The 55,827-nt window shown below is 57.2% G+C and carries 48 protein-coding genes and 4 pseudogenes; 23 read left to right on the top strand and 29 right to left on the bottom strand.

Annotation, left to right across the window (positions count from 1 at the left end):
- Together WLY71_RS09165 and WLY71_RS09160 are read right to left on the bottom strand one after the other, a co-directional pair.
- A pseudogene (locus WLY71_RS09165) lies at nt 1-112 on the bottom strand (transcriptional regulator); the annotation flags it as partial.
- 135 nt (nt 113-247) lie between these two features.
- Complete coding sequence (locus WLY71_RS09160; protein ID WP_347803314.1) at nt 248-3,121, bottom strand: EAL domain-containing protein; 2,874 nt, start codon at nt 3,119-3,121, stop codon at nt 248-250.
- Between the two features lie 258 nt (nt 3,122-3,379).
- Between WLY71_RS09160 and uvrD the strand changes: the two genes are divergently transcribed.
- From uvrD to WLY71_RS09145, 3 genes are all read left to right on the top strand, one after another.
- On the top strand, nt 3,380-5,563 hold the full coding sequence (uvrD, locus tag WLY71_RS09155; RefSeq protein WP_347803313.1) for a DNA helicase II: 2,184 nt from the start codon (nt 3,380-3,382) through the stop codon (nt 5,561-5,563).
- Between the two features lie 313 nt (nt 5,564-5,876).
- Entirely contained in the window at nt 5,877-6,752 is an 876-nt protein-coding gene (locus tag WLY71_RS09150) for a Tim44 domain-containing protein (protein ID WP_347803312.1), read from the top strand.
- A gap of 136 nt (nt 6,753-6,888) precedes the next feature.
- A complete protein-coding gene (locus WLY71_RS09145) occupies nt 6,889-7,296 on the top strand; it encodes an SMI1/KNR4 family protein (RefSeq protein WP_008156656.1) in 408 nt (135 codons plus the stop codon).
- 154 nt (nt 7,297-7,450) lie between these two features.
- On the opposite strand, the pseudogene WLY71_RS09140 reads toward WLY71_RS09145, so the two are convergent.
- Nucleotides 7,451-9,215 (bottom strand): annotated as a pseudogene (locus tag WLY71_RS09140) (cation:proton antiporter).
- A 205-nt stretch (nt 9,216-9,420) separates the two neighbouring features.
- Between WLY71_RS09140 and WLY71_RS09135 the strand changes: the two are divergent.
- On the top strand, nt 9,421-9,903 hold the full coding sequence (locus WLY71_RS09135) for an acyl-CoA thioesterase (RefSeq protein ID WP_074872148.1): 483 nt from the start codon (nt 9,421-9,423) through the stop codon (nt 9,901-9,903).
- Nucleotides 9,904-9,995: 92 nt separating this feature from the next.
- On the opposite strand, the gene pdxY is transcribed toward WLY71_RS09135, so the two are convergent.
- Nucleotides 9,996-10,868, bottom strand: a complete 873-nt coding sequence (gene pdxY / locus WLY71_RS09130) for a pyridoxal kinase PdxY (RefSeq protein WP_347803311.1) — start codon at nt 10,866-10,868, stop codon at nt 9,996-9,998.
- A gap of 120 nt (nt 10,869-10,988) precedes the next feature.
- Here pdxY and WLY71_RS09125 point away from each other — a divergent pair, with 120 nt between their 5' ends.
- Nucleotides 10,989-11,402: a DUF3301 domain-containing protein gene (locus tag WLY71_RS09125; protein ID WP_347803310.1), complete on the top strand. Its 414-nt coding sequence runs from the start codon at nt 10,989-10,991 to the stop codon at nt 11,400-11,402.
- Between the two features lies 1 nt (nt 11,403).
- Here WLY71_RS09125 and WLY71_RS09120 read toward each other — a convergent pair whose 3' ends face one another.
- Nucleotides 11,404-12,375, bottom strand: a complete 972-nt coding sequence (locus WLY71_RS09120; protein WP_347803309.1) for a CobW family GTP-binding protein — start codon at nt 12,373-12,375, stop codon at nt 11,404-11,406.
- A gap of 27 nt (nt 12,376-12,402) precedes the next feature.
- Between WLY71_RS09120 and WLY71_RS09115 the strand changes: the two genes are divergently transcribed.
- Nucleotides 12,403-12,759 (top strand): NADH:ubiquinone oxidoreductase, encoded by a 357-nt coding sequence (locus WLY71_RS09115; RefSeq protein WP_347803308.1) that lies wholly within the window; start codon nt 12,403-12,405, stop codon nt 12,757-12,759.
- 4 nt (nt 12,760-12,763) lie between these two features.
- Here the strand turns inward: WLY71_RS09115 and WLY71_RS09110 are convergent, their stop codons facing one another.
- Both WLY71_RS09110 and zigA read right to left on the bottom strand, forming a co-directional pair.
- Complete coding sequence (locus WLY71_RS09110; protein WP_347803307.1) at nt 12,764-13,414, bottom strand: DUF1826 domain-containing protein; 651 nt, start codon at nt 13,412-13,414, stop codon at nt 12,764-12,766.
- The gene (gene zigA / locus WLY71_RS09105) at nt 13,414-14,622 is read right to left on the bottom strand and encodes a zinc metallochaperone GTPase ZigA (protein ID WP_347803306.1); all 1,209 of its coding nucleotides are present in this window, start codon (nt 14,620-14,622) and stop codon (nt 13,414-13,416) included. The genes WLY71_RS09110 and zigA overlap by 1 nt, the downstream gene beginning before the upstream one ends.
- Before the next feature lie 143 nt (nt 14,623-14,765).
- On the opposite strand from zigA, the gene WLY71_RS09100 reads away from it, so the two are divergent.
- The gene (locus tag WLY71_RS09100; RefSeq protein ID WP_347803305.1) at nt 14,766-15,143 is read left to right on the top strand and encodes a glutamine synthetase; all 378 of its coding nucleotides are present in this window, start codon (nt 14,766-14,768) and stop codon (nt 15,141-15,143) included.
- Here WLY71_RS09100 and WLY71_RS09095 read toward each other — a convergent pair.
- Nucleotides 15,115-16,334 (bottom strand): annotated as a pseudogene (locus WLY71_RS09095) (N-acetylmuramoyl-L-alanine amidase). The gene WLY71_RS09100 and the pseudogene WLY71_RS09095 sit on opposite strands and share 29 nt — an antisense overlap.
- A gap of 86 nt (nt 16,335-16,420) precedes the next feature.
- On the opposite strand from WLY71_RS09095, the gene folE2 reads away from it, so the two are divergent.
- From folE2 to WLY71_RS09060, 7 genes are read left to right on the top strand one after another with little or no spacing between them, the layout of a single operon-like run.
- Nucleotides 16,421-17,317, top strand: coding sequence for a GTP cyclohydrolase FolE2 (gene folE2 / locus WLY71_RS09090; RefSeq protein WP_347803304.1), 897 nt, complete (start codon nt 16,421-16,423; stop codon nt 17,315-17,317).
- On the top strand, nt 17,314-17,982 hold the full coding sequence (locus WLY71_RS09085) for a metal ABC transporter ATP-binding protein (protein ID WP_347803303.1): 669 nt from the start codon (nt 17,314-17,316) through the stop codon (nt 17,980-17,982). The genes folE2 and WLY71_RS09085 overlap by 4 nt, the downstream gene beginning before the upstream one ends.
- Nucleotides 17,982-18,848: a metal ABC transporter permease gene (locus WLY71_RS09080; RefSeq protein WP_347803302.1), complete on the top strand. Its 867-nt coding sequence runs from the start codon at nt 17,982-17,984 to the stop codon at nt 18,846-18,848. Before WLY71_RS09085 ends, WLY71_RS09080 begins: the two co-directional genes overlap by 1 nt.
- A gap of 11 nt (nt 18,849-18,859) precedes the next feature.
- On the top strand, nt 18,860-19,735 hold the full coding sequence (locus WLY71_RS09075) for a metal ABC transporter substrate-binding protein (RefSeq protein ID WP_347803301.1): 876 nt from the start codon (nt 18,860-18,862) through the stop codon (nt 19,733-19,735).
- Nucleotides 19,732-20,292 (top strand): gamma carbonic anhydrase family protein, encoded by a 561-nt coding sequence (locus WLY71_RS09070; protein ID WP_046044954.1) that lies wholly within the window; start codon nt 19,732-19,734, stop codon nt 20,290-20,292. The genes WLY71_RS09075 and WLY71_RS09070 overlap by 4 nt, the downstream gene beginning before the upstream one ends.
- 2 nt (nt 20,293-20,294) lie before the next feature.
- Complete coding sequence (locus WLY71_RS09065) at nt 20,295-21,632, top strand: dihydroorotase (protein WP_347803300.1); 1,338 nt, start codon at nt 20,295-20,297, stop codon at nt 21,630-21,632.
- A 17-nt stretch (nt 21,633-21,649) separates the two neighbouring features.
- The gene (locus tag WLY71_RS09060) at nt 21,650-22,531 is read left to right on the top strand and encodes a His/Gly/Thr/Pro-type tRNA ligase C-terminal domain-containing protein (protein ID WP_347803299.1); all 882 of its coding nucleotides are present in this window, start codon (nt 21,650-21,652) and stop codon (nt 22,529-22,531) included.
- A 24-nt stretch (nt 22,532-22,555) separates the two neighbouring features.
- Here the strand turns inward: WLY71_RS09060 and WLY71_RS09055 are convergent, their stop codons facing one another.
- Nucleotides 22,556-23,077: a DUF3617 domain-containing protein gene (locus WLY71_RS09055; protein WP_347803298.1), complete on the bottom strand. Its 522-nt coding sequence runs from the start codon at nt 23,075-23,077 to the stop codon at nt 22,556-22,558.
- A gap of 132 nt (nt 23,078-23,209) precedes the next feature.
- On the opposite strand from WLY71_RS09055, the gene cls reads away from it, so the two are divergent.
- Entirely contained in the window at nt 23,210-24,649 is a 1,440-nt protein-coding gene (gene cls / locus WLY71_RS09050; protein ID WP_347803297.1) for a cardiolipin synthase, read from the top strand.
- Here the strand turns inward: cls and cfaB are convergent.
- The 5 genes from cfaB to hflK (WLY71_RS09025) form a co-directional block, all read right to left on the bottom strand.
- The gene (cfaB, locus tag WLY71_RS09045) at nt 24,646-25,830 is read right to left on the bottom strand and encodes a C17 cyclopropane fatty acid synthase CfaB (protein WP_347803296.1); all 1,185 of its coding nucleotides are present in this window, start codon (nt 25,828-25,830) and stop codon (nt 24,646-24,648) included. The two genes, cls and cfaB, sit on opposite strands and share 4 nt — an antisense overlap.
- A gap of 226 nt (nt 25,831-26,056) precedes the next feature.
- Entirely contained in the window at nt 26,057-27,967 is a 1,911-nt protein-coding gene (locus tag WLY71_RS09040) for a cation-translocating P-type ATPase (RefSeq protein WP_347803295.1), read from the bottom strand.
- The gene (gene hflK, locus WLY71_RS09035) at nt 27,964-29,022 is read right to left on the bottom strand and encodes a protease modulator HflK (protein ID WP_347803294.1); all 1,059 of its coding nucleotides are present in this window, start codon (nt 29,020-29,022) and stop codon (nt 27,964-27,966) included. Before hflK (WLY71_RS09035) ends, WLY71_RS09040 begins: the two co-directional genes overlap by 4 nt.
- Nucleotides 29,019-30,059, bottom strand: coding sequence for a protease modulator HflC (gene hflC / locus WLY71_RS09030; protein WP_347803293.1), 1,041 nt, complete (start codon nt 30,057-30,059; stop codon nt 29,019-29,021). Before hflC ends, hflK (WLY71_RS09035) begins: the two co-directional genes overlap by 4 nt.
- On the bottom strand, nt 30,056-32,014 hold the full coding sequence (gene hflK / locus WLY71_RS09025) for a protease modulator HflK (RefSeq protein WP_347803316.1): 1,959 nt from the start codon (nt 32,012-32,014) through the stop codon (nt 30,056-30,058). Before hflK (WLY71_RS09025) ends, hflC begins: the two co-directional genes overlap by 4 nt.
- 221 nt (nt 32,015-32,235) lie before the next feature.
- On the opposite strand from hflK (WLY71_RS09025), the pseudogene WLY71_RS09020 reads away from it, so the two are divergent.
- The 4 genes and pseudogenes from WLY71_RS09020 to WLY71_RS09005 form a co-directional block, all read left to right on the top strand.
- Nucleotides 32,236-33,276 (top strand): annotated as a pseudogene (locus WLY71_RS09020) (FAD-dependent oxidoreductase); the annotation flags it as partial.
- Between the two features lie 175 nt (nt 33,277-33,451).
- On the top strand, nt 33,452-33,844 hold the full coding sequence (tssD, locus tag WLY71_RS09015; RefSeq protein WP_347803292.1) for a type VI secretion system tube protein TssD: 393 nt from the start codon (nt 33,452-33,454) through the stop codon (nt 33,842-33,844).
- A 98-nt stretch (nt 33,845-33,942) separates the two neighbouring features.
- On the top strand, nt 33,943-34,311 hold the full coding sequence (locus WLY71_RS09010; RefSeq protein ID WP_347803291.1) for a hypothetical protein: 369 nt from the start codon (nt 33,943-33,945) through the stop codon (nt 34,309-34,311).
- Nucleotides 34,286-34,627 (top strand): DUF4225 domain-containing protein, encoded by a 342-nt coding sequence (locus tag WLY71_RS09005; protein ID WP_347803290.1) that lies wholly within the window; start codon nt 34,286-34,288, stop codon nt 34,625-34,627. Before WLY71_RS09010 ends, WLY71_RS09005 begins: the two co-directional genes overlap by 26 nt.
- 566 nt (nt 34,628-35,193) lie before the next feature.
- Here WLY71_RS09005 and WLY71_RS09000 read toward each other — a convergent pair.
- Nucleotides 35,194-35,667, bottom strand: coding sequence for an Lrp/AsnC family transcriptional regulator (locus tag WLY71_RS09000; protein WP_347803289.1), 474 nt, complete (start codon nt 35,665-35,667; stop codon nt 35,194-35,196).
- Nucleotides 35,668-35,812: 145 nt separating this feature from the next.
- On the opposite strand from WLY71_RS09000, the gene WLY71_RS08995 reads away from it, so the two are divergent.
- Complete coding sequence (locus WLY71_RS08995) at nt 35,813-36,442, top strand: LysE family translocator (RefSeq protein WP_347803288.1); 630 nt, start codon at nt 35,813-35,815, stop codon at nt 36,440-36,442.
- A 3-nt stretch (nt 36,443-36,445) separates the two neighbouring features.
- On the opposite strand, the gene WLY71_RS08990 is transcribed toward WLY71_RS08995, so the two are convergent.
- From WLY71_RS08990 to WLY71_RS08935, 12 genes are all read right to left on the bottom strand, one after another.
- Nucleotides 36,446-38,560 (bottom strand): hypothetical protein, encoded by a 2,115-nt coding sequence (locus WLY71_RS08990; RefSeq protein WP_347803287.1) that lies wholly within the window; start codon nt 38,558-38,560, stop codon nt 36,446-36,448.
- A complete protein-coding gene (locus WLY71_RS08985; RefSeq protein WP_347803286.1) occupies nt 38,547-39,740 on the bottom strand; it encodes a DUF3142 domain-containing protein in 1,194 nt (397 codons plus the stop codon). Before WLY71_RS08985 ends, WLY71_RS08990 begins: the two co-directional genes overlap by 14 nt.
- A gap of 51 nt (nt 39,741-39,791) precedes the next feature.
- Complete coding sequence (locus WLY71_RS08980) at nt 39,792-41,822, bottom strand: pyridoxamine 5'-phosphate oxidase family protein (RefSeq protein WP_347803285.1); 2,031 nt, start codon at nt 41,820-41,822, stop codon at nt 39,792-39,794.
- A 63-nt stretch (nt 41,823-41,885) separates the two neighbouring features.
- A complete protein-coding gene (locus WLY71_RS08975) occupies nt 41,886-42,512 on the bottom strand; it encodes a glutathione S-transferase family protein (protein ID WP_347803284.1) in 627 nt (208 codons plus the stop codon).
- Between the two features lie 130 nt (nt 42,513-42,642).
- Entirely contained in the window at nt 42,643-43,545 is a 903-nt protein-coding gene (locus WLY71_RS08970) for a LysR family transcriptional regulator (RefSeq protein ID WP_347803283.1), read from the bottom strand.
- Nucleotides 43,546-43,681: 136 nt separating this feature from the next.
- Entirely contained in the window at nt 43,682-44,125 is a 444-nt protein-coding gene (locus WLY71_RS08965) for a DUF3291 domain-containing protein (RefSeq protein ID WP_347803282.1), read from the bottom strand.
- Between the two features lie 297 nt (nt 44,126-44,422).
- The gene (gene argC / locus WLY71_RS08960; RefSeq protein ID WP_347803315.1) at nt 44,423-45,361 is read right to left on the bottom strand and encodes an N-acetyl-gamma-glutamyl-phosphate reductase; all 939 of its coding nucleotides are present in this window, start codon (nt 45,359-45,361) and stop codon (nt 44,423-44,425) included.
- Between the two features lie 74 nt (nt 45,362-45,435).
- The gene (locus WLY71_RS08955; RefSeq protein WP_347803281.1) at nt 45,436-46,290 is read right to left on the bottom strand and encodes a ThiF family adenylyltransferase; all 855 of its coding nucleotides are present in this window, start codon (nt 46,288-46,290) and stop codon (nt 45,436-45,438) included.
- 17 nt (nt 46,291-46,307) lie between these two features.
- Nucleotides 46,308-46,763: a GNAT family N-acetyltransferase gene (locus WLY71_RS08950; RefSeq protein WP_347803280.1), complete on the bottom strand. Its 456-nt coding sequence runs from the start codon at nt 46,761-46,763 to the stop codon at nt 46,308-46,310.
- A gap of 41 nt (nt 46,764-46,804) precedes the next feature.
- On the bottom strand, nt 46,805-47,527 hold the full coding sequence (locus WLY71_RS08945; protein ID WP_347803279.1) for a 2OG-Fe dioxygenase family protein: 723 nt from the start codon (nt 47,525-47,527) through the stop codon (nt 46,805-46,807).
- Nucleotides 47,528-47,542: 15 nt separating this feature from the next.
- Nucleotides 47,543-48,466 carry an iron-containing redox enzyme family protein gene (locus tag WLY71_RS08940; protein ID WP_347803278.1) on the bottom strand — a complete coding sequence of 308 codons (924 nt, stop codon included), beginning with the start codon at nt 48,464-48,466 and terminating at the stop codon, nt 47,543-47,545.
- A gap of 105 nt (nt 48,467-48,571) precedes the next feature.
- Nucleotides 48,572-49,492 (bottom strand): fatty acid desaturase family protein, encoded by a 921-nt coding sequence (locus WLY71_RS08935; protein WP_347803277.1) that lies wholly within the window; start codon nt 49,490-49,492, stop codon nt 48,572-48,574.
- 331 nt (nt 49,493-49,823) lie between these two features.
- Between WLY71_RS08935 and WLY71_RS08930 the strand changes: the two genes are divergently transcribed.
- The gene (locus WLY71_RS08930; protein ID WP_347803276.1) at nt 49,824-50,756 is read left to right on the top strand and encodes a LysR family transcriptional regulator ArgP; all 933 of its coding nucleotides are present in this window, start codon (nt 49,824-49,826) and stop codon (nt 50,754-50,756) included.
- Between the two features lie 435 nt (nt 50,757-51,191).
- Here WLY71_RS08930 and WLY71_RS08925 read toward each other — a convergent pair whose 3' ends face one another.
- Together WLY71_RS08925 and WLY71_RS08920 are read right to left on the bottom strand one after the other, a co-directional pair.
- Complete coding sequence (locus WLY71_RS08925; protein ID WP_347803275.1) at nt 51,192-51,830, bottom strand: antitoxin Xre/MbcA/ParS toxin-binding domain-containing protein; 639 nt, start codon at nt 51,828-51,830, stop codon at nt 51,192-51,194.
- 484 nt (nt 51,831-52,314) lie between these two features.
- Nucleotides 52,315-52,857, bottom strand: coding sequence for a hypothetical protein (locus tag WLY71_RS08920; protein ID WP_347803274.1), 543 nt, complete (start codon nt 52,855-52,857; stop codon nt 52,315-52,317).
- A gap of 271 nt (nt 52,858-53,128) precedes the next feature.
- Between WLY71_RS08920 and WLY71_RS08915 the strand changes: the two genes are divergently transcribed.
- Nucleotides 53,129-54,985: a DEAD/DEAH box helicase gene (locus WLY71_RS08915; protein WP_347803273.1), complete on the top strand. Its 1,857-nt coding sequence runs from the start codon at nt 53,129-53,131 to the stop codon at nt 54,983-54,985.
- Entirely contained in the window at nt 54,982-55,410 is a 429-nt protein-coding gene (locus WLY71_RS08910; RefSeq protein ID WP_347803272.1) for a hypothetical protein, read from the top strand. Before WLY71_RS08915 ends, WLY71_RS08910 begins: the two co-directional genes overlap by 4 nt.
- Nucleotides 55,411-55,827 lie beyond the last annotated feature (417 nt).

Here is a 55,827-nt window from a genome sequence, read left to right as displayed (position 1 = left end):
CCATGGAGCTGTGCATCACCGCCGCAGGATCAAGCAGCACGTGGTCGGCGACCTTGAGCTCCGACTTGCGTAAGAGGTGGCGTGACTGGGCGATGTGTTGCAGCAGATTCAAAGGGCTGGACTCTTTGTTATTGGCAGGTGCCGGGGATGTAGCACGCTTGTAGTTATACTACATGAATCGGCTTTTTGCCTGCTCAATGCGTAACTCGATGTCCCCATTTCACGCCACATGCGCTCCATGTAGCCCCTACAAGGGTTTCGCGTCCGCACGCAACAGCGCCGCCAGGCCATCAGCCTCGACCGGACAACTGATGAGATAGCCCTGCACTTCATCGCAGTGCTCGGCTTTCAAAAACTCCAACTGCTCTGCCCGCTCCACACCCTCGGCCACCACTTTGAGCGACAAGCCGTGCGCCATGGCAATGATTGCCCGGGTGATCGCCGCATCCTCGCTACCCTCCCCCAGACCGCGGATAAATGTCTGATCGATCTTCACATAATCCACAGGGATGCGTTTGAGGTAGCTCAGGGACGAATACCCGGTGCCGAAGTCATCAATCGCCAACTTAACCCCCAAATCACGCAATTGCTGGAAGGTCGCGATGATGTGCTCGACGCTGTCCAGCAACTGACTTTCGGTGAGTTCCAGCTCGAGGTAGTGCGGCGCCAGACCGGTTTCCTCCAGCACCTGACGCACCAGGCTGACCAGTTTGCCCTGACGCAATTGATGCACCGACAGATTCACCGACACCCGAATTGGCGCAAGCCCCTGACGCTGCCACTCACAGGCTTGCCAGCAGGCCTGACGCAGCACGAACTCGCCGATCGGGCCGATCAATCCGGTTTCCTCGGCCAGGCCGATGAAGTCCCCCGGCGGTACACGGCCCATGGTCGGGTGATCCCAGCGCACCAGCGCCTCGGCAGCATTCAACCGACCCGTGGCGAGGCACAGCTTCGGTTGGTAAAACACCTTCATCTGCTTCTCTTCGATGGCCTTACGCAGCTGATTTTCCAGCTGCAAGCGCTCCAGCGTGCTGGCTTGCAGGCTGTCGGTGTAGAACTGGAAGTTATTTCCGCCCAAGTGCTTGGCGTGCTGCATGGCCATATTTGACTGATGGACCAGCGCGGAAATTTCTCGCGCGTTGTCCGGCAACATACTGATGCCCATGGACGCGCTAACCACCAGTTCATGGCCATCGACAGTGATAGGCAAGCGCAGCTTGGTTGACAGTCGGGTCGCCACTCGCGCCAGGCTCGACAGGTTGCCGTAGGCATTGAACAACACGGCAAACTCATCGCCGGATAAGCGAGCGATGGTGTCTGCTTCAGGCAACGCATTGACCAGCCGCCGGGCCATCTTCTGCAAGAGCTGGTCGGCGATTTCATGGCCAAGGCTGTCATTGAGCAGTTTGAAACGATCCAGATTGATGTGCAGCAACGCCAGACTGCGGTAGCCGCCCTGGCGCACCCGCTGATGAGCCTCGCTTAGCCGTTCTCGGAATAGTGAACGGTTAGCCAGACCCGTCAATTCGTCGTAATGCGTCAGGTAACGCATGCGCTCTTCAGATTCGCGCCGAGCCGATAGGTCGGCGAAGAAGCCCACGATATGGCTTACATTTCCTCGAGTATCGCGCACAGCGTTCAGTTGCAACCATTGCGGATACAACTCGCCATTCTTGCGGGTTTCTACCAGCTCGCCCTGCCAGCTGCCGTGCTGCTCCAGCGCCTGATGAATCGCAGCGTAGTGCCGGCGGGCATCGCGGCTGCACGGCAACTCGACCACGTTACGTCCGATCATGTCTTCAATGTCATAGCCAGTGACTCGGCTGAAGGCCTGATTGACCGCGATCAACGCGTAATTCGGATCGAAAATCACGATGCCTTCGCTGGCGGCTTCGAATACCGTCGCGGCCAGTTGCCGTTGCTCCTCCAGAGCTTTGCTGACGCTGATGTCGCGACGGGTGCCGACCATGCGGATCACCCGTCCATTTTCGCCGCGCTCAACCGCTCGACCTCGGTCCTCGATCCAGACCCAATGGCCATCGCCGTGGCGCACGCGGTACTCAATCTGGTAGTCCTCGCTGCGGCCCTTCAAATGCTCGACCAGCGCGCGCTTGAGCGATGGCAAGTCATCGGGGTGCAGGCGCGGCTTGAGGTGGCGAAGCATCGCCGTCACGAATTCCGGCTCCAGGCCGAACAGCTCTTGAAGCTGGGTGTGATGGACTTCATCGGTTTGCAGGTTCCAGTCCCACAACCCGAGCTCACTGGCCTTCAACGCCAGCGCCAGACGCGCTTCACTCTTGCTCAGGGCCTGATTGGCAGCGTCCAGCTCCACGCTGCGCTGGGCAACACGGCTTTCCAGCTCGATCTGAATTTGACGTAGCTCGTCTTCGGCACGTCGGCGCTGGTCGATTTCCTTGGCCAGCTTTTGATTGAGCTGGTGGCTGCAGCTTTGAGCCTGCTGCAAATGCTCGATCAGCGCCTGATTCTGGAAGCGTCGTAACAGTCCGCTATCGATGAGCCGATTGACCTGCCAGGCGACCACACTCAACGCGCCTAGCAAAATCAGACCAAACCAGCCCCAGCCCTGATCTTGTTCATCGCCGCCCCAGAACAGATAGCCGATGGCCGGCAACAGACAGGGCAAGGTAAAGGACAGGAACGCCGGCAGGCTGACCGCGTAGGCAACGCTGGCCGAAAGGGCGGCGGCGCCGATCAGACCGAACACCCAGGCTTGTTGCATGAAGTTATCGGCGGGTACCAGCGCAATGCCGGCGCCGGCCAGGGTCAGGCCGGTCATGGCCGAACCCAGCAAAAACATGCGGCGCCAGATCGGATGGGCCTGACGGTCGGGTATCGCCGAATCGAAGGCCGCGACTTGAATCACCCGCAACGCCACCAGCGACAACAGCCACACCAGCCAGACGCTGACCAGGAAGTAACGCTGCGGACTCCAAAGCAAGCCAGCGCAGACCAGACCGTTGATCAACATGAATAACGTGGGCAGCAACGAGCCCTGATAAAGCAGACGCGTGCGTTCGACCGCCATTTCCATGGCGTACTGTTTGCGGATAACCCGGGGCTCCACAACGGGGCCCGACAGGTCGGTGCTGAGGGTCATAGGCAATGTTCTTGTTCTTATAATGGTGAGCATGAGCCCGAAACGTCGACGGAGCATACACAAGCAAATGCCCGGACCAAACTGCTCCAGATCATAAAATCGACAAAAACTGCAACCCCCCATACCCGCTGAAAAGCCTCGAAGCGAGCCCCGCCAACGCCTGTAGCCAGTGACCGACCGGTCGTCATCCGTGCTTCTTTCATCGGCTAATGCAAAGCTCGGTTTGCCCGGTGTGACGGCGCACCCTAGAATGCCCCGATGCGCGATGATCTCTCCCTTCTGCTGAACTCCCTCAACGATGCCCAACGCCAGGCCGTAGCTGCCTCCGTGGGTCGTCAGTTGGTCCTGGCCGGTGCTGGTTCCGGTAAAACCCGAGTGCTGGTGCACCGTATCGCCTGGTTGATCCAGGTCGAAAACGCCTCGCCCCACTCAATCCTGTCGGTGACCTTCACCAATAAGGCCGCTGCCGAGATGCGTCATCGCATCGAGCAGTTGATGGGTATCAACCCGGCCGGCATGTGGGTCGGCACCTTCCACGGCCTGGCGCACCGCTTGTTGCGGGCGCACTGGCAGGAAGCCGGCCTGAGCCAGACTTTCCAGATTCTCGACAGCGACGACCAGCAACGGCTGGTCAAGCGGGTGATCCGCGAGCTGGGCCTGGACGAGCAACGCTGGCCGGCCCGTCAGGCCCAGTGGTTCATCAACGGGCAGAAAGACGAAGGTCTGCGTCCGCAACACATTCAAGCCAGCGGCGATCTGTTCCTGGCGACCATGCGCAGTATTTATGAAGCCTACGAGGCTGCGTGCCTGCGTGCTGGCGTGATCGACTTCTCCGAATTACTGCTGCGTGCCCTCGATCTGTGGCGCGATCATCCGGGCCTGCTGGCGCACTACCAGAAGCGCTTCCGGCACATTCTGGTGGACGAGTTCCAGGACACCAACGCCGTGCAGTACGCCTGGTTGCGACTGCTGGCCAAGGGCGGCGACAGCCTGATGGTAGTCGGCGACGACGATCAGTCGATCTACGGCTGGCGCGGCGCGAAAATCGAGAACATTTATCAGTATTCCGACGATTTTCCGGATGCAGAAACCATTCGTCTGGAGCAGAACTACCGCTCCACCGCCGGCATCCTTAAAGCAGCCAACGCCCTGATCGCCAACAACACGGGACGCATGGGCAAAGAGCTGTGGACCGATGGCGGCGAAGGCGAAGCGATCAACCTGTACGCCGCGTTCAACGAACACGATGAAGCACGCTACGTGGTGGAAACCATCGAAAGCGCGCTGAAAACCGGCTTGGCCCGCAGTGATATCGCGATTTTGTACCGTTCCAACGCCCAATCACGCGTTTTGGAAGAAGCCTTGCTGCGTGAGCGCATTCCGTACCGCATTTATGGCGGTCAGCGCTTCTTCGAACGGGCAGAAATCAAAAACGCAATGGCCTACCTGCGTTTGCTGGAAGGTCGCGGCAACGATGCAGCGCTGGAGCGGGTGATCAACGTTCCGGCCCGTGGTATCGGAGAGAAAACCGTTGAAGCGATCCGCGACCATGCCCGTCACAGCGATGTGTCGATGTGGGAAGCCATGCGTCTGCTGGTGGCTAACAAAGGCTTAACCGGCCGTGCTGCCGGTGCTCTTGGGGCGTTTATCGAGTTGATCGAGAACCTCGCCGCCAAGTGCATGGACATGCCGCTGCATCTGATGACCCAGACCGTCATCGAGCAGTCCGGTCTGATCGCCTATCACGAAGCGGAAAAAGGCGAGAAAGGCCAGGCTCGGGTAGAAAACCTTGAGGAACTGGTCAGCGCCGCGCGCAACTTCGAAAACGCTGAAGAAGACGAAGACCTGACGCCATTGGCGGCGTTCCTCGGTCACGCGTCACTGGAGGCCGGAGATACTCAGGCCGACGAGCACGAAGACAGCATTCAGTTGATGACTTTGCACAGCGCCAAGGGTCTGGAATTCCCTTACGTGTTCCTGGTGGGCATGGAAGAAGGCCTGTTCCCGCACAAGATGAGCCTTGAAGAACCGGGTCGTCTTGAAGAGGAGCGCCGTTTGGCCTACGTCGGAATCACCCGGGCCATGCAGAACCTGGTGATGACCTATGCTGAAACCCGACGCCTGTACGGCAGCGAGACTTACAACAAGGTGTCGCGTTTCGTACGTGAAGTGCCGAAAGGCCTGATCCAGGAAGTGCGGCTGTCCAACAGCGTCAGCCGTCCGTTCGGTGGTGGCCAGCAGCAGAGCTCCAGCAGCCTGTTTGGCGGTAGCGAGATCCCGGATACCGGGTTCAGCCTCGGCCAGGCCGTACGGCATTCGGTGTTTGGCGACGGTGTGATCCTGAACTTCGAAGGTGCCGGGGCTCAGGCGCGGGTGCAGGTGAACTTCAGCGAAGGCAGCAAGTGGCTGATGCTGGGTTACGCAAAGCTGGAAGCGATCTAAAGGCGACCGTCAGGGAGCATTTCTGTGGGAGCGAGCCTGCTCGCGATGAACGATGACGCGGTGTTTCTGCTGTTCCGCGGTGCGACTATCGCGAGCAGGCTCGCTTCCACAGTTTGATCGCGCAGTGGCACTGATCGCCTTTCCTACAGAACTTATCCGCTCGTCTTACGGACCAAAGTTAACAGGCCTTATTGCGCTGACTGAAGCTGAACGCAACCTGTCAGGCAAAAGCCCGAAACACTCTGCCGCTAGCCAGTAACACTTCAGCTGTGCAACATGGCGCGCGTGCCTTCCACAAATGGGAATTCCCTTTATGAAACGTTTTCTTAGCATCGCCATGGCGTTGTGCATTGGCCTGACGATGAGCCTCGACGCCAATGCCGCCAAGCGCTTTGGTGGCGGCAAGAGCTCCGGCGCTGCGCCGACTCACCAGACCAGCCAAATGGCTCCTTCTTCTGCCGCGGGCGGTGCTGCCGCCACTGCGGGCGCGGCCGGTGCCGCTGGCGCTGCCGCCAAGGCCGGCGGCGCTTCGCGCTGGCTCGGCCCTCTGGCCGGCATCGCGGCCGGTGGCCTGTTGGCCTCCATGTTCATGGGCGGCGGCTTCCAGGGCATGCAGATCTTCGACATCCTGATCATGGCCGTCATCGCCTTTCTGGTCTTCCGCTTCATCGCCGCTCGTCGTCGCAAGCAGCAGGAGCACATGGCTCCAGCTGGCGCACCGATGCAGCGTGAAGTGTTCGAGCAGAAGCCAGCGGCCATGGGTTCGATCTTCGGCGGCTCGGCAGCACCGGCTGCCGCTCGTCCGGTAATCAATGCTCCGGCCTGGTTCAATGAAAATAACTTCATTGAAGCGGCCCGCAACCACTTCCAGTCCCTGCAGCAGCACTGGGACGCCAACGAAATGGACAAGATCGCCGAGTTCGTGACCCCGCAACTGCTGGAGTTCCTCAAGCGCGAACGTGCCGACCTGGGCGAAGGTTTCCAGTCCACCTACATTGATAACCTCAATGTTCAACTGGACGGCGTAGATGACCGTGCCGACAAGACCATCGCCACCCTGACCTTCACCGGTGTGTCGAAGACCTCGCGTTTCGACCAGGGCGAAGTGTTCAGCGAAAGCTGGAACATGGAACGTCCGCAGGGCGAGAACCAGCCTTGGCTGGTCGCCGGTATCCGCCAGAACGGCTGATCCCTCCTGCGTTAAGCATGCTGTAATAAAAACCCCGGCCTCGGCCGGGGTTTTCTATTTCGCGGTTGCATCTATAGCGAGCTACTGTATAACCCGCCCCAACTAAACCGCGCCATCAAGCAAGAGGATCCCGGACGTGGAAGAAATCATCGAACAACTGCGTGAAGCCAACGAGCCGGTACCGGTCCCCTTGGAGTTACCCGACGAAGATCAACTGGTGGAAATCGAAGAACAGCTGTTCATCGACATTCCATTTGTCTTCAGAGAATTTTTGCTGACCGTCAGCGACGTCGTCTACGGCAGCCTGGAGCCGGTGACCGTTACCGACCCGCAATCCCACACCTACCTGCCGGACGTTGCCGCCAACGCCTGGGATGCAGGTGTTGATCGCAGCATGATTCCGATCTGCCAGGACGGTGACAACTACTACCTGGTCGAAGAAGACGGCACCGTGGTGCTATGGTTGGCCGAAGAAGAGCTGATCGCCGAAGAAACCTGGGAATCGGTGTGGCACTGGGCGCGGGACGTCTGGCTGGAAAGCTGATCCGCCTCGACTTTGTAGCAGCTGGCGCAGCCTGCGTTCGGCTGCGAAGCAGCCGCTAATCAAGCAATGAGGTGTTTCAGGGTAACCGAGTCGTCAGGTTTTACGACTGCTTCGCAGCCGAACGCAGGCTGCGCCAGCTGCTACAAGTGCGATGTCAGTGGCCAGATGCATCCTTGTGGTTGTCCAGTGTTTCGAGCAACGCCACCTGCATGCGCGTGTGAACGCGGATGAACCAGCGCCAGAGTAGCGCCGCTACAGCGGCCGCGACGACGACGATCAGCACCAGCAACTTGTTGGTCGGCAGAATACTGGCCGACAAGGCTGCCAACAGCAGGAAAATCACCAGCAGCGAGAGGATCGGGATCACTTCGGCGATCACCCGACGCACTCGCTGCGTGTGGCGGCCGGCCATCTCCGGCTTCACGCCCATCTCCGCCAACAGCATCGAGAGCGCCTTGAGCTTGCGATAGGCGGCGATCAGGAACGGTAGCGACAACAGCAACGCCCCGCCCCAAATCAACGCTTTCTGCCAGCTCGGATTGCTGATCCAGTCTTGCAGGTAAGCGGACATGCGCTCGGCGAAATAAGCGCCCGAGAAGAAGATCGCAATCACCAGCGCCAGATTGACTCCCACCTGCAACAGAATTCGCCGAATCATCGATGCCAGCAGCGCGCCCTCGCCCTGAGGCTGGATGCTACGCAGCCATTCGCCGTACATCCCCAATACCCTGCCCAGTCGCTTCGGCATCACCGCGGCAAGCTTGACCGACAGCGGATCAGCCGCGCGGATCAGGTAGGGCGTCAGCAACGTGGTGATCACCGAGACGGCAACGGCGACCGGGTAAAGGAAGTTGCTGGTGACCTGCAACGTCATGCCCAGCGCCGCGATGATGAAAGAAAATTCGCCAATCTGCGAAAGCCCCATCCCGACTCGAAGTGAGGTGCGTCCATCATTGCCAGCGATAAAGGCGCCAAGGCCGCAAGAGAACATTTTGCCCAGCACCACGGCCACGGTGATCACCGCAATCGGCCATGCGTATTGCAGCAGGATCATCGGATCGAGCATCAGCCCAATGGCGACAAAGAAGATCGCACTGAACAGATCGCGAACCGGTTCGATCAAGCGCTCGATTTTCAGCAATTGCCGGGATTCAGCCATGATCGCGCCAATCAGGAAGGCACCGAGCACCATGCTGTACTCAAGTTTGACCACCAGCAAACAAAAGCCGAAACACAGGCCTAACACCGTGATCAGCAGCATTTCATTGCTTTCGAACTTCGCCACGTAAGCCAGCAATCGCGGCACCAACAGGATACCGATGACCAGCGCGACGATCATGAACAGCGACAGCTTGCCGACCGTGGAAAATACTTCGCCGGGAACTGACCGTGCCGCTGACCGCGATGCTCGACAGCAAGGCGATGATGCCGATGCCAAGGATGTCTTCAACGATCAGCACGCCGAAGATCAGCTGCGCAAAACGTTCGTTCTTCATCTTCAGATCGTTGAGCGCCTTGACGATGATGGTGGTCGAGGAAATCGCCAGGATCGCGCCAAGGAACAATGAGTCCATGGTGTTCCAGTCGAACCAGCGACCGATCTCGTAGCCGATCCAGATCATCAGCACGATTTCCAGAAACGCCGCGATGAACGCCGTGGCGCCGACCTTGAACAGCTTTCGCAGGCTGAACTCAAGGCCCAGACAGAACATCAGGAAAATCACCCCGAGTTCGGCGAGGGTCTTGATGGTTTCTTCGTCGTGGATAAAGCCGAACGGCGGGGTGTGCGGGCCGATGATGAAGCCGGCGACGATGTAGCCCAGCACCACAGGCTGTTTGAAGCGATGGAAAAGCACGGTCACCACACCTGCGACCAACATGATCACTGCCAGATCCTGAATAAAACTGATGGCATGCATGGTGTGGGGCTCCTTAAGTTGGACTTTTGGAGGGTAACACCGCGACTTCAGCCGGAAAGGCGGTGCAATATATGGAAACAGATCGATCCGGGCGTGACGGCAGCCACCCGCCCGGCGTCCCGATAACTGTTGGTTTGAAAAATCTGACAAGGCCCCCGCAGAGGTGCCGCCCTCCCGAAATTCTGCCTTGAACCGTGAGAACGCTATGGAACCCGGAAACGCACAACTGTCGATGACGGTATTGATGACCCCCGACATGGCCAACTTCTCTGGCAATGTCCACGGCGGCACCTTACTCAAATACCTCGACGAAGTGGCCTACGCGTGCGCCAGCCGTTATGCCGGCCGCTACGTGGTGACCCTGTCGGTGGACCAGGTGATTTTCCGCGAGCCGATTCATGTCGGCGAACTGGTGACCTTTCTGGCCTCGGTGAACTACACCGGCAACACCTCCATGGAGGTGGGCATCAAGGTGGTGACCGAAAACATCCGCGAGCGCTCGGTGCGCCACACCAACAGCTGCTTCTTCACCATGGTCGCAGTGGATGACGACCGCAAACCGGCTGCTGTCCCGCCACTGCAACCGCAGAACAGCGAAGACAAACGCCGCTTCATGCAGGCCCAGCAACGTCGGCAGATTCGTCAGGAGCTGGAAAAGCGCTATCAGGACATCAAGGGCGACGCCTAAATCAAAAGATCGCAGCCTGCGGCAGCTCCTACGGGGTACGCGTTCCCGTGTAGGAGCTGCCGCAGGTTGCGATCTTTTCGCTGTGACCCCGATTACAAACTGATCGCCGTCGCCTCGAACCGCACCCGTGGATGGGCAATCCGGTCCTGAGCCCGTACCAGCTCCAGCTCATAGTTGGAGCAAGCCTGGGTTTCCAGCAGCACTTCATGTACCGCCGACGCGGCGAATTCGAAAGCCGCCACCAGGCTATCGCCCAACAGTACGCGAGCCAGAAACAGTCCGGAGGTCAGGTCGCCGACGCCCACCGGCTGACGCGGGAACGCCAGCAGCGGACGGCGCAAATGCCAGCTGTCTTCGGCCGTCACCAGCAACATCTCGAAAACATCCCCCGGTTTACCGGGATAGTCCAGATGCTTGACCAGCACAGCCTTCGGACCACGCGCCAGCAACGCTCGCGCCATGGCCAGGCAATCGAACAACGATTGCGGCTTGCGCCCCGAAAAGCTGTCCAGCTCCAGCTGGTTCGGGCACATGAAGTCCGCCACGGCAGCCGCCTCCTCCAGCAGAAAATCGCTGACTTCCGCGGGCACGCTGCAACCCTTCTCCGGATGGCCCATCACCGGGTCACACAGATACAGTGCCTTGGGATTCATCGACTTGATCCGCGCCACCCCCGTCAGGATCGCCCGCCCCTGGGCAGCACTGCCGAGATAGCCAGAAAGCACGGCGTCGCAGTTGCCCAGTTCGCCAATCGCCGCGATGCCTTCGACCAGGTCGGGAATCTGATGCGGCGCCAGCACTTCACCGGCCCATTGGCCGTACTGGGTGTGGTTGGAGAACTGCACGGTATTGAGCGGCCAGACATTCACCCCGACCCGCTGCATCGGGAAAACCGCGGCGCTGTTGCCAGCGTGGCCGAACACCACGTGGGACTGGATGGCGAGCAGATGGGGCGTACGTTTCATGCGGTGGGTTTTCCGTCAAACGATTGAAATTCAAGCCGCGCAGTATGCGACTAAACGCAGCCTGTACGACAGACCGGCGACGCAGTTAAGCTGACACTATCTTGTTGGAGCAACGTGTTGATGCTGACCCTTGGAAATATCTTCGTCCTGATGCTGCTTGCCACCGGTGGCGCGTGGTTATGGCACAACCATGGCTTGCGCGAGCGCGCGCTGGAGCGGGTCAAGCTGCATTGCGCAAAGCTCGGAATCGAGCTGCTGGACGGCAACGTGGCCTTGAAGAAGATCGCGTTCATTAAAGACGCCAACGACCGGCGCCGCCTCGCCCGTGTGTATAACTTCGAATTCACCGTGACCGGTGAAAGCCGTCACAACGGCACCATCACCCAGTTCGGCGCCCACAGTGCGCAGATTGAGCTGGCGCCCTACCCGATGCCGTTCGACGACACACCTGCGGTGGCCGATGTAGTAAAACCGCGCGCTGAGGTGATCGAGATGAGCCAGTGGCGGCAAGAACACACTAAATGGCGTCCTTGATTCAAGTCTTGCTCGACCGGCAGTCGGCTAGATCTCTTTGTAATGAATCAACATCCTGCGGCTCGCTGAAAATCAGCTCGATACGTGAATCACGCCGCCATTCGCTGGGCTGCCAGTCCAGCACCGGGTTTTCCAGCGCATTCGCCGAAACCCAACCGTCGACGCTGTGGATAACCAGTTTCGCCCGCCGCCAGGCAAGGCTTTCAAGCCAACGGCCAACGAGCGTCGCATCGAAAGCCTGACTCGGATGCCAGCGCCACCCAACGCTCCAGCCGCCCTCCTGTTCCTGGCTCAAGCAAATTGGCAGCGCAGGATCGGTCCAGATGGCCGGCAGCTGTGCCAATCCTTTGGGCGCAACGAAGTTATCCACACCCGCTACAGCCTGAACCCCAAGCCCTGGTAGCTCACTCAATGGCAACGCGGCTTGCTGCGTCCAGTACAACGGACGCGCCGGCAACTGTGCGGCGATTCGCTGGCGATTAGCGTCGTCGATATTTTCGGCTTTATTCATCAGCAACAACCCGGCGCTGTTCAGCGCCTCCTGTTGCGCCACCGGGAGCGGTTTGCCGGCAGCAAGTGCCTGGGCGTCCAGCACCAGCACGCAGGGTTGAACAGCCAACACGCCTTGCCACGGCGCCTCACTCAACTGCCTGAGCAATTGCGCCGGATGTCCCAGCCCGGAGGGTTCGATAAACAGCCGATCCGGCCGCGCCTTGCGCAGCAAACGTCCGAGGCCGATCTGAAACGGCGCGCCATTGACGCAACACAAACAGCCCCCGGCCACTTCACCCAGTGCGATACCATCGGCGTCCCGGGTCAGCAACGCAGCGTCGAGGCCGATCTGGCCGAACTCGTTGATCAGCACCGCCCAACGCTCATTTGCCGGCCGCTGCGCCAGCAGGTGCTTGATCAGGCTGGTCTTGCCGGCACCCAATGGGCCAGCAATGACGTGAGTGGGAATGTTCTGCAACATGATCGAAGTTTTCTGAGGAGGTAAAGGATGCGGTTGATGGGGTTGTCGGTGCTCTTGGCGCTCATGTCCGGCGACGCGCTGGCCCAGGCTTGCGTGGTACATAGCACGGCTGCGCGACTCGACGTGAAAATCTGCCAGCAGAACCGCAACATCCCGGAAAAGCTATTCGCCGATGGTTTCTGCCAGCCGAACCTTCCTGGCCAGAAAGTCGAAGTGCAGTACGTCGACCAATGCCCCACCGGCGCGTTCGGCGTGTGCAGCAACGCCCAAGTCGCCAATATGCCTTACCGGCAGGATATTCACTATTACGGCGTAGCCACGGATGCGGCGTATTTGAAGCCGTTTTGCGAAGCCCAGAGCCAGGGAACCTGGCTCAAACCGTGAGCCGCTAGCTCAGCCAGTCGAGCGTCAGGATCAGCCGCCGCTCACCGGACACAAGCTGTGGCGACCGGTGAATAAGGCCGAAGCCTTCGTTGCCATGCCATTTCTCGCCTTTGAGCAGCGCCACTTCGCCGCTGGCGATCTGCTCGATCAGCGAATCGTCCTGGGGTTCGGCTTCGGCGTTGCCCAGTTGACGGCGATCCATCGCACTTTCCTTCAGCCACTGGCTGCCGACGCCGGCGTACGTAGTGATCAACCGCACCGGCACGTGATCGACGTGGAAACGCGGGCACATGGCCTTGTCCAGGACCCGAAGGCGCAGGCCGACACGCTTGGCGCCCATCAAACAGGCGAAAGCACTGACCAGCCAGGAGACGTCAGCGATGAAACCTTCGTAACCTTCGAGATCGCTGAAACCTGAGGCTAATCCGTGAAGATTGGGTTCGGTGTCGTCGCTGGGCAGTTCCAGGACCCCCGACTCGGCTAACGGCTCGTTCAGGGACAGCAGCAAACGCCCGAAATCAGCGATGTGCGCCGGCAGTTGGCGCTGCCAAACAGCGAGGTTAACGCCGTCATCCAGTATTCGGGTCAGCGCTTGCGGCGTCTCAGCTTGAACCTGATAAATGATCGGCCGCAGTTTCAGACTGGGTGCCAACATCAGGCTGCCGCCTCTTCATGCCACGGACCAAAAGGATCTGGCAGTAGTCGCCAGCCCTCGACGCCTAACGCCATTTCATCGTCGGACAGCAGGCAATTGTCGAGTTCGTTGGTGAGTTGCGCGAAGTCGATGTTCTGGCCGATGAACACCAGTTCCTGGCGGCAATCGCCAGTGGTTGCGGTCCAGTTTTCCATGATCCCGGCGGTGCTTTCTTCGTCCTGCGGCCACTGGGTTTTCGGCACGAAACGCCACCAGCGCCCGGCGAAACCATGGCGCATCAATCCGCCGGCCTGGGACCAGCTACCGGCGTCCATGTGCTTGCTGGCCAGCCAGAAGAAGCCCTTGGAGCGCAGCAGTTTGCCGTTCACCCACGGGCGGTCGATGAAGCTGAAAAAGCGCTGCGGATGAAACGGTCGGCGTGCTCGGTAGGCTGTCGAGGCGATGCCGTATTCCTCGGTTTCGGGCACGTGTTCGCCACGCAACTCCTGTAGCCAGCCCGGCGCCTGAGCGGCCTTCTCGAAGTCGAAACGACCGGTATTCAGGATCTTCGCCAAGGGAATTTCGCCCATGACCATCGGGATGATTTCCGCCTGGGCGTTAAGCCGCTCAAGGATCGCGATCAGCTCCTGGCGTTCGCTGCTGCTGATCAAGTCGATCTTGCTGATCAGAATCACGTCGGCGAATTCGATCTGCTCGATCAACAGGTCGGTGATCGAGCGTTCGTCTTCCTCGCCCAAGGTTTCACCACGGGAAGCGAGACTTTCGGCAGCCTCATAGTCGAGCAGGAAGTTCATGCCATCGACCACGGTGACCATGGTGTCGAGCCGGGCGATGTCCGCCAGGCTCTGCCCTTCTTCATCGCGGAAGGTGAAGGTTTCCGCCACGGGCAGCGGCTCGGAAATGCCGGTGGATTCGATCAACAAATAATCAAAGCGACCCTCCTTGGCGAGTTTACTCACCTCTTCCAGCAAGTCTTCGCGCAAGGTGCAGCAGATGCATCCATTGCTCATCTCCACCAGTTTTTCTTCCGCACGATTCAGGGTGACATCGCGCTGAACTTCACCGCCATCAATGTTGATTTCGCTCATATCATTGACGATCACGGCGACGCGCAGGTTGTCGCGATTGCGCAGCACGTAGTTGAGCAGCGTACTTTTTCCAGCGCCGAGAAAGCCCGACAGGACGGTTACGGGGAGACGATTGGGCATCAGGTATTCCTCACAGAGATGCCCGGTCGCAGTGTCGGGCTTAACTTGATGTTATAGTATAACAACACAATCAAGCCACTCTCCTCTTGCCCACGACGACAAAGGGCACGATGCTCAAGCCTGTCCGGTCCGTGAGAAATCCTATGCGTGTAGCCCTGAAAATAACGCTGATGAGCTTTTCGCTGCTGATCGCTGTCGACGCCTGGGCGCAAATCCCGAGCCTGGCCAAATGCACCCGAAGCGCCAATCTGCTGGCCTGCGTGGATGGCGACGGCAATGCCTACAGCGTCAACACCGTCGGGAGCACGATCTATTTGCGGGGCTTCGAAGCGGCCGGAAAACGCCACTGGGCACAGACCAACAGTCGCTACGGACAACTCACGTTTTTCACTGGGCTCGCTTCCGATGGCGAGGCCTGGGTCGGCTACAACCGTCGCGTCGGCTGGACCACCATCAATCGGTTTTCCAGTTCTGGTGGCAGCAGCGGCAAGTTCACCTGTAGCCGAATTGCGGGATGTTAGGCTTGGGATTTTTTTTGCTCTTGCTGCCAGCGATATAACTGTTTACCGGCGGATTTTTCTGGAAGTAGCGCTGTAACCCTTCGAACAAGCCATCGGCTACGGCCTGCTGATGGCGCGCGGTGACCAGTCGCTGACTGTCGCGAGCGTTGGAGATGAAGGCGGTTTCCACCAGGATCGACGGCACGTCCGGCGACTTCAGCACCGCAATCCCGCTTGTTCCACGCGCTTCTGATGCAGCGTGGTGATGCCCGCCAGACTGCCGAGCACCGAGCTGCCCAACTGCAAACTGGCGGCGATGGTCGCGTTCATCGACATGTCGAGAATGACCCCGGCGAGCATCGGGTCCTTGTCTTTGAGATTAAGCAGGTTGGTAGCCCCCAGCAGGTCCGCGCCGTTCTCCCGTTGCGCCATGAAGCGTGCCGTGGCGGAAGTCGCTCCACCTTCAGACAAGCAATACACGGAGGCGCCTGACGCGGTGAGACGCGGCGCCGCGTCCGCGTGCACCGAGATGAACATGTCGGCGTTGTGCTTGCGGGCAATCTCCACGCGTTTACGCAGCGGTACGAAGAAGTCGTCGTTGCGCACCAGTTTCACGTCGAAGCCCTTCTCGCGCTTCAGCCGCTTGGCCAACAACTGGGCGATAGACAACACCACGTCTTTCTCACGTTCACCTTTGGCGCCGACCGCACCGGGGTCTTTGCCGCCGTGACCAGGGTCGACTACGACGATGATGTCGCGCTTGGAGTGAGCCTTGTCGACGGACGCCTTGGGCGAAGCCGCCATTTGAATCGGTGCAGCAGTGTTCAGATCAAGTACCAGTCGATGACCCTGACCGTCCTGTGGCGGCAGCAAAAAACTGGCGAGCTGCACCGGGCCGCTGAGGTCGAGGACGATTCGCGTATCGCCCTGGCCGAAGGGCCCGGAGCGTATCGAGCGAATCACGGTGTTGCTGAGCGCCAACTGACGGAAGTCGCCACTGAGGTTGGCACCACTCAGATCGATGATCAGCCGTTCGGGAGCGCTCAGGGAAAACGTCTTGTATTGCACCGGCCCGCTCAGATCGAACACCAATCGCAGCTTGTCATCCGAACGCCAGAGCCGCGCATTGCGAATCTGTGTGGCCGAGACGCCAAACGGTAAAGCGAAGGCCGCGCTGGCCAGGATCAAGTTCAACAACTGACGTCTGTGCATGATGAAAGCCTGTTCACAAAAAAGGCATGGTTGATTTTAATGTAATAACATAACATACAGAATCGACTCCCACGATGGACCTGCTCATGAATGCGCTGACTCTGCCGGATATCGCCGCGCAGGCCTCACGCCAAGCCCTGCCACTCGATTGGGTGGGCATGTGCGGCATTGCTCTTCCTGTTTTGTTCGATGGTCAACGACTGAGTGCAAAAGCCGACGCCGGCGTTAGCCTCGATGATGGAGAGGCGCGAGGGATTCATATGTCGCGGCTGTACTTGGCGCTGGAAATGCTCGAGCAAGAAAACCTGACGCCCGCCTTGTTGCGGCGAGTTTTGCAAAGTTTTCTCGAGACTCATGAAGGATTGTCCAGCAGCGCGTACTTAAAAATACACACCGATTTACTGCTCAAAAGACCGGCGCTGGTCAGTCCATTGGCCGGCTGGAAAACCTATCCAGTGAGCATCGAAGCACGTTTGAAAAACGCTATGTTCCACGTGGAACTAAAAATCGACGTGCCTTATTCCTCGACCTGTCCGTGTTCGGCCGCGCTTTCCCGACAGCTGATTCAGCAGCAATTCGTCGATGACTTCGCCAACAAGCCTTTGCAACATGCCGATGTGTTGACTTGGCTCGGCTCCACAAAAGGCATCGTCGCAACGCCTCACAGCCAACGGAGCAATGCAAAAATGCGGCTACGACTGGACGACTATCTGGATGACTTACCGCTGATCGCGATCATCAACGACGCCGAAGCGGCCCTCGGCACCGCCGTACAAACCGCCGTAAAACGCGCCGACGAACAAGCCTTCGCGTTGGCCAACGGTCAGAACCTGATGTTCTGCGAAGACGCCGCACGACGTTTGAACCTGGCGCTGAAACGCTCACCCGGCATCAACGCCTTCCACATACGAGTCATCCACGCAGAAAGTCTTCACGCGCACGATGCGGTCGCCGAAAGTCGCTGGAACTGGGAGGCCGCATGATTCATTGCCAAGCCTTGCGTTGGGGTGCACCCGGCCAGCCACTGACTCCTACCGTGGATTTCGAACTGGCCAAAGGAAGTCTCACCGCCGTAATCGGTGCCAACGGTTCGGGAAAAAGTAGCCTGCTGAAAGTCATCGTAGGCTTGCAAAAACCGCTGACCGGCAAAGTCATCCTGGATGTTCAACGCAAGGGCAAGCTGTCGTTCCTACCCCAGCAACAACACTTGGACCGCCAATTCCCCATCAGCTTGCAAGAGTTAGTGGCCGCCGGTTTCTGGGGTAGCACGCAGTCTCCCGAGATACGCAGACAACGCCTCAAAGCCGTCCTGGAAGACTGGTGTCTGACCGGTTTGGAACAGCGCCCTTTGATGGCATTGTCCGGTGGCGAACTACAGCGTGCCCTACTCGCCCGTTTAAGCCTCGCCGACGCACCATTGCTATTGCTCGACGAACCCCACGCCGCCCTAGACGAACTCGGCCAAGCGCTGCTCTGGACACACATCCACGCCTGGCATGCCGAAGGCCGAACCCAGGTGATCGTGTGCCATGACCTGGCCGCCGTTCGCCAATACATTCCCCAAACATTGCTGATCAAAAGCACCGGCTGCGTCCTTGGGTCGAGCGTTGATCTGATCCATCAACAACCACATACGCGGGTGGCCTGATGCTCGCTGCCGCTCATCTTTGGCAACCGTTCCACGAGTTCGTGTTCATGCGGCGAGCACTTCTCGGCGGGTTGGTTCTGGCATGCAGCACCGCACCGTTGGGTGTGTTTTTAATCCTGCGACGCATGAGCCTCATCGGCGACGCGGTGGCTCACGGTATTCTGCCGGGGGCCGCATTGGGCTTTTGGTTCGCCGGATTGAGTCTGCCGGCGCTGACCGTCGGCGGCCTCGGTGCCGGTCTCGGCATGGCCGGACTCGCCGCCTGGATCACCCGTCGCACCGGCCTGCGAGAAGACGCCAGCCTCGCCGCGATCTACCCGATCTCCCTTGCCTGCGGGGTGCTGATCCTCGGCATCGCCGGCAAACGTCTGGACCTGTTGCACCTGTTGTTTGGCTCGGCGCTGGCGGTCGATGGCCCGACGTTGACGGGCATGCTCTGGGTCTCCGGCTTCAGCCTGATCGCCATGGCGTTCATCTACAAACCGCTGTTGCTGGACACCCTCGACCCACTCTTTCTGCAAACCGTCAGCCGACTCGGCCCTCTGGCTCACGGCGTATTTCTAACCCTGGTGGTGCTGAACCTGGTGATCGGTTTTCAAGCCATCGGTGCGCTGATGGTCGTCGGTTTGATGATGTTGCCCGCCGCCGCGTCGCGCTTCTGGAGTCGTCGCTTGCCGACGTTAATGGCCATCGCCGCCCTGCTCGGCTGCCTCTCGGTGTGGCTCGGACTGTTGCTGTCGTTCTACTACTCGCTCCCCAGTGGCCCGGCGATCGTGCTGGTGGCTGGCGGTTTGTATCTGCTGTCCGTGGTGTTCGGACCGGTGCACGGTTTGCTGCGCCACCCGCCTTTGCTCACATCCCAATGAGGTGTTACCCGATGCGCGTTTTGCTCGTGCTGTTCAGTTTGATGCTGTCGATGTCGCTGTCTGCTGCGGAAAGACTTCAGGTAGTCACCAGTTTCAGCATCCTCGCCGACATGACCCATCAAGTCGGCGGCGACCATATCCAGATCACCAACATGGTCGGCCCGGATGCCGATGCTCACACGTACGAGCCGACGCCGGACGACGCCAAGGGGTTGCTCAAAGCCAAACTCATCATCAAAAACGGCTTGGGTTTCGAGCCATGGCTGGACCGTCTGGTGACCAGCACCGAGACCAAAGCGCCAGTGATCAGCGCGAGCCACGGCGTCATCCCGCGCTCCCTGGATGAAGATGGCGAGACGATTCCCGACCCGCACGCGTGGCACAATCTGGCGAACGCTGACCTGTATGTCAGCAACATCACCAAGGCGCTGATCGCCGCCGACCCGACGAATAAAAACGACTACGAACGCAACAGTCAGGCCTACCTGAAACAGATCTACGCGCTGCTTGCCGAAGCCAAGGCCAAACTCGGTTTACTGCCACCGGGCAATCGCAAAATCGTGACGTCCCATGACGCCTTCGGTTATCTCGGTCAGGCTTACGGCATCGACTTCATGGCGCCTCAAGGCCTGTCCACTGAGCGCGAACCGTCAGCCGCCGAAGTCGCCGCACTGATCACCCAGATACGCCAGGCCAAGGTCAAAGCGGTGTTCATGGAAAACATCAAGGATGCACGCCTGCTCAAGCAGATTGCCGATGAAAGCGGCGCGCACATCGGTGGCACGTTGTACTCCGATGCGCTCGCGCAGACCGGTCCGGCCAGCACCTTCGTCGGGTTGTTCGAGTACAACCTCAACACCCTCTACGACGCGTTGAGCAAGCCATGATCCGCAAGAATCCTTCCGGTGATTTGCCGGTGATAGCGGAATCTGCCTACGTGGACAAAACCGCCATCATCTGCGGCAAAGTGGTGATCGGCGAGAACGTCTTCGTCGGTCCTTACGCGGTGATACGCGCTGACGAAGTGGATGCCTCAGGCGAGATGGAGCCGATCACCATCGGCGCCAACTCGAACATCCAGGATGGCGTGGTGATCCACTCCAAGTCCGGCGCGGCAGTGACCATCGGCGAGTTCAGTTCGATCGCCCACCGCTCGATCGTTCATGGTCCGTGCAAGGTTGGCGACCGGGTGTTTATCGGTTTCAACAGCGTGCTGTTCAACTGCGTAGTCGGTGACGGTTGCGTGGTGCGGCACAACTCGGTGGTCGATGGCCGCGACTTGCCCGAAGACTTCTACGTGCCCTCCACCACCCGCATCGGCCCAAAGACAGATCTGTCGCAGTTCCCACCGGTAAGCGTCAGCGCCTCGGAGTTTTCCGAGGACGTGGCGCGTACCAACGTCGACCTGGTGCGCGGCTACAAAGCCCTGCAGAACGAGTTCTGACCATGAGCAGCGTGCTGATTCGCAATGCCCGGCTGGTGAATGAAGGCCGTGAGTTTGACGGTGATCTGTTGGTGAGCAACGGTCGAATCGTGAAGATCGCCAGCAGCATCCACGGTGAAAATGCCGACGTGGAAATCGATGCACAAGGGCAATGGCTGCTGCCAGGAATGATCGACGACCAAGTGCACTTCCGCGATCCAGGCTCGCCGGACAAAGGCAGCTTTTACACCGAATCCCGAGCCGCCGTGGCTGGCGGCATCACCAGCTTCATGGACATGCCCAACACCAATCCGGCGACCCTGACCCTCAGCGCACTGGCCGACAAAAAGCGTCGAGCGGCGATCAGTTCCGTCGCTAATTACGGCTTTCATTTCGGCGTGAGTAACGACAATCTCGACACCATCGCCGCGCTGAATCCCTGTGAAGTAGCCGGCGTCAAAGTGTTCATGGGCGCTTCGACCGGCAACATGCTGGTCGATGACCCTCAGATTCTCGAGCGGTTATTCGCCGAGGTGCCGACCCTTTTGTTGGCCCACTGCGAACACACGCCCAGTATCGACGCCAACGCCGCGAACCTGCGCGACTTGTTCGGCGAACACATTCCAGCGGCGGCCCACCCGCTGATCCGCAACGCCGAGGCGTGCTTTCGCTCCTCCTCAATGGCCGTGGACCTCGCCAGGCGTCACGGCACCCGACTGCATGTTCTGCACCTGACCACCGCCCGCGAACTGGCGTTGTTCGAAGACAAGCCACTCGCCCAGAAACGCATCACCGCCGAAGTCTGCCTTCACCACTTACTGTTCGATGACCGGGATTACCAAAGCCTCGGCAACCTGATCAAGTGCAACCCGGCGATCAAAACCCAGGCCGACCGCGATGCCTTGCGCGAAGCATTGCTGAGCCATCGGCTCGACGTGATCGGCAGCGATCACGCGCCTCACACCTGGGATGAAAAACAGCGGCTATACAGCCAGGCGCCTGCCGGCTTACCGTTGGTGCAACATGCCCTGCCCGCGCTGCTGGAATTGGTCGCGGATGAAGTTCTGCCGATCACCACGCTCGTGGCCAAGACCAGTCATCGCGTCGCCGATCTGTTCGCCATTCCCGACCGCGGTTATCTGCGCGAAGGCTATTGGGCCGACCTCGTTCTGATCAAACCCGAACCCGGCGGTGTCGCCGTGTCCCAGCAGCCGATCCTGTCTCAATGCGGCTGGACACCTTTTGCCCGACAGCGTTTTCGCCACAGCGTCGGCAGCACGATCGTGTCGGGACAAATTGCCTGGCACGACAAACGTCTTAATGACAACTGTCAGGGATTACCTCTACGGTTTATGCGCTAGCACTGGAGAGCACCGACATGATTCACATCACCCTTAGCGACGGTTCATTGCGTGAATACGACCGGCCACTGTCGGTGTACGAGTTCGCCGCGAGTATCGGATCCGGACTGGCAAAAGCGGCGGTGGCCGGCCGAGTGGACGGCATCTTGGTGGACTGTGAGTTCATGATCGAGGCCGATGCCCGGGTCAACATCGTCACGCCTCAAGAGCCCGATGGGCTGGAGATCCTGCGACGCTCCTGTGCACTGATGCTGGCCATGGCCCTCAAGCAACTCCATCCACAGGTGCAACTGCACGCAGGAACGGTGCTGGGCGACGGGTTCTTTTATGAATTTTCTGCCGAGCGATCCCTAACGCAGGCAGATCTGCCACTGATCGAAGCGCGCATGCAGGCTCTGGCGGCGACCAATCACTCGATCCGCCGTCAAGGGAAGACGCAGCTGTACCGCTTGGGGAACTTCGAGTCTACGACAGTTGGCCCGCATGTCCCCGCGACCAGAGTGCTGCAAGCGTTCACCCTCGACCACATCAGCGGGACGTTGCAGCAGCGGATTTATGGTACGTGCTGGCCCTGCCAACAGGAGCTGGAAAACTGGCGGACGCCGCCACACGTCATCATTGTCAGCATGGACGAACGTCAGGCGGATTACGCGCAATCGGTGACCGAGGCATTGCGCCGAAGTGGCGTGCGCGCCCGCGCGGATCTGCGTCACGAGAAAGTCCGTCAAAAAATTCGCGAGCACAGTCAACACGTGCCGTATCTGGTGGTGATCGGGGAGAAAGAAAAAGCAGGTGGGTTTGTCAGTGTGCGGAGCCGCACCGGGGAAGACTTCGGGAGGATGGCGATAGACGCGGTGTGCGAGTGGTTGAATCAAGTCCGCCCCCATACGGCCATGTAGGGAGCGGACCTGTTGGCGAAGCTTTTAGGCTCTCGGCTTGACGGTCCCGCAATCCTGCCCCAACCACACGGCGCGGCTATCGAGGCTGCCCTTCTGCTGAATGCCGGTGGCGTTGAACGTGCCATTAACCTTAGTGGTGAACTCACGATCACTGAGGAAAGTGGCGACACCAGTGCCCTGCGCTTTCGGACAGCTGAAGCGGAATTTCCACTGATTCCCGGTGCGGTCGGTGATTTCCTGCTTGCAACCCGACTGTGGATCGGTCAGCGGAATGTCGTCGCTCTTCACCTGTTCCGGCGTCAGGCAAGCCCGAATCCCCTTGCCCCCCATGGTGATGCCCTGCTTCTCCAGCTGCGCACGCTGTGCCGGGGTCATCTGGCTCTGTATCTGGCCAAGGATCAGCTGCAAATCCGGGAGATTCTGGTCATCGACCTTCATGTTGCTTGTGGTCATTTCCCACAAACCGGGCTGCAGCATCTGCGCCTGAGCGGCCACAGGAAGTGACAAACCAATAGCCATGGCCAAACCCAGCAGACGAACGTTCATCGAGTAACTCCTGATCAGTAGTGGCCGTTAGACGTCAGCCAGCGGCTTCGGTTCATGGGCCAATTAAATAGCGACATTCTGCACGGAACATGGTCTGTTAAGCATTGAATCTTCAGGAGCAAGGCTGCCCCCATGGATTACTTTGGACCGCATATTTTCGGCTACATGATTGCACTGCTTCACACGTTGGGCCTGATCGCTGCCATCCACGCCGTGCTCACCGTCCGGACCGCCCAGGGATCGATCGCCTGGGCCCTGTCGTTGCTGTTTATTCCCTACCTCACGCTCATCCCCTATCTAGTCTTCGGCCGCAGTACCTTCGATGGTTACATCAAGGCTCGGCGCCAGGCCAACGAAGAAATGCGCAAGGCTATCTCAGAGCTGAACTGGCGCCCTTGGGTAGAAGAGGCGCTGACCGCTCGCGCCTCAAGTGCTTACGCGTCCTTGAGGGCCATGCCGAAACTGGGGCGCATGCCGTGCCTGGCGAATAACGAAGTGCGTTTGCTGATCAACGGCCAGGCCACCTTCAACGCCATTTTTGAAGCCATCAGCAACGCGAAGGAAGCGGTGCTGATTCAGTTTTTCATCATTCACGACGATCGCCTCGGTCAACGCCTGCAAACCTTGCTACTGCAGAAAGCCGCCGAAGGCGTGGCGGTTTATTTATTGTACGACCGCATCGGCAGCCATTCCCTGCCTCACAGTTACGTGCAGCCGCTGCGCGATGCCGGCGTCGAGGTCAAAGCCTTTGCCACCCGCAGCGGCTGGCTCAACCGCTTCCAGGTCAACTTCCGCAACCACCGCAAGATTGTGGTGGTCGATGGAATGCTGGGTTTCGTCGGTGGGCATAACGTCGGCGACGAATACATGGGCGAGAAACCACCCCTCGCCCCGTGGCGCGATACCCATGTGCAAGTACGCGGGCCGGTGGTTGCCTGCATGCAGGAATCTTTCGCTGAAGACTGGTTTTGGGCTGCCCGCTCATTGCCGCCGCTGATCCTGCCGGACGTTTACCCGGACGACGGCGTGCTCTGCCAATTGCTCGCCAGCGGTCCGGCGGATTCCTACGAAACCTGTTCGTTATTCTTCGTCGAAGCCATCCATGCGGCAACCGAGCGGGTGTGGATCACCAGCCCTTATTTCATCCCCGACGAAGCCGTGTTCGCTGCGTTAAGGCTGGCGGCTATGCGTGGCATAGATGTGCGGCTGCTGCTGCCCTCACGACCGGACCACCGGATCGTCTACGCCGCCTCCAGCCTTTATGCCTTCGAGGCCGTGCGCGCTGGCGTGCGGGTGTTCCGCTACGAGCCTGGCTTCCTGCATCAGAAAGTGGTGTTGATCGACAGCGAAATCAGCGCCATTGGCAGTGCCAATCTGGACAACCGCTCGTTCCGGCTGAATTTTGAAGTGATGTTGTTGACGGTCGACAGCACGTTTGCCGCCGAAGTAGAACAGATGCTCAACGATGACTTCGCCCAGGCTCACGAGATCGCCAAAGAAGAAAGCCGGGACACTCGCCGCCTGCAACAGGTCGGCATGCGGGTCGCCCGGCTCATTTCACCGATACTTTAAGGGTTGTAGATATCGTCTCGCGTCCATGGCAGTTCATGGCTGCCATCCGGGTGGGCTTTCACCGCGAGAATCTGGTGCAGGTTGATCCAGCCCTTGGCGAACGCGTAAGCGCATCCTGCCAGGTACAGCCGCCAGATCCGTAAGGCCTGCTCTGGTACCAGCCTGGAAGCCGCTTCCAGATTGTCTTCCAGGCGTTCGCTCCAGTGGTCCAGGGTACGCGCGTAATGCAGGCGCAGACTCTCGACGTCGACGATCTCCAGCCCCGCTTCGCTGATCTCGGCAGAGATCATCGCCAGATGCGGCAGCTCGCCATTGGGGAACACATACTTCTCGATGAATTCACCGAAACCGCGCCCCACTGGACGGCCATCGATGTGCTTGGCGGTGATCCCGTGGTTCATCACCAGGCCGCCCTCTTTCACCGCACCGAACAAGGTTTTGCAGTACTCGGCCAGATTGGCGTGGCCAACGTGTTCGAACATGCCGACACTGACCACTTTGTCGAAGCGACCGTCCTGAGGCAAGTCGCGGTAGTCGAGCAGTTGCAGTTCGACCAGATCGTCCAGGCCTTCGGCCGTCACGCGCTCACGGGCAAGTTCCAATTGCTCTTTACTGAGTGTGATCCCGAACACCTTCGCGCCACACTCCCGCGCGGCATACCGTGCCAGTCCGCCCCAGCCGCAACCGACATCCAGCAGGTATTCACCTGGTTGCAGCCGCAGCTTGCGGCACAGGTGGCGGAATTTGGCTTGTTGGGCTTGCTCCAGCGTTTCACTGCCGGTCTCGAAATAAGCGCAGGAATACGCCATGTCGCTGTCGAGCCACAGCTGATAAAACGCGTTGGAAAGGTCGTAGTGGTAGGAAATCGCCTTGGCGTCGGTCTCCTTGTCGTGAGCAGTGCGCACTGGCTGACTATCCTGGTCTCCGAGCAACGCCTGGGTCCATTCATCACAGACGCGAATCACCTCGCTGATGGAACCTTCCAGCTCAAGTTTGCCTTCGACAAACGCCGTCCCGAGCGCGTCCAGGCTTGGATGAGTGAACTGGGTAACCATTTGTGGGTCCTTGACCACAATCGTGACGCTGGGCGTCGGCCCCAGATTGAATTCATGGCCGTCCCAGAGTCGCAGGCGTAGCGGTAACTGCAGATTCTGTAAGGCCGGAGGAAGGTGCGCGAGCATGGATAGTCCCTCTTGTTTCAGACGTCTGATGTGAGGGTAGACCATCCTTGAAAAATAGTTGACTACCGAATTAATAGCCCTTTTCTATGATTCGCAACGCTCGAACCAACCGTCGCGAATTCACAAAAGTGATTGCCCTCACCTAGATGACTACGAATTCGTCGTACAGTTCTGAAAACTTGAAATCGACCGTAATCGCGCTGTTTAGAGCATTCACCCGCCGTGCTCAATCCTCTTCCTTAAGCTTGAGCAATGGTTCCTGAAAACGCAGTAAACGCCCGGCGTTCCCCAACACCAGCAACGTGCTGAAGTTATGCAACAGTGCAGCAATCATCGCTCCCGCAGCGCCAAGCCAACCGAAGGCGGCGAAGGCTACAATCGCCAGCGTCCAGCCCAGACCGATGATCACATTAACCTGCAACGTGTGCCGGCATTGGCGACTCAAGCGCACACACGTGCCAAGTCGACGCAGGTCGCTGCCGATCAGGACGATGTCGGCCGAGGCCAGCGCGATGTCCGCCCCGCCCGCTCCCATGGCCACGCCGACCACACCGGCCTTGAGCGCCAGCGAATCGTTGATCCCATCTCCCACGACCATCGGCCGGAAGCCGCTGCCGATTTCCTTCAGCACGCGATTGAGTTTGTCCTCGGGCAATGCTTGAGCTTCAACGTCGCTGATCCCGACATCTCGCGCCAATGTGTGCGCGACGCTTTGCCGATCACCTGTCAGCAGCAACTGCCTACCCAACCCCAACTCTCGTAGCTCGCTCAAAGCAAATCGAGCTTCAGGTTTGACGCTGTCGGCCAGCAACAGCCAGGCGAGGAATTCACCGTTGAGCGCCAACCCGGCAATCGGGCCATCGTGGTCGGGGACACTTGAAGTGGCGATGCCCAATTGGGTGAACAACTCGGGACGACCGAGCGCCGCCTCGCCCTGCTCCGTCATCGCCACCACACCCAGCCCCTGACGCTCGTGAATGTCCGAGAGCAGCAGAAAATGTTCCTGGGTGACCAACCCGGCGAGCGCGCGGCTGACCGGATGACTGCTGGCAGAACCGAGACTGGCAGCGAGTTTAAGGACGTGGCTGCGATCCTCGAGCGGACTGTCGATGGATTGCAAACGCAAGGTGCCAAAGGTCAGGGTTCCGGTTTTATCGACCACCAAGGAAGTCAGGTCTGCCAGCTCTTCGAGGAACGCGGAGCTGCGAATCAGAATCCCGTGGCGAGCGGCCACCGCCACCCCAGCAATCGCCGTGGCCGGTGCCGACAACACCAATGCACAAGGACAGGCCGCCACCAACACCGCGAGCATGGCCTGAGCATCGTTAGTGACGAACCAGGTCACGGCGGCCAGCAGCAACACCAGCACCATGTAGCTACCGGCGTAGCGTTCCAGCAAACGCGTGATCGGTGGTTTGGAACGCTCGGCACTTTGCATCAGCGCAATGACTTTTCCGAGGGTCGACTCATTGCCGGTGCGAGTCACTTCAATACGCAGCAGACCGTCGAGGTTGATCGCGCCGCCGAAGACTTGCATGCCGACGCCCGCCTCCATCGGCACCGATTCGCCAGTAATCGAAGCGGTGTCCAGGCTCGCCTGACCGGACAACACCCGACCATCCGCCGGCACCCGATCACCCGCGCGCACCTCGACGAGGTCGCCGGCCTTGAGTGTGCCGTTATCGACTTCGACGATAGCGCCATCGGCCTGAACTTTGCGCGCATGGCTGCGCGTCAGTTTGCCGAGGGCGCGAATCGCCTCTTGGGAACCGATCACGCTGCGCTCTTCCAGCACGTGACCGAAGATCATGATGATTGGCAGCAACGCTGCGGTCAGCAGATCACCCGTGGCCCACGCCCCCAGCATGGCCAGGGCGATCAATTGATCAGTGATCCCGTGCAGGCTCGGATAACGCAGGCTGTACCAGGCTGAACGCATCACGGGCACGGCCACCAATAACGAAGCAAAGCCCAGCAGCAATTGACTGACGCCCGTCTGCTCCGGCGACAACCAGCGCCAGGTCAGGCCGAGCGCGAGCAGGCCAAGTGCGAGCATGGCCAGGGTCAATTGGCGGGCGGCGCTGCGTTGTTCAGCCGAGGACAACATGCTCGGTGCGGCGGCGGTTTGGGGGGTCATTGTGCAGCTCCCTGAATGATCAGGCGGGAATCGTCTTTCGGATTGACCGTGGTCACCGAACCGGCCTGACCGAGAATCTTCGGCATCCGCTCGCGGTAGATGCGCAGCAGCATTTGCGGGTCGGTCCCTTGTTGTTGCGCCTTGGCCAGACTCAATACCGTGGCCGTGTCAGCCGAGGCTTTGGCCAGCCGTTCGCTCGCTTGGGCGTGAGCGACTTGCAGCGTGCGATCGGCTTGTTCGTTGGCAGTCTGAGTCAGCTTCTCGGCTTCAGTGCGAGCATTGGCCACGGCTTTGTCGGCTTGTTGACTGGCGGTCAGTACAGCATTGAAGGCGTTGACTGCTGGCCCGGGCAGACTCGATTGCACGTCGACCCGCGTCACTTCAATGCCTAACCCCTGCCCCGTCGCAGTCAGGTCAGCCAGGCGCTGATTGATGGCTTGCACCAGATCACCGCGCAACCGTTCGCGGCGTTCAGCAGCCTGACTATCGGCGCCGATCAGCTCCGGTCGAGCAACCAGAATAGTGTCCAGATCTCGTGCGGCAGTAAGGGCCACCGCGCTGCGAGTCACCAATCGATCCAATGCCGGCAACACATGTTCGCCTTGAAGAACGAAGGCATACGGCTCGGTGACTTTGTAGAAAACCCGCACATCCAGTTGCACCACGCCCGCGTCACCGGTGAGCAAATAACCGGAGCCGGCGAGTGCATCGCTGATCGGTGTAGCGAAACTCGCGAATCGGTCTGCCTGCAACGCGGCATCGGTGCGCAGCAGGTTTTCCACCCGACGCTCCATCACCCGATCCGCCGCGGGCAACAAAATCACCTGCTCAAACGGACGCGGCCAGGCCAACAGCAGGCCAGCATTCTGGATGCGATCCAGCGCGCCGAAGTGCAAAACCACAGCGCGATTTTGCGGATCGATCTGCCGCACATTGGAAAATGCCCACACCAAAGCGGCCAGTACCGTCACGGCGTAAAGAGCCAAAAAAGCCAAGCGCCCCGCTTGAATCCAGGGACTGCTTAACTCATTTGTTCCACGTGGAACTAATTTCATGGCTGCGACCCGGACTTGTTATCAAGGGTCGGCGGACCGTCAACCAACACCCGGAACGGCGCGGCATCGGTGCGCAGAATCAGTTTTGTGCCGGGCGTGACGATCGTGCCCAGTGTGTCGAGGGAGCGCAGCAGGTTGTAGAGCTGTGGCGACCCGGCGTAGGCGCGACCGTAAATCTGCGCGGCTTCGACGCGCGATTGAGCTTCGATATCGGCAGCTTTCACCGTCGCATCGGCTTGTACGATTCGTGCATCACGCTCGGCAGCGGAACGGATTTGCGCCGCTTCGCGCTTACCGATGGCCGTGCGTTCTGTGGCGATTGTTTCACGCTCGGCACGCATGCGATCGACCGTAGCGGTGAGGGTTACCGACGGCAAGGTCAGACGCTCGATACCGACTTGCAGCACTCGCACGCCATAAGTCGTGAGCAGCTGCTGATCGATTTGCTGACGCAACTGCGCTTCAAAATCAGCGATGTGTACTTTATTGGCGTCGGTGTTTACCAGGTTAGCCAGGTCAAAACTGCTGGCCGTGGTTTCCAGTGCAGAACCAACAAACGTGCGAATCTGCCGCGCTGCTTCGTCCGGCTGATTCTGTACGGCGCGCATGAAACGTTGCACGTTGTCCGGATCACCCTGAACCTGCCAGGCCACGTAAGCCTGAACGATGATGCGCAAACCGTCCCGCGTACCCACGTCCTGTAAACCACTCGAAGTCGTGCGCAGTCGCAGATCGACAGGAATCGCCGCTTCAAAAGGAGCAGGCCAACGCCAGCCAAGACCTGGTTCCAGCAATACCCGCGAAGGATTGCCGAAACGCGTGATCACCGTGGCCTCCCCCGAACGCACCTGCACCAGGCTCGCTGCCGCGATGGCAAACGCCACCAGCAAGACTGCCCAGCCCATTCGCCGCCACGGGAACGGGCCCGCTTCTTGGGGATCACCGTGGTGGTGATGGTGATGGCCGTGGTGATGCCCGCCATGGCCGTGATCGTGGCCAGTGTGGTCATCGTGATCGTGGGTGTGCGACTGGCTCAATTGGCAGCTCCTGGCTGAGCGGTTTTACGCGCCGGCGCAGGGTCAGCCGGCAGCGTGAATGTACGGAGGTCGATGGTCGGCGCGTTAGTGGTACCGCCCAGACGATGATCGAGCACCAGCAACCTGGCATTGGCCAGGCCTTGGGACAGTTGGCTGAAGTACTGCTCCAGTAAGAAGGCCTGGCCGGCACTGGCGTAGGCCTTTTGCTCGGCAGCGAATCTCAGATCTGCCGCTTGGGCGGTGGCGTTGATTTCACGAGCGCTGGCCGTCGCTTGATCGCGAGCGATGCTGGCCTGTAATTGCGCCTGGTTGGTGGCTTCCGCCGCCGCCCCACGCTCGCGGGAAATCAATGCCTGGGCGCCAATCTGTGCAGCCTGAACGCCGTGATAGGCATTGGCGGCGCCGGCCGGCGGATGAATCGCCTCGACCACGGTGGCGAGAATTTCCACGCCGCTGTCGAGCTTGTGCAGGTCAGCCTGTACCGCCCGACCAATCTCTTCGGCGAGCCCTACCCTGTCCTCACCGAGCAAACCGTCGAGGGTTCGCGAAGCGAAATCGTGGACCAGAATCCGGCTGACGGTGCTGCGGATCAGCGTCGGGACATCAGCGCTGTTGTAGGTCGCGGCCAACGCCGCTTGATCGCTCAGACCGATGCGATAGACGAAACGCACGTCCATGTTGACGATCTGGAAGCTCTGCTTGTCGGCTCGGCTGCTGGCGATAACTTGGGATTTGTCGTTCACATGGCTGGCGTCCCACAAGCGATTGGCAATCGCGGGCGCCGGGCCTTCGGCGGGTTCGGCCACGACCGGCGCCGGTGTGTCGCCAACACTGGTGGCCAACTCGTGAACCACGCCATTCTCGACGCTCAACACTCGGCCCAGAGGCCAGGGCAAACCTGCGTGCAAACCAGGACCGAATACCTCCACCGGTTTGCCGAATCGCTCGTAGATGCCCCGCCCTTGCAGCGGTATTTCGTGAATGCCGGTCAGTGACCAACCCACTATCGAGACCACGGTCAGCACCGGCAAAAATGCCCGACGCATGTAAGTGAAGGCCCAGATCTGCCGCAGGTCGATGCCGAAGCGGTTGTGCAATTCGTGCTGCAACGCCAACAAGGGTTGCGGCGGCCAGCGCAGCATGTCGGCGACGAAGCTGCGCGCCAGCAACGCAGGTTCGAGTTGTTCGCGCGGCGGACTGAACAACGACAGCATGGCACGCAGCAGTAGTTCGGCGGCGACGAGCCCCGGCAGCAGGCCGATCAGCACCGCCAGACGCACCGGCCAGACCGAAGTTTCGCCTCCCAACAACAGGCACAAAGCGCTGAGCACCAGGCCAATGATCGCCACCCGTGTCAGCTGCGCCAGCGATGCTGCTTCGGGCCATTGGGCGACGTTTTCCTGCGCCAGTTGACGTTCCAGCACCAGCAAACCGAAGGCCAGCAACAACGACAGCGCCGCACCGACGCTGGCCGACAACCCCAGCGCGGTGGGCGGCAGTGCCAGGTTCCAGACGTGTTCGATGCTCAACAACGTCAACAGCGACCAACCCGCGAGCCACAGCGTCGGGGCGCCGATCTGCACCAGCATCCGCAGCCATCGCTGGCTGAGCCGATCCAGCAGCCGTTCGTACCAGCCCACCGGGGCAACGACTTCGTCAGCAACGACGACCTGCACGACCGGGTTCAACGCCCGCGCACGCCATTGCGTCACCCACCAGGCCGATTGCAAACCGGCGACCAGCACCAGCAAACCGGCGCTCTGATTGACCAGCAACGCGGGCCAGAGCGACTGCGGCGCAAACAGCCCGACAAAAAACGCCAGCAACCAACCTGTCGCCGCCAGAGCGCCCAGACCGATTGCGAACTGACGCAATCGTCGCCCTTGAAAAACCGCCTGCTGGAAACGCGGCAGCCCGGCTACTTGCGTCCCATCGACATCGAGATCGACTTGCATACCACCCCAGTGTTTATCGTTGCTCATATCGCAATTCGTTACGATATAACGAAAGCCGTGAAATTTCCGTTCTTAAATGCTGTATCTAAAAACGCTCAACCTGTCGCTTGGCTGAAGCCTTGACCGAAAGGCTGCGGAACGCACATATTACGTTCGTAATTTTAGCGAAGGCCTACTTTTACCCATCCTGATCCCCGTTCACTCCAGGAGTACAACCATGAGGCAAAGTGACGGTGACCGATAGCCAGGGCGGCAAGACCGAACTGAACACCAAGGACATCATCATCGCCACCGGCTCTGAGCCCACTCCCCTGCCCGGTGTGGACATCGACAACAAACGCATCCTCGACTCCACGGGTGCGCTGTCGCTGGCCGAAGTGCCCAAGCATCTAGTGGTGATCGGCGCCGGGGTGATCGGTCTGGAGCTGGGTTCGGTGTGGCGGCGTTTGGGCGCTCAGGTGACCGTGGTCGAGTTTCTCGGCCGGATCTGCCCCGGTGTGGATGGTGAAGCGGGCAAAACCCTGCAACGTTCGTTGAGTAAACAGGGCGTCAACTTCAAGTTGAGTTCCAAAGTCACCAGCGCCACAACCTCGGCGACCGGCGTTCAGCTCAGCGTCGAGCCCGCGGCTGGTGGCACCGCCGAACTGCTTGAAGCGGATTACGTGCTGGTATCCATCGGACGCCGGCCTTACACCCAAGGCCTGGGGCTGGAAAACGTCGGCCTCGCCACGGATAAACGCGGCATGCTCGCCAACAAGGGCCATCGCACCGAAGCTGCTGGCATCTGGGTGATCGGCGACGTGACGTCCGGTCCGATGCTCGCTCACAAGGCCGAAGACGAGGCCATGGTCTGCATCGAGCAGATTGTCGGCAAGGCGGCCGAGGTCAACTACGATCTGATCCCCAACGTGATCTACACCAACCCCGAACTGGCCAGCGTCGGCAAGACCGAAGAGCAGCTTAAGGCCGAAGGTCGTGCCTACAAGGTTGGCAAGTTTCCCTTCACCGCCAACAGCCGGGCAAAGATCAATCACGAAACCGAAGGCTTCGCCAAAGTGCTGGCCGATGAGCGCACCGACGAGATTCTCGGCGTGCACCTTGTGGGCCCAAGCGTCAGTGAAATGATCGGCGAATGTTGCGTTGCCATGGAGTTCAGCGCCTCTGCCGAAGACATTGCCCTGACTTGTCATCCACACCCGACCCGCTCCGAGGCCTTGCGCCAGGCGGCGATGAATGTGGAGGGGATGGCGACGCAAATGTAAGGCTCGAAACGCATACGGAAATGGCACAGCCTTGGTTGTGCCAAACGAAACAATAGAGTGGTGACCGACACGATTTACCCTTTCAAGAAATACAGGCATTTTCAGAAACGACCTACATAAGTAGCTACCTCCCTTGCCTTAAACTCCCCCCATTCTGACCACAAGGAGTGGGCGCATGGCGAGTCATAGCTACATGACTATTACCGGTAAAAAGCAGGGTCTGATTTCATCCGGCTGTTCCAGCCAAGACTCTATCGGCAACAAATGCCAGTTTGGGCATGAAGACGAAATCATGGTGTTGGCTTACGCCCATAGTATGTTCACCGGCAGTGATGGCAGTACGTCAGGCGGGCGAGGCAAACATATGCCTATTTCCATTACCAAAAACATTGATAAATCTTCACCACTGCTAGCCAGTGCTCTGGCTGAGGGTGAAGAAGTTGAGTGCAAGATTGATTTTTATCGCACTGCTCCTGCCGGCGGTCAGGATAAATATTTCAGTGAAAATAACGGGCGGTCGTATTGCGAATGTAAACCTTCAAATCCCTCACGCTATCCACATGTCTGACACGGAGCCGCAAGAGCTGGTGTCCATTCGTTACCGAGATATTAGTTGGACGCACATCCAAGCGGGTACAAGTGCCTATAGCACGTGGGGGAACGAAGATGAATGAGACGTCATGCGATATACATGACGTCACCAAGGCCGCTGCGGACCTGGTTGCATTAGGCTGCACAGTAGGCGCTACACATTTTCATGACGGTATTACGCAGCTTCAATTCAATTCGATGGTTTCTTCTTATGCCAACGAAATTATCAAGGCCGTTGATGAAGGGCTCATCACTGCATGGGAGGGAGTCCAATCGATAACGAACGAATATGCAGAGCTATCTTCCAAGGCGATCTTTTATGCTCAAAATGGCATAGGTGTTGTTGCTGGCGCCATGCAAGTTGAGGTTTGTAGCGGTTACTGTAGGCTCAGGTGGATGGGCCGCGCCATTGGGGGGAATGTTTATCGCGCATGGCGCCAATAATATCTATGAAGGCTTTGGCAATATTTATAACGGCCCTGAAACACCTAGCGTGCTAGGACCTGTGCGGTGGATTTATCAAGACGCTTTAGGAGGCGAGTACCAGGGAGATATGCTCTACGGTTCTATGGACTTACTATTATCTGGCATTGGTATTATTAGACTAATACGTAAGCCTGACTCGGTGCAGCTATTTAGGCATGACCCAATAAATTACGAAAGGGCGTACATACAAACAGGGAAGGCAGCTCTATTTTTCGAGGCTCTTGTTGACTACATCACATTAAATTCAATGCTTTCTAAAGAAAAATCCGAATAGACACAAGGCGCTATACCGCCATTCAAATCAAATTACGCCACGTAATTTTTTGACTAAAAAACGAAACCAGAAAACACAGAGAATAATATAAGTAACTATATAAGCAATGCGCAAAATCATGCCCTCCATGGGTATGAAGTATTTTATTACCCGCACAATAAGTGCCGCATAAAGACCATTGCTCCCAAGGACCAAAAGAAGCAGTGCAAAATAGTAACGAATATTTTCAAAATTCATTTAAAATCACACTACTCCACGTAGCCTTTTGACTAAAAAACGAAACGCGAAAAAACAGAGTAACGTATATGTAACTATATAGGCAGCGCCCAAAACCATGCCTTCCAAGGGAATGAAGTATTTTATTACCCATACAATAGCTCCCGCGTAAAGACCATTAGTCCCAAGAGTTAGAAGAAGCACAGCAAAATAGTAACGAATATTTTCAAAATTCATGATTAAAGTGTTTCACACATATAAAACACAAGGCTAGTTTATCCACCAGGATTAATCAATTCCCGTTTAAGTTTTGGCTGCTGCGAAGTATTGGATCAACCCGTGTTCGCGATCTACTGTGGTAAATGCTCCAACGGCAACGCCCCCGGCGTCTTTACCGTATGAATCGCAAAGTTGCTACGGATGTCGCTCACGCCCGGCAATTTCAGCAAACGCCCCGTGAGAAAACGATCATAGGCGCGCAGGTCCGGCACCACCACTTGCAGCAAAAAATCCGATTCCCCTGACACCAGAAACGCCGAAATCACCTCGGGCAACGCGGTCACGGCCAGGCGAAAGGCTTCGGCCTGTTCATCGTTGTGCCGCTCGACCTTGACCCCGACAAACACCGTCAGCCCAAGCCCTACTTCGTCGCGATCCAGATTGGCCTGGTAACCGCGTATGACTCCGGCTTCTTCGAGCATCCGTACCCGGCGCAAACAAGGAGAGGCGGACAGACCGATCTCGTCGGCCAGTTGCACATTGCTCAGGCGACCGTCCCGTTGCAGCGCAGCGAGAATCTTGCGGTCGTAGGCGTCGAGTTTCATGGTTTGGCAGATCCTGATGGTTTACCTGCAATTGAGTGGCAGGTTATGCCAACCAGAAGCATTTTAGAAGCGAACTACGCAACCACCTGCCCTGCCCTTCAGCCCTAGACTGGCCGTACCGAATCGACAACGAATGGGGTGCAACGTGGCAGGACTCTGGGTGTTTTTCATGGCGCTGGCGGTGGTCTATCTGTTGCCGGGCCCGGACATGATCCTGTTGTTGCAAACCGGTGCCCGTCAGGGCAAAGGCGCGGCGCTGGCCACTGCGGTGGGTCTGGGTGTGGCCCGAGGATGCCATGTGGCGTTGGCAGCGCTGGGGTTGGCGGCACTGTTCAAGGCTGCGCCCTGGACGTTCGACGTGGTACGCCTGGCCGGGGCCGCGTATCTACTGTGGATCGGCATTCAATGCCTGCGAACCACCATGCTGCCGAACTTGAACGGAGCAGACACCACCGCCGAGAAACCTCGCTGGCGCTCAGCGATCCAGCGCGGTTTGCTGACCAACCTGCTCAACCCCAAAGCATTGCTGTTCTGCTCGGTGCTGCTGCCGCAGTTCATCGATCCCCACGCCGGGCCAGTGCTCGCGCAATTTGCGACCCTCGGAATTGTGCTGGTCGGTGTCGGTTTGCTGTTCGACAGCGCTTACGCACTGACCGGCGCAGCGCTAGGCCGTTGGCTGCAACGCAGTCCTTCGGCCCAGCGCCTGCAGCAATGGCTGTTTGGCAGCCTGTTGATCGGCTTCGCCGTGCGGCTGACCTTTGTGCAACAAGCTTGAGCCTTACCGCGTTTTACGGCGGCGATTGATCAGCAACAGCGCCGCTGCCGTGGCCACTATCACACCGCCAATCTGCAACGGTGTTTTGTAGGGCCGCAGCTGCGAACGCGCGGCATCGGTGACCTGGGTCACATAGCGTTTGTTGGCGCTCTGAAAGTCTGGATCCTGGCACTGATGACCAAAATCGCCGGCCCACACCACATACGGACCTTCCTCGACATACCGACGGTAGAACGCGCTTTGCTCTTGCAGGCTGGTGCCCCACGATGAAGCTTTGCACAGCACCGAAGCAAACGCCTGACTGCTGCGGGGCAGATGATCAGCGGCTTTGCTCGCCAGCGCCGTGGCGACAAAACGGTAGTGGAAACGCTCGTCAGGCTGCGCCACCGTGGCTTGCTGGCGCTGCACTTCACCTTCGGCGATTAGCGGTCCGACCTTGAGTTCTGTACTTTCGAGACTGTAATTGCCGCCGAAGGTGGCGTAATCCGGGGACAGCTCGTAGCCCAACAACTCCATTCCGTCGAAACGGGCCAGTGTCGCGGCGTAGTAGTAAGCGAATGCCCGTTTGGTCGGCCACCATTTTGATTCAGCGTCGTGGCGCAACTGCCCGTACCACTTGGCCTTGGCCTGCAAATCGGCATTATCGAAATAGGCTGGCGCTTCGTCGTACCGCTCTTCGCGCAGCAAGCGCCGCCCGAGCAGATTGCGCAGTTTCGCCGCCACCGATAATTGCACGTAGTTATCGCGATCCTGTTGGGTGAGTGGCGCTGGTGCCGGCACTTGAGTGTCGACGTATTGCTTGAGCTCATCGACGGTCAACACCCGCTCGGCGACCGTGGCGGCGTCGAACCAGTAGACATCTTTACTGCGATAAAGCTGATCGAACGCTTGCAGATAATCCCCGCGTTGCAACGCCAGGATTGCGCTTTCACCCTCGACCCGACACTTGGGCTGAAGCGTTTCGAAGTCCCAATCCGGCGTCCGCCGCTCCCCCCACGACTCATTCTGCGGGAAGGCCTGGGCAGCCTTGGCATACGCTGCGGCAGCCGCGTATTTATCGCCATCGCGCACCGCCAGTTTGGCCCGCAGCCACCACGCCAGTCCGCCATCACCGGCGTGTTCGAGGAACGCCTTGGCGCTGGTGTAATCACCCTGTTGATAATTCACCGCGGCCAGGCGATCAGCGTTATCCAGGCTACCGCGGGTGCTGTTTTGCAGCCGTTTGATCAGTTTCAATTCGTTCGGCGGTTGATCGCCGAATGACCAGCCCAGTCGGCTGATCAACGACGCCGTCACCAGTTGCTGTACCGGTTTGCCGTTGAGCAATACGGCCAGTTGATCGTCAGGCATCGCCGCGAGGTCGGCCACCAACAGTTTCAGCGAGGTGTAACCCACCGCCGAACCCTGAAGGTTTTGCGTGGCGTAGAGTTCGATGGCGCTGTTCCAGTCGCCGGCGGTGCGGGCGACGCGGGCCTCTTCGCCGAGGCTGGCGACACCCAGTTCCAGTGGATCGCTAAAGCCGTCAATGCTCAGCTGACGGCTCTGCTCGAAGGCCTTTCGAGACTGAGCCAACAGGTCAGGGTCACTGTCCGCTTCGGAACTCATGGCATACAGCGCCCGGCCTAACGAGTAAGCCGCCCAGGTGCTGCGTAACGCCCGTTGATCCGCCGGCAATGCCAGCACCTTCTGGAAGTACTCGGCTGCCAGTCCATGATCACCGGCATTGAATGCCACCGCGCCGGCCAGATAGAGCTTGAGCTCAGCCGGAAGGCTCGCGCCCTGAATCTCGACCTCATGTGCATCGGTCAGGCTGCGTAACTGTTTCACCAGCATTTGCTGCTCAGCCGTCAAACCGGATTGCTCAGCCTTATCCCGCTGTTCTGCGTAGTCGGGCGCATCCAGGTTATAGGCGGTTTCGGTGAGGTTCTTCAGCCCGGCGACCACATGCCCGAGGCGACTGATTTCAAATCTGAAGTTACCTTCCGGCAGCTCCGCCAACGACTGGCCGCGGTTGTCCAGCAGACGCATCGGGAAATCCGGCCCACAGGCCAGCGCCGAACCCAGCGGCAGGCTAAGGCTCAGGCAAAGCAGATGGCGGGGCCAGTTACGGGTAAACATGCGAACCTCCTTGATCAATATGTGCGCAACGAGCCCAACCCATGGCGCGCTGCCCGCCGGCCGGTATTCGACCGTCGCGCAGGCGGGTGAAGGTAAGCAGATCCGGACGCTGTTGCAACGCATAACCGGCCAGCGCATCGGCACCATCACAGCCCTGCACCGCGAGTGTCAGGCGTTCGGGCCAGCCGCTGTCGAGGTTGCCCTGATTGCTGAGGCTGATGTCATAGAGGTCGTTCTGCACCGATAGTTTCAGCGCCAGTCGACTGTCGAGTGCATCGCCACGCGCCACGGCGCCCAAGGTCGTCAGACTCCAGGCACGGCGGTCGAGGGCCAGCGGCAGACGAAACCAGATCAGGCCCGCCAGATGCGCCGGTGGATCGTTGCGTAATTCGCTCCCGAGCCGGCTCAGTTGCTGCGGATCGGCGAGCAATTCCCGGCGTTTTCCGCCCCGTTCGATGGGCACTTCGCTTTCCACTACCGGCGCACCGGTGCCCGGCAACAACGCCACACCATAGGCCGGCAGCGCCAGATAGAAAGGTTTGGAAGTGACGCGGCTCCAGTCCTTGGTCCATTGACGGGCCTGATTCGGGTCGAACAAGCCAAGACGCGGATCGCTCACCGCGTGCACCTGCAACACGCTGCTGTCGACTGTGGATAACAGCGCCGGCAATTCGGGGCTGTCGAGCCAGGCCGGCAATGCGGTGATACTCAGCGGAACAGAGGCCGGCAGAACTCCGCGCAGGTGCGTAAGAAATTTGCGGTAGGTCGGTAGCCGAGCATTACCGGCATCGTGGTCGATTTCCACACCGGAGAGATTCAGTCCCTGCCCTTGCCAATCGCCGAGCACCTGCAGGATCTGCGCGGTGACTTCGTCCCGATCCAGCGACTTGAGTTGGCCGTCGAGACGAATCACCGCGATCAGCGGCCGACCATCACGTTTGAGCAGCGCCGGGTCAATCCGCGCCCGGCTCCAACCCGCCTCAGGGAATGCCTGCAAGGCCAGCACCCGCAGGGTGGAAAAGTCAGCGCGGCTGTCCCTCAGCGCCGCTTCGTGGGCCGGTGTCCATTGCCGTTGCCAGACGTAGAGTTGCTGATCGAGCGCTGGCGCGTCCTGTCGTTCGCAACCGTTGAGCAATGCCACCGCGACAATCAACGCCGACAGACGAGCGAAAAAATACATAACCGAATCTGATCCTTTGTCGCAGCGGCCAGAAGCTGCGTTCGGCAGATGCTACAGGTCGAGGACCAAAGGCTGCGACCCCTGCGCCGGAATCGCACAACAAATCAGCACTTGTCCGTCATCCGGCACTTCGGCCGGCGGCTGTGGATAATTCACCAGACCGCTGATCAGGCGAGTCTTGCAGGTCCCGCAAGAACCGCCGCGACAACTGAATTCCGGGCGCAATCCACGGCTTTCCGCCAACTCCAGCAAACTGCCACCGTCGGGTTGCCAGCGGGCCTCTTTAGCCGAGCGCTGAAACATCACCGGCACCGAGGTCGTAGCAGCGGGCGGTTGCTCAATGACCACCGCGTCGGGGTCCGGCACCCGGCGCAAGGTCGAGGGGCCGAAGGTTTCGGCGTGAATCCTTGCATCACGGATGTCCAGTTCCCGCAGGCCGTTGTACAACCCTTGGGTAAAACTGCCCGGACCACAGAGGACAAAATCCAGCTGATCGTAGTCCTCCACTTCAAGGAGGGTCTTGAGCAGCGTGGTGTCGATCCGCCCCGTCAGGTCGAAATCCTCACCCTCCAAGGCCCCGGCTTCCGGCTGACTCACCAGACGCAGCACCCTGACTGCATCACCCGCGCCGTCGAGCAAGCGATCCAGCTCAGGACGAAACACTTGATCGGCCAACGTGCGAGAACTCTGGAAAAACCAGGTCGGCCGGATGCGGCGGGTGCGCAGGCCTTGGTAAACCACCTCGCGCAGCATCGACAGCAGCGGCGTGATGCCGACACCGGCAGCCAGAAGCACCAGCGGCCGACGTTCATTAGGTGCCACGGTGAAATGCCCTTGAGGCGCACGGGCCTCCAACAGATCACCGACGCGCACCTGTTCATGCAAGTGCGAAGACACCAAGCCTTCACGCTTCACGCTGATGCGGAAAAAATCATCGGACGGCGCACTCGACAGGCTGTAAGTGCGGATGTGCACCTCGCCGGCAATGTTGAAGCGCAGCGGCAAATGCTGCCCGGCCTGAAACACTGGCAACCCCGCGCCATCGGCAGACTCCAGATAGATTGAGCGGATGTTGTGGCTTTCCTCTTCGATGCGCGCCACCCGCAGCGGCCGCCAACGATCGCCCATGGCCTGGGCTTGCAGACGGGCATTGGCCTGTGCCCAGGTGCCGGTCAGCAAACTGGTGGGTGACACGCCGTCGAAGCGCCACCGCAGAGCAAGCGCGGCGGGCCGACGCACCACGCTTTCGACCTCAAATGTCCACAAGCGCTCAGCCCCTTGAAACGCCTCGATCTGTGGGCCTTCAAGAATGATTTCGGTACGACCGCTGAGGTGCAGCAGGTCTCCCGAACTGAAATCGATAAACAGCAAACCGGCCCGGGGATTGAGCAGCAGGTTGCCCAAGGTGTTGAAAAACAGGTTGCCGGCGAAATCCGGAATGGTCAGGCGATTGCCTTCTACCTGTACGAAACCGGCCTGGCCGCCGCGGTGAGAAACGTCCACCGAACGCTGGCCATCGACGTCCACGTAACTGGCGACAAAGAACGTATCGGCTCCCGCGATCAGGGTTTTGGCCGCATCATCCAGCCCGTTGAGGTGTTGCGCGATGCGAGTCGACGGATCCGCCAACGGCACCGAGCGAAATTGCCGCAATTGGATGTATTGCGGGCAATTGCCGAAGGACTGCTCCACCGTCACATCGAAGCCGCCCGCCGTCATCGCGCTGACTCGGCCGTTGAGGCGGTTGCGGCGACGGGTGTGCAGTTCGATCCCCAGCAGGCCGATGGCCGCACCCTCCGTCAATTGAGCTGGATCGTCGGCGCCCGGCAGGCTGCGAAATTGCAGTGCGCCCGGCTCGGGCGAGTGAGCGAAACCCGGTGGCCCTTCGAGAATACTGGCCCAAGGATTTCCGTCGGCATCCACCGCGCCGTACAGCATGAACGGCAATTGCTCATAGAACTTGCGGTGCTGATCCGGCATCTCGTTGCGAATCACCTTACGACCGAGCGCCTCCATTCGCTCGGCAATGCCCACATGAGCCTGTAACTGTTTTTCGCCGGCGTGCCAGGGTGAACGGTCCACAACGACTTCTCCCCTGCGCCATCGGCGCAGTGTGAATGACCCGACAGTGACGGGCCGTAGGCATCAGGCAGTTTTTTGCAGACCGGCAACGGTGCGAGGCATGCCGACAAACCCTGGCAAGGCTTCGATCCGCGCCAACCAGGCGCGGATGTTGGCGTAGTCCTCTAGGGACACGTTGCCTTCTGGCGCATGGGCGATGTAGCTGTAGGCCGAAACGTCGGCAATGGTTGGCTCGGCGCCAGCCAGATACCGCGTTGCTGCCAGTTCCTGATCGATCACTTTGAGCAAAGTGTGGGAATAAGCGATCACTTCTTCAGCGTTGTAAGCCGCACCAAACACCGTAATCAGCCTCGCTCTGGCGGGTCCAAAGGCAATCGGCCCAGCGGCAATCGACAACCAGCGCTGAACCTTGGCCGCCCCGACCGGATCGGTTGGCAGCCAGCGGCCGTCGCCATATTTTTGCGCCAGATAAACCAGAATCGCGTTGGAGTCGGCCAGCACCACGCCTTGATCATCGATGACCGGAACCTGACCAAAAGCGTTGAGCGCGAGGAAATCCGGTTGCTTGTGCGCGCCCTTCGGCAAATCGACAAAGATCAGCTCGGTCGGCAGTTGCAGCAGGGACAGCATCAGCTCCACACGGTGAGCATGGCCGGAACGCGGGAAGTTGTAGAGTTTGATCGCTTGCATGGTCGACTCCGCTGGGTGGTGGCGCTGTTGAACAGTGTTCAGCACCGATGGGGCGCTATCTTCCACCCGCAACCAAAACAACAGAATAACCAGCCAACGCAATCCATTATTTCACCCAGCGAAATAACCCTCACGCCTGCAAGGATGGATGCTCACGCAGCGCACTCACCGCAAAATCCACAAAACTGCGAATCCGTGCAGGGGCCTTGCGCCCGCCCTGATAGACCACATGGATAGGCAAGGGCGGCAGTTCGAAGTCCGCCAGAACGATTTCCAGCTCACCGGAAGCGACTTTGCTCGCTACCTGATAAGACAGAACCCGGGTCAATCCCAAACCCAGGCATGCCGCCGTAATGGCCGCCTGATTGGCCGTCACCACCAGGCGCGGTGCTGGTCGAACACTCAGCGGCTCTCCCCCTTCGAGGAACGGCCAGGTTCTCGACTGACCGATAGAGGACGTTGCAATAACCGGCGCCTGAGCCAGATCCTGAGGATGTCGAGGTCGACCACGGTCCGTCAGAAAGTCCGGCGAGCCGCATACCACCCGCCGAACCTCACCCACCCGAATGGCGTGCTGATTACTGTCGGGCAACTCACCGATCCGCACGGCGACGTCGATTCCCTCCTCGACCATGCTGACCACTCGATCGACCAGCAACCCATTGATGCTGACCTCAGGAAATTGCGTCAGATAATTCACCATCACGGGCGTGACAAACAGCTCACCGAACAACACCGGCGCAGTAATCGTTAATTGCCCACGCGGTTGGGTATGGCTGCCCGCCGCCGAGTCCTCGGCTTCCTGCACCTCGGCGAGAATCCTCCGACAGTCTTCCAGGTAACGCTGACCTGCCTCGCTCAAATGCACACTGCGGGTGGTGCGCGTCAGCAGCAACGTGCCGATGCGTTTCTCCAGCGCCGCCACGGCGCGAGTGACGCTGGCGGCCGACAGGCCCAGACGCCGCGCCGCCGCCGAGAAGCCTTGGTCTTGGGCGACGGCAGCGAAGACTTGCATTTCCTGGAATCGGTCCATGGGCTCCCCAATGAAATGAGACAGCGACCCCCCGCGGATCGCTTGTACCCAGTAGCGTACCCTCGCTGGATCGGCGACGCGATTTTAGGCGCATGTTGCCGTTCACAATGGCTTCGCGTAACGGCTCAGAGGGCTCTCAACACAAGGCAATCGAAAGCTCGCTCGACTTGAGATCAAACGCCTCGCGGGAAGGACCAATCTCATGAAGTAGCTGCAATCGATCATGAGCCTCGTGCAAAGTCGGAATATGGTCATCATCAACCCACCACATCACAACACGTGGTTTGGTGATAGGCAGAAACCACTCGGCCCCTCTCAAACGAAATTCATTGTGCGGCGTTTTATATAAGAAGTCTTTCAGCGCGGCAGGGCTTTTCCACAATGAAAGGGTATAGAGATACCCTTCACCCCACAGCTCATCGAGCAACTTTTGATCTTCGTTTACTTCCCGCCAAATAAAACCGGCGTGAGCCTCTGCAAGTCCATTTACATACGCCGTGGAAGAATAAAAGCCTTCCATACGAGGGTCCACCTTTGGATACTTAGGTTTGACCAAGTCAAACTGCGCAAGAATAGCCATTACTAATAGTCCTTTAAAATAAAGTATATGCTGCCCAGCTGACTGGGCTATCACAGTTACAAACGATGTGTTTTATTAGTTCCAGGCAAGTTTGTACTTGCCCGAAACTTTTAAGTACGGATAGTTGTTCTATTTCAAAATTGAAATATACAAACGCCACACCCTGATGAGTGCTGCAGGAGGTTGTGAAACTTCGAGAGTGCGAAGGTGACGCGAGTGCGTCGCCCTCTAAGTTTTTAAACCGGATAAAAAACCCTGTAGCCGTGAATACTCATGGCTACAGAGGTTACATAGCTTTCAGCTTGCCTGGCCGGCCAGCATGAGATTGAGGTTCTGGACAGCAGCGCCCGACGCCCCTTTTCCTAAGTTGTCGTAGACCGCGGCGAGCAGAACCTGGCCGGTTTTTTCATCCGAAAAGACATAGATGTCGAGTCGGTTGGTGTCGTTGAGGTATTCAGGATCAAGCTGGGTCACCGTCTGGACCTGGTCCAGTGGAACAACCTTGATGAATTCAGCATTCGCATAGTGTTTGCTCAGGCACGCGTGGATACCCTGAACCGAGGCCCCAGCAGGCAACAAGCGCAAATGAAGCGGCACATACAACACGATCCCCTGGCGGTACTTACCATAACCAGGCGTGAAAATAGGCCGGTACTCCAATAACGCTTCGGCCATCATTTCCGGAACGTGCTTGTGATTGAGGTTCAGGCCATAGCCGCGATAGGGAGCGTCTGTATGTTGTGGGTGATCCAGGTTCTCATAGGCATCAATGAGTGATTTGCCGGAGCCGGAATACCCGGATATGGCGTGCACGTTGACAGGGTAGTCCTTGGGCACAACCCCGGCTTCCGTCAATGGACGCAGTAAGGCAATGGCCCCTGTCGGGTAGCAACCTGGATTGGACACACGCTTGGCCACCGAGATGGCCTCAGCCTGGCCTGCGGTCAACTCGGGCAAACCATAAACCCAGCCTGGCGTCGTACGGTGAGCAGAGCTTGGATCAAGTACACGCACCCGAGGATTTTCAATGAACGAAACAGCTTCAATCGCCGCATCGTCAGGCAGGCACAGGATGGCAATATCACAGGCATTAAGTGCTTCAGCCCTTTTTACCGGGTCCTTGCGTTCGGCATAGGGTAACTGCAAAAGATCAATATCATTGCGACTACTCAGACGCGAATGTATTTGAAGACCAGTAGTACCGGCTTCCCCGTCGATAAAAATAATTGGCTTCATATTCACGAAATATCACGATAATGAGTGTATTGGAATTTTATCATACCTTTACCCACTGTGCAGCCTGACGTTTTTCAGGCGTGCTGCTGACTAACTTTCCGAGTGGTACTATTCTTAAGTCCCCTCACACCCTCATTAACGAAAGTCTCCTCAAATTTTCCAGCCATAAAGTCGATTTGATAAACATAGGGCACCGGTTTAAAAAACATATCCCGATTCAATAACTTAGCAAGTGTAAAAGTCGCAGTCAGTGTCGTGGCCAACAAACATGCAGAGCTCAGGGAGGCGACTTTGCGTCCTTCAAAGTCCAGTTTTGGATCTTCCAGATAAGCTCGATGCAAGCGCAAAGGGTCAAGTCCGATGCCGAAATTGACCAGCTTTTCAGTCTCACTCATATCCGGCGTCAGCGAAAAATAATCTTCGAAGGACATGGATTGCGGATGGAAATGGTGCAACGTACCGCCAAACCCGATCGGGCAGGACACCACCGCAGGAATACCCAACTCACGGGCCTTTTGGTACATGAGAATGCGCGGCTCGATAACGAAGTAGTCCATGGCATCGCAGAGCATGTCGACGCCCTGTAGAAAATCATCAACCGTTTCTGCGCTGACACCTTCGTACTGCTCTATGCGCAAGGCGGGATTGATCGACAGCAACCGCTCGCGCAAGACATCGGCTTTCTTCGAACCGACCGTATGGGTAGTTGCGCCAAACTGTCGATTGAAGTTTTCCGGCCCGAAGATATCGAAGTCAGCAATTTTGATACCACCAACCCCCATGCGTACCAATGTCTCGGCATGGGTATAGCCCACACCGCCACACCCGGGTACGGCGATGGTCTTGTTTTCCAGCAGGTCCAGTTCATCTTCACTGACCAACCCGATCATTCGACTGTAGATAACTTCGCGTGAATATTCGTTTTGCATAATAAATCCCTATATTCTCATTTGGCGACGTAATGAAAGCCAACGATTCCAAAACCGTGTCGCGACCAAAAAGACTGCGCCAGTGAATTGCTAACGAACGTATCAAGACAGACGTGCTCACATCCCTGATCGCGGGCCAGGGTCTTCAGATAGTCCAGCAGTTGTGCGCCAACTCCCCTGCATCGACGGCCACCCTCGACAATGAAATGATCGATATATAGATATTTGCCACAGTAGATTCTTGTGTTCAGCCAATAACCCGACAAGCCCACCAGATCAGGCCCTTCAAATACCCCGACACATCGCCAATTCAACACCGCGATCGCTTCCAATCGACTTAACAGCACTTCTTTAGTGAGGCTTGGATAAAAAGCCGCCAGCAACGCAAGCGTCCTGTGCAACTCATCAGGCCGTAATTCCCTGATCGTTAACGTTGGGTGGCCCGTTGTGTCCATACATTCATACTTTGTCATAACTAACTCACCCAGGCGGCCGACGTATGCAAAGGGCCTGATCAATGAAACTCAATAACCAATAGATCTCGATACCCCATATCTGCACCCGGGATTATTTCAATAGCCGTCGTATCGTGAAATACCGTATCGTCCCTGAATACGACCGTCTGACAGGGTTTCTCCAGGGTTCCCACATAAATCGGTTGCTGATGCATGATATCGACCAGCGTGGTTTCTCCCCCGGCCACGCCACTCCGATCTACCATGAACAGGCAACTGAATTTTACACCGTCACGATGTTTACCCTCAGGCACTGGCAACCCCTGCATATTGGGCGTCGCAAGAATCCGATTGAAATAGGTATTGATCTTCCAGCTTTGAACGTCCTCTATCTCGCTGTAAGCATTAGCCAGTTCCAGCAGGATTCTCCTCAGTACTTCGTTGTCGGCCATCTCCGCCGTCACGGGGGCGAAGTGCCTGTCGATACCACCGTTTAATGGGTTGAAGTATTCAGGTTGAGAGTAAGGAACATGGGGCTGCTGTTCCAGGCGATTACCGTCTGCATACCACTTGAACTTCCCAAACCGGCGATAACGATACCTACCGCCGTCGTTCATGTATCGATCAAGTTCAAGCTCATTCCAGTAGTTCTGGAAGTCTGACCAACCTGCCATATTGGAAAAATCCAAACCGAAAAGATCGGCAGCACTGCCCGCCACAAATCGACTATTCTTCAACGCCCAGAGGGGCTGCGGCTCGACACTGGTAATATGTGCTTTCATATTGTTTCTCTATTATCACTTCAACAGAATCTGATTAGATTTGATAGCCAGCTCGATACTTTTGTAATAATCGACCGCGACGTTGTATCGGATGAGACAACCCACACACATTTCTTCAATCGCTTCTGGGCACGACTCAGCCAGCGGCATCAGCACACGATAGAGAAGTTGTTTACCGTGATTTGCATCAATTGTTATATGCATATCATGGTAATAAATTACGTCTTCAGGCATGCCCAACCGACGCATCGCTTTTACCGTCCTGGAAAACCGGTAAGGCGCAGTATGCTCAAGGATCGCCAAGGCCCCCAGCAAACGCGGGTGATACTGTCGACGCAACGCGTACATCAGTAAAAGATTGCCGTTTTTCAACGCTTCAGCCGGCGCTTGCGGAACGCTAACCTGCGGCCCCATGAGTTCACGCAATTGCTCCGCAGACTTACGAAACAACACGGTGTGCATTTCGGACAGTGTGCCCAAGCCCATCTCGTCCCAGTAGTTTTCCGCAAGCGCCAACTTCATATCGCCTGTCATGCCCAGTTGGGCCAGAGCGATAACGTCGTCGAAGCGTCCGTCGACCTGCTCCTCCATCGCAATGTAGAAACTCAGCTCTTCCAGCGTTGATTCGTCAGCCAATCGGTTAAAAAAAGGGGCGACTTCTCGACGATGGGCTGCATGCAAACGGTTGTACCACTTTAGAAACTCGGATGCGTTTTTTGGCAATGAGCTTGTATTAACGCGGCCTTCTTCATAGGCGTTCCATTCATCTTCCAGCACTTGAGTACGCGCATACTCCTCATGATACGGTGCCGTTTTATAAGCACTCGGCTCTGCCAGCTCTCGTAGATAAAATGAATTAAGCTCCGTTTGTGTCAGCAACAAATCCACTGCCGATGGCGCATTAGTCTGCTTCCGCGTCATACTATTTTGCAGATCCATATCTATTCCTTTTCATTGCCCGGGACGAGCGCCATCCGGGAGAGGCTATCTATATCCACCTCTGAGAAAACTCGATTTCTAGTTTTGCAGAAAAACAGTTTCGACTTACTGTTTTTTGACCATGGATCGTATCAACCCCAAATAAAAGGTTTTATATGACACTTCCAGATACTTACACTTTTCGTGAATTTTTTCATGCAGATCGTGTAGACGATCAATCGGCAAACCAGGCATGAGGTGGTGTTCGACGTGATAATTATTGCCGTTCGTAAACCAGTTCATGAACGCATTACTTTTGATCGTTCTTGTATTTTCGAAAGGATCCGTAGAATCGGTCGCGCAACGAAAATGCTCTGGCATTTCAATCAAGGCGTGTACCGGAGCCGCTACCAGCATCAACGGAAGAATCCAGAGATAAAGGATGATCTCAATACCAAATTTTACGGAGATTGCGGACAGGAATGTAATCATTAAAACCATAACGAGATGGTCTCGTTTAATGCGTCTGGAAACGCTAATATTTACATTCTCATAATGAGATCCCAGCGCGATCACTACATTCTTAAAGAACCTTGGGTAGTGCGCAATCATCAACAATCTGGTCAGCAGCGCGCTTACCGAACGAAGGGACAACGCACCGTATTGGTCGCCGTAATCAAAAAATTCCCGATTTTCTGGTGTTCCCAGGTATCGGTGATGATGCATGTGACTGGCTTTGTAATCGGCATATGACACCAGCATCGGCAGCCCGAGTAATATACCGAAGAACTCGTTTAACTTCTTATTCCTCAATCCTTGCGCGTGTAGTACCTGATGCTGAAGTTCGACACCATGTGCATACATTGCCCCCAGGAGAACAATCCCCGTAACCACCTCCCAAGTGTGTTCACTCAGTGCCAAATATCCTCCCATTACAATCAGCACTGTGTATATTGCAAATTTCAACGCAAACGTCACATCACTTGATCTGCTTTGTATATCTGCCAATGCCAACCGACTGGCATTATTAAATGTAGTTCTCTGCACAACTCACTCCGTCGAACTGAACAATACTTTAACTGAGGTTTATCTTTTAGCAGGGCTTGGCACACTGTTTCGTACTTTGCTTTTATTAAGTCATTTTGTGTACCTTCTACAGTAACTCGTGTTAACTATGTCCTCCTCGGTCTTTGAGCGCGTAGTTATCTACTCTGCTTGGCTCTGTGATCAATCAATCCTGTTTAATAGTTTTAAATAGGTACTAGATAACACACAGACCCACTGTGAAGATTTACATCGTTATGCCCTCAGCGCCGATTTTCAATAGGTTCGATTCCGAAGTAAAAAAGATATTGTTGATCCCCCATAAGGAAAACGGATGTTCGATTACAAATTGCTTTCTGCTCTTTCTGCGGTCATTGAACAGGCCGGTTTCGAACGGGCTGCGCAGGTGCTCGGTTTGTCGCAGCCGGCTGTATCTCAGCGCATAAAGCTATTGGAGGCCAGGGTTGGTCGCCCCGTATTGGTACGAGTCACTCCACCCGTGCCTACGGAGATTGGCAGACGTCTGCTTTATCATGTCCAGCAGGTACGCTTGCTCGAACGAGACCTGCAAAGCCATGTTCCGGCGCTAGACGAAGACGGGTCGCCGGAACGTCTACGCGTTGCCCTGAACGCGGACAGTCTGGCCACATGGTGGGCACGATCGGTGGGGGACTTTTGTGCCGAGCAAAACTTGCTGCTGGACCTTGTGGTAGAGGATCAAGCGGTCAGTCTCAACCGTATGCGCGCTGGTGAAGTTGCTGCGTGTGTTTGTGCAAATGAACGTCCGATGGCAGGCGCACGCAGCCTGCTACTCGGCGCAATGCGATATCGGGCGGTTGCGAGTCCTGCGTTCATTGCCCGACACTTTTCCAATGGCATAAGTGCGCAGCTCATCGCTCGTACACCAGCACTGGTGTTCGGGCCCGATGACTTCTTACAGCACCGTTACCTGGCGTCCTTAGGCATTCACGGTGGTTTTCAGCATCATTTCTGCCCTTCCTCCGAAGGTTTTATACGCCTGACAGAAGCCGGTCTCGGGTGGGGGCTGGTCCCTGAACTACAGGTTCTTGATCATCTGCAACGCGGCCTGCTGGTCGAACTTCTACCTGACAAACCAACCGATGTGCCGCTTTATTGGCACCATTGGCGCAACAGCGGGCAGTTATTAGGACAATTGACCGACCACCTGGCGCAATCATCCAAACGATGGTTAGTCCCTCTGGAATCACCGGCACGTATTGCTCGTCACTCCGCGGTAGTTCAATAAGTAACTGATGACGCCTTCACACCATCATCTAAAGATGAAGAGTGAAAGTCAGCAGCGCGGTGGCACGGTGATCGAAACGTCAAACGCAACAGCCCAGGCAGTTGTGAGAAAACAGAAGGCTATTAAAGGAGGGAAAGAACCAAAGCCGCCGACGCGCCCTGGGTGTTACAACGATAGGAATGCGGGATTATGGCAAATAAGCTGTCAGGAACAGCATCACTCTGCACCTTCCTGACAGCCTTTATTCATGAAATACACAGGTGGTGCCAAACAAAATATTTTGACACCAACAGCTCAGTAAACACTGGGTCAAACGACTCAACAGAGTGCGCCAGCTGAGTGAATATTTTGACACCAACCAGGCAATCCCACCAAACCAATGCTGATTTTCAACAATATATTTTGACACTTACATCTGTCGAATACTGCATCGGATCAAAATGACATGCCCTCAGCTACCTGAATCAGCATTTCCTCAACCTGATGAGTGCCAGGAGTCGTCGAGAGCATCTCATTCGGACTTTTGCCCGAGAATCTAGATTTGGGAGTGGACAGCCAGTGCTTGGCCTTTGCTGCGTCGCCGAAGATCACTTCGGCCATGGCGCTAATGTGTACAACGCGAAAAAGTCGATCGCTCTCATTCACCGTTAATAGCTGATTGCTGAGCAATTTCGTTTTGAGCGCTTTGAGTGGAATGATTCTGTCGCGTTCTGCCGAGCTTATGGTGCCAACGTCGCAAAGCGACTTGACCAGGCTGGCCGAGAAGCCAGCTTCGATCATGTTGTGAATTACCTGATCTGAGGCGATTGAGGGGATCTGGAGAGACGCCTCCACCCGAAGGCGGTAGGCATGATAAGCATCATCACGCAGGACTCCAGCAGCATCGGGCCGCACTGATGTTGTGGCATGCGCAGGCTTCAACACAATTGCGCCGTTCGTTACCGTAATCGTCAGATCATCCCCAACACCTAGCCCCATTTGGGCAAGCAGTTGCGGGGGTAAATCAACGATGACATCTCCGCTACCATCCTCAGTACCCTGGCATTTTACTATCCAGCGCTCGTTCTCACTCATGATCGTCCGGCTCTCATTTCGTCATTAGAGAAGATGCATCAATATGCTCGCGCGCAGAGCTGATCCAGTCACTGGATATCAGTGCATAGAGGCAATTCCTGCGGGTTATTGCGACGAGCGGCTTTTCATCCGGCGCATCTGCAAAGATGCCAACCAAAAGCTCGACTGAACGCCCACAGTTATCACCTTCGGGCACCGCATCAGACGAAAATAGGTCTACAGCAGCCACCAGTCTGGACAGACTGATGTTCCCGAAGGGAAGGAAAGAAGGAAGCCCACCAAGGGGCCTCAAAATAGCGTTTCGGCTATTGGTTATTAGTGCTCTACCGACGGCCAGTCACGAGATCCCTTGGGGCGAGAAGCAGTCATTGAGAAATGGCTACTAAACAGGGGCGATTCAGCCTGCTCCGACTATCCGCACCTCCGCATTAACTGAGGACCAAATGGAGGGAAATGGTGGCAGATGCCGACGCTGAGTAAATGATTAGCTCGATTGGAAAGCAGCCTTAAGGCGGGCTAGCAGACCTAGTCCGCCGTCACGTGTAGGCTCCAAATGTTGCAGTGCCACAGGTGATGGAAGCGCTATGTGCGCCGTCATTGGCACCCAATCGCCATCGATAAAAGCATCGAAGCGATCAAATGGGATCGCGGCTTGGGAGAATTCGTGATTCTCGTCGCTCAGGTCCTCCTCAATCCAGAACAGGTACGCGTCCCCTGGTGCAAACCCATCGTCCCAACTTTCAGCGAAGCCAGCAGTTAAAACTTCCGATTTTCTGCAGCGTCCGAGCGTTGTGTCCGCACCATTATCCCTGTACTCCTGTCGTGTTTGCTGTGCTTTAGCCAAGGTCGAGAAAAAACAAATACGGTAGATCGCCTGCGCAGGGCTTAACTTGGTCAGCTTCGCTTTAAGAAGCTTGTGCGGAAAGGACTTCGGCCCTCCGTGCCAACGGCGGGCACGATGGCAGGCATCTGGAATTGCTATGAGCGCTGTTTTGTAGTCGAGGCGGTAAAGATAGTCGGCGTCCATTTTCGGCAATATCCTTTGATCTGTGGCGGCGTGGCGCCGTTATTTTTTGGCTTTCGCCGCAATGTCATTCGGCTATTATGCTAAAAAGCTTTTCATGCTTGCTTGATGATGCGGCCGACCAATGCTTCAGTAGAAATATGGATATTTCAATGCTCTTCTCAGTTTCCTTGTTGCTTTCCTGTTCCCCATTACCACTATTCGCACCTACCGACGGTGCTCATTCGAACACCCGTCAAAAGGTGCGCGTTCAGACAGCACCCGAGATCTTCTCATGAATTATTTCACCGACACGGCCGTCAATATCCTAGGCAACAGCAAACTGCGTACGCCCCAAATAGAAGCCTATATGAAGGCTCAGGAGCACTTTGCGAGTGACCCCGAGCAGGATGCTCTCATAGTTCTACCAACTGGCACCGGCAAGAGTGGATTGATCTCTATCGTGCCGTTTGGGCTGGCGAAGGGACGAGTGCTAATCATCACGCCTGGCCTTGTTACCAAACAGAGCATCAGAAAAACCCAAGAGCTGCTGGAAGATAATTTCTGGATCAATTTCGATGTGATTTTCAGTGCAGATGATCTACCTGTTACCTGCGAATACAACTCGCAAACGCTCCAGAGCAGCTTGGAGCAGAGCCACATCGTGTACTCAAACATCCAGCAGATTCACAGCGAGCGTAATTCGTGCCTAACGAAGCGTGTGGATCCGGAATTTTTCGATCTCATCATCATTGATGAGGGGCACCATGCGCCTGCCGATACTTGGCAAAAAACATTGGCTCACTTTGCAAAGGCCAAAAAGCTTTTTGTCACCGGAACTCCATTTCGGGGCGATAATCAAGAAGTACCAGGTAAACTGATCCACAGGACGCCACTGTCTGAGGTAATGAGAGATCGATACGTTAAGTGGCTCCGGAAAGAAACAGTTAATGCGCACGAGCTCTACTTCACTCTTGCTGAAGAACCTGGAGTCAAACTCTCCAAGGAACAGGTGCTTGAACTCAAGGATATAGAGTGGGTTCAACGAAGCGTTGCGTTGTCTAAAGAGTGCTCGTTGGATGTAATTGAGCAAAGCGTTCGCAATCTAAATGAGCTGAAAAGTGCGTCCCCTAATGTTCCTCATAAGATTCTCGCAGTGGGCTGCAGCATTGTTCACGCTGAAGACCTGCGCGTTTGGTATGAGTCTAAAAACCTGAGAGCGGCTATTGTTCATAGCTATATGGACCAGCCGGACATCGACGCAGCCTTCAGAGCTATTGATAACCATCAGTGTGACGTTGTCATCTCTGTAAACATGCTGATGGAAGGGTACGACCATAGATATCTTACCGTGCTTGCGCTGTTCCGGCCTTACCGAAGCCTCAATGCATTTGCTCAAATTGTTGGACGCGTGTTGCGTGCGATCCCAGCCGAGGAGATCACAGCATTCGAGATTGATAACAACGCTGTTGTGATTTATCACGAAGAAACCGGGCTGGATGCGATGTGGAGCTCATTCCAAAAAGAGGTGGATCGCGCCAAACACCAGCGCACCAAGGAATACACTATTACTGACGAGGAATACGTTAGAAAGGAACAATCGCTAGCGGGCGTCGCTTCCTCTGAGGCTTTTGTGAGCGACCAGGACTCCTATCTCGGAGACCTCGACTTCAACAAAATCTTCTCTGAAAAAAGGGCTGAGATCGACTCTATTGCAACCCAGAAGGTTAAAGAGTGGCCTGGGATTGAGGGATATGACGCCGATGTATTGGCACAGCTCAAGAATGTCTTCATCAACGCTGAGATGAAAAAAGCTGCACAGGTAATCGATCCAAATCTTATAGAAAAAAGACCTGAGATCGCACGTAAGCAGCTACGTGAAATCCTTACAAAGAAAGCCCAGGATGAGATTGCAACGCTGCTCAGCGACCTGGAGATCGACGAGAAAAGCTCGACTCTTTATCGGATTTTCGCTCCCCACCTGCCGATGGCAAAGCCGAATATGCCCAATGACGGTATACTGGTGAGCTTTATCAACACCAAACTGGCTAAGAAATTCGGCAAGGTGGCTGAGCGCGATAATGGCTCACTATCCGAATCTATCAAGCACGTGGAGGTGGTCATGGATGAATTGAGGAGGATGCTGAAATGAGTCTCGAATGTATTAAAACGCTTGTTAACGAACTCACGACCCTCCACGTGACCCGTGGTGTTCAGCCAAGCGATCTGGTCGATAACATGTTCGAGGATGCGTACGTCGAATCGTCTTTCCGCAAAACGCTGGGAGGAATGGTTTTTGAAATCGCGTTCCAAGAGATCGATGAAGACGAGCATCCAACGAAAGTGACGATGCGATACACCTACGATCAAAATCGCCACCTTACTCTTGTTGAGCAAAAGGTGGCGGCGAAGAAATTCAGTACCCAGTGGGATCGCGCGAGTTCAATCCAAGAGCGCGTCGAGAGGCTTGAAACCTTGTTAACTGAAAAGCTACCAAGGCATAAAGTTGCTGCGATTCTATCTTCTATACCGAAAGACTTTGTAGACATGTTCCCACGTCTAAAGCTCGTTGCGTAAACGATTGAGCTTTGCGGTCTTGGTCTAATCATGTTGTTTCGCCGCATGCTTGCATGCGGCGAAACAAGTCGTTGAGTTAAGCTACTTCTTGGTTATCGTTGTTGAAAAATAGCAAGCCACGAATCTACGGCTGTTGCTGCCTCTACCTTAAATCTTACTATTGCCGGTCAAAATCATGATCAAGCTGGGCATCATGCGTGCCCGTATTTAAAACCTCCATTCGATGGAAGTACCATTCACTCCGAGCAGCGTTCCAAGCCCGCTCAGCACTAACTGAACGTATGCGTCCGGCCAAGTCATCGTAACTGATCCATAAACCCCACCTATCCAAACAGGCGGCGTCTGAGGTGGGGAGGAATCAAATCATGCTGGCGCGGAGGCCATTCGCGGCGTAGCTACTTCATTTTTTGTGGCTTG

Source organism: Pseudomonas rossensis (genome assembly GCF_039888995.1).
Lineage (GTDB): Bacteria > Pseudomonadota > Gammaproteobacteria > Pseudomonadales > Pseudomonadaceae > Aquipseudomonas > Aquipseudomonas rossensis.
This window is presented reverse-complemented; position numbering and strand designations above follow the sequence as displayed.

What these genes read in the sequence shown, in the direction of transcription:
- WLY71_RS09125 (WP_347803310.1), top strand. Translation starts at nt 10,989, where the DNA reads ATGCTGACCCTTGGAAATATCTTCGTCCTGATGCTGCTTGCCACCGGT.
- hflK (WP_347803316.1), bottom strand. Translation starts at nt 32,014, where the DNA reads ATGCAAGTCGATCTCGATGTCGATGGGACGCAAGTAGCCGGGCTGCCG.
- tssD (WP_347803292.1), top strand. Translation starts at nt 33,452, where the DNA reads ATGGCGAGTCATAGCTACATGACTATTACCGGTAAAAAGCAGGGTCTG.
- WLY71_RS08955 (WP_347803281.1), bottom strand. Translation starts at nt 46,290, where the DNA reads ATGCAAAACGAATATTCACGCGAAGTTATCTACAGTCGAATGATCGGG.
- WLY71_RS09000 (WP_347803289.1), bottom strand. Translation starts at nt 35,667, where the DNA reads ATGAAACTCGACGCCTACGACCGCAAGATTCTCGCTGCGCTGCAACGG.
- WLY71_RS09080 (WP_347803302.1), top strand. Translation starts at nt 17,982, where the DNA reads ATGCTCGCTGCCGCTCATCTTTGGCAACCGTTCCACGAGTTCGTGTTC.
- WLY71_RS08915 (WP_347803273.1), top strand. Translation starts at nt 53,129, where the DNA reads ATGAATTATTTCACCGACACGGCCGTCAATATCCTAGGCAACAGCAAA.
- WLY71_RS09110 (WP_347803307.1), bottom strand. Translation starts at nt 13,414, where the DNA reads ATGTTGGCACCCAGTCTGAAACTGCGGCCGATCATTTATCAGGTTCAA.
- WLY71_RS09055 (WP_347803298.1), bottom strand. Translation starts at nt 23,077, where the DNA reads ATGAACGTTCGTCTGCTGGGTTTGGCCATGGCTATTGGTTTGTCACTT.
- WLY71_RS09100 (WP_347803305.1), top strand. Translation starts at nt 14,766, where the DNA reads ATGCGTGTAGCCCTGAAAATAACGCTGATGAGCTTTTCGCTGCTGATC.
- uvrD (WP_347803313.1), top strand. Translation starts at nt 3,380, where the DNA reads ATGCGCGATGATCTCTCCCTTCTGCTGAACTCCCTCAACGATGCCCAA.
- WLY71_RS08925 (WP_347803275.1), bottom strand. Translation starts at nt 51,830, where the DNA reads ATGAGTGAGAACGAGCGCTGGATAGTAAAATGCCAGGGTACTGAGGAT.
- WLY71_RS08940 (WP_347803278.1), bottom strand. Translation starts at nt 48,466, where the DNA reads ATGGATCTGCAAAATAGTATGACGCGGAAGCAGACTAATGCGCCATCG.
- argC (WP_347803315.1), bottom strand. Translation starts at nt 45,361, where the DNA reads ATGAAGCCAATTATTTTTATCGACGGGGAAGCCGGTACTACTGGTCTT.
- WLY71_RS09060 (WP_347803299.1), top strand. Translation starts at nt 21,650, where the DNA reads ATGATTCACATCACCCTTAGCGACGGTTCATTGCGTGAATACGACCGG.
- zigA (WP_347803306.1), bottom strand. Translation starts at nt 14,622, where the DNA reads ATGCCCAATCGTCTCCCCGTAACCGTCCTGTCGGGCTTTCTCGGCGCT.
- WLY71_RS08990 (WP_347803287.1), bottom strand. Translation starts at nt 38,560, where the DNA reads ATGTTTACCCGTAACTGGCCCCGCCATCTGCTTTGCCTGAGCCTTAGC.
- WLY71_RS09065 (WP_347803300.1), top strand. Translation starts at nt 20,295, where the DNA reads ATGAGCAGCGTGCTGATTCGCAATGCCCGGCTGGTGAATGAAGGCCGT.
- WLY71_RS08950 (WP_347803280.1), bottom strand. Translation starts at nt 46,763, where the DNA reads ATGACAAAGTATGAATGTATGGACACAACGGGCCACCCAACGTTAACG.
- WLY71_RS08930 (WP_347803276.1), top strand. Translation starts at nt 49,824, where the DNA reads ATGTTCGATTACAAATTGCTTTCTGCTCTTTCTGCGGTCATTGAACAG.
- cfaB (WP_347803296.1), bottom strand. Translation starts at nt 25,830, where the DNA reads ATGCTCGCGCACCTTCCTCCGGCCTTACAGAATCTGCAGTTACCGCTA.
- WLY71_RS08970 (WP_347803283.1), bottom strand. Translation starts at nt 43,545, where the DNA reads ATGGACCGATTCCAGGAAATGCAAGTCTTCGCTGCCGTCGCCCAAGAC.
- WLY71_RS08985 (WP_347803286.1), bottom strand. Translation starts at nt 39,740, where the DNA reads ATGTATTTTTTCGCTCGTCTGTCGGCGTTGATTGTCGCGGTGGCATTG.
- pdxY (WP_347803311.1), bottom strand. Translation starts at nt 10,868, where the DNA reads ATGAAACGTACGCCCCATCTGCTCGCCATCCAGTCCCACGTGGTGTTC.
- WLY71_RS09150 (WP_347803312.1), top strand. Translation starts at nt 5,877, where the DNA reads ATGAAACGTTTTCTTAGCATCGCCATGGCGTTGTGCATTGGCCTGACG.
- WLY71_RS09075 (WP_347803301.1), top strand. Translation starts at nt 18,860, where the DNA reads ATGCGCGTTTTGCTCGTGCTGTTCAGTTTGATGCTGTCGATGTCGCTG.
- folE2 (WP_347803304.1), top strand. Translation starts at nt 16,421, where the DNA reads ATGAATGCGCTGACTCTGCCGGATATCGCCGCGCAGGCCTCACGCCAA.
- WLY71_RS09010 (WP_347803291.1), top strand. Translation starts at nt 33,943, where the DNA reads ATGAATGAGACGTCATGCGATATACATGACGTCACCAAGGCCGCTGCG.
- cls (WP_347803297.1), top strand. Translation starts at nt 23,210, where the DNA reads ATGGATTACTTTGGACCGCATATTTTCGGCTACATGATTGCACTGCTT.
- hflK (WP_347803294.1), bottom strand. Translation starts at nt 29,022, where the DNA reads ATGAAATTAGTTCCACGTGGAACAAATGAGTTAAGCAGTCCCTGGATT.
- WLY71_RS09115 (WP_347803308.1), top strand. Translation starts at nt 12,403, where the DNA reads ATGCGGTTGATGGGGTTGTCGGTGCTCTTGGCGCTCATGTCCGGCGAC.
- WLY71_RS08975 (WP_347803284.1), bottom strand. Translation starts at nt 42,512, where the DNA reads ATGCAAGCGATCAAACTCTACAACTTCCCGCGTTCCGGCCATGCTCAC.
- WLY71_RS08965 (WP_347803282.1), bottom strand. Translation starts at nt 44,125, where the DNA reads ATGGCTATTCTTGCGCAGTTTGACTTGGTCAAACCTAAGTATCCAAAG.
- WLY71_RS08945 (WP_347803279.1), bottom strand. Translation starts at nt 47,527, where the DNA reads ATGAAAGCACATATTACCAGTGTCGAGCCGCAGCCCCTCTGGGCGTTG.
- WLY71_RS08920 (WP_347803274.1), bottom strand. Translation starts at nt 52,857, where the DNA reads ATGGACGCCGACTATCTTTACCGCCTCGACTACAAAACAGCGCTCATA.
- WLY71_RS09135 (WP_074872148.1), top strand. Translation starts at nt 9,421, where the DNA reads ATGGAACCCGGAAACGCACAACTGTCGATGACGGTATTGATGACCCCC.
- WLY71_RS08910 (WP_347803272.1), top strand. Translation starts at nt 54,982, where the DNA reads ATGAGTCTCGAATGTATTAAAACGCTTGTTAACGAACTCACGACCCTC.
- WLY71_RS09160 (WP_347803314.1), bottom strand. Translation starts at nt 3,121, where the DNA reads ATGACCCTCAGCACCGACCTGTCGGGCCCCGTTGTGGAGCCCCGGGTT.
- WLY71_RS09120 (WP_347803309.1), bottom strand. Translation starts at nt 12,375, where the DNA reads ATGTTGCAGAACATTCCCACTCACGTCATTGCTGGCCCATTGGGTGCC.
- WLY71_RS09040 (WP_347803295.1), bottom strand. Translation starts at nt 27,967, where the DNA reads ATGACCCCCCAAACCGCCGCCGCACCGAGCATGTTGTCCTCGGCTGAA.
- WLY71_RS09085 (WP_347803303.1), top strand. Translation starts at nt 17,314, where the DNA reads ATGATTCATTGCCAAGCCTTGCGTTGGGGTGCACCCGGCCAGCCACTG.
- WLY71_RS09070 (WP_046044954.1), top strand. Translation starts at nt 19,732, where the DNA reads ATGATCCGCAAGAATCCTTCCGGTGATTTGCCGGTGATAGCGGAATCT.
- WLY71_RS09005 (WP_347803290.1), top strand. Translation starts at nt 34,286, where the DNA reads ATGTTTATCGCGCATGGCGCCAATAATATCTATGAAGGCTTTGGCAAT.